Here is a 55,827-nt window from a genome sequence, read left to right as displayed (position 1 = left end):
GGCGGTCGGTATCCAAGATAAACCTTATCGCTACTATGATGCCGCCAAACACGGTTTGGATTGGGACGGTATGATTGAAGACTTGAGCCAAGCGCAAAAAGGCGACATCGTCCTGTTGCACGGCTGCTGCCACAATCCTACCGGCATCGACCCTACGCCCGAACAATGGGAAACTTTGGCAAAACTTTCTGCCGAAAAAGGCTGGCTGCCGCTGTTTGACTTTGCCTACCAAGGCTTTGGCAACGGTTTGGAAGAAGATGCCTACGGCTTACGCGTGTTCTTGAAACACAATACAGAATTGCTGATTGCCAGCTCTTATTCCAAAAACTTCGGTATGTACAACGAGCGCGTCGGCGCGTTCACTTTGGTGGCCGAAGATGAAGCAACCGCCGCCCGCGCCCACAGCCAAGTCAAAACCATCATCCGTACCTTGTATTCCAATCCGGCTTCACACGGTGCGAACACTATTGCGCTGGTGTTGAAAAATGATGATTTGAAAGCCCAATGGATTGCCGAACTCGATGAAATGCGCGGCCGTATCAAAGCCATGCGCCAAAAATTTGTCGAGTTGCTCAAAGCCAAAGGTGCAAGCCAAGACTTTGATTTCATTATCGAACAAAACGGCATGTTCTCTTTCAGCGGTCTGACTCCCGAACAAGTCGACCGCCTGAAAAACGAGTTTGCCATTTATGCCGTCCGCTCCGGCCGCATCAACGTTGCCGGCATTACCGACGACAACATCGATTATCTGTGCGAAAGCATTGTAAAAGTACTGTAAAAGTACTGTAAAAAGCGCAGCCATATGAAAATGCCGTCTGAACCTCAACCAGTTCAGACGGCATCTGTTTTTTTGTTAAAAAACAATAAACTATAACAATTTCAAACAAGCTGAAAACATCTATAAAACCAACCCAATATGATGAACTCAAATAAAAATACGAATATCATCATTCTCAAATTCAAAATTTGAACGCCACCGTATTATCCGAAGCCACAAAAACCTTTCCGCCGTCATTCCCGCGCAGGCGGGAATCCGGGAATCCAATGCTGCAAGAATTGATTAAAAACAACTGAAACCGAGCAAACTGGATTCCCGCCTGCGCGGGAATGACGAAATAAGGCGAGCAAAACTGATGAAACAAATTAATTAATTAATTATTAAAAACAATAACTTATGTTATTTTCTTTATAGTGGATTAACAAAAATCAGGACAAGGCGACGAAGCCGCAGACAGTACAGATAGTACGGCAAGGCGAGGTAACGCCGTACTGGTTTTTGTTAATCCACTATAAATTTTCGATAAAATCAATTTTCCGTATTCAATACCGCCTCAATCAATTCCCGCGCACCGTCGTCCGCCAATTTCTTAGCGACTGCGCGTCCGAGCGCGTCGGCGTATTCGGCAGGTGCTTGCGCGTCTGCCTGCAACACAACCGAACCGTCGGGGTGTCCGACCAGTCCGCGCAAGGTCAGCAAGCCGTTTTCTTCCGTGCAATATGCGGCCAGCGGCACTTGGCAGCTTCCGCCCAAAGCGCGTGCGAGGGCGCGTTCGGCAGTCACGCAGGCGTGTGTGGTATCGTGGTTTAGCGGCTTTAAGACTTCGTACAAATCTTCGCGATGCGCGGCAATTTCAATACCCAATGCGCCTTGTCCGGCTGCAGGCAGGCTGTCGGATTCCGACAAAATCATGCGGATGCGTTCATCCAATTCCAGACGCTGCAAACCGGCGGCAGCCAAGATAATTGCGTCGTATTCGCCGTTATCGAGTTTGGACAAACGGGTTTGCACATTGCCGCGCAAAGGTTTGATAAGCAAATGCGGATAGCGCGCACGCAACTGGGCTTCGCGGCGCAGGCTGGATGTGCCGACGATCGCGCCTTTGGGCATTTCTTCCAAACGCGCGTATTGGTTGGACACAAACGCGTCAAACGGATTGGCGCGTTCGCCGATGGCCGCAAGCGCGAAACCTTCAGGCAAATCCATCGGTACGTCTTTAATCGAATGCACTGCCAAATCAGCGCGCCCGTCATATAAAGCCTGTTCCAACTCTTTGACAAACAAGCCTTTACCGCCGACTTTTGACAAAGTTTTGTCCAAAATCTGATCGCCGCGCGTGGTCATGCCCAAAATCTCGACTTCGCAATCGGGATACAGGGCTTTCAGACGGCCTTGGATATGCTTTGCCTGCCACATGGCAAGCAGGCTTTCGCGACTGGCAATAACGAGTTTTTTCGGGTTCATGTTCAATGCGTTCAAAGAATGGAAACGGCGTGAAGTCTATCATATTTTGAACGTTTCTTCAGACGGCATGAGGGTGAATATGTTATATTTACGCCTAAAAACCAAATTTTTCGGACAACATGAAACGCGCCAAACAATATCCTTTTTTATCCTTACAGCGGCAACGTTTTCATCTGAACTTTGAAAACGCTTCTTCCGCCGCCAATCTTCCGAGCGAACGCGATTTCTACCGCTGGGCATGGTCTGCCCTGAAAAACGAATACCGCCGCGCAGACATCAGCCTGATTCTTCTGGACGAAGAAGAAGCCCGCGCCTACAACCGCGACTATCGCGGCAAAGATTACGCCACCAATGTATTGAGTTTCGCGCTCAACGAGGGCGAAATCCTGCCCGACCAGTTTTCAGACGGCCTGTATGGCGATTTGGTGATTTGTCCGCAAGTGGTTTTGAAAGAAGCCGCCGAACAAGGCAAAACACCCGATCAGCATTTTGCCCACCTGACCATCCACGGTACTTTACACCTGATGGGCTACGACCACATCGAAGACGATGAAGCCGAAATAATGGAAGCCGAAGAAATCCGCCTGATGCGGGCGGCAGGTTTCCCCAACCCCTACCAAGAGGACGAATATTAAAATGGACGGTACGCAGTCGAAACCCAAGTTTTTCGAACGCCTAATCTCCCGACTTGCCGGCGAGCCCGACTCCGCCGAAGACGTATTGACCCTGCTGCGCCAAGCGCACGAGCAGGAAGTTTTTGATGCCGACACACTGACCCGGCTGGAAAAAGTATTGGACTTTGCCGAACTGGAAGTGCGCGATGCCATGATTACGCGCAGCCGCATGAACGTATTGAAAGAGAACGACAGCATCGAGCGCATCACGACCTACGTCATCGAAACCGCCCATTCGCGTTTCCCCGTTATCGGCGAAGACAAAGACGAAGTTTTGGGTATTTTGCACGCCAAAGACCTGCTCAAATATATGTTCAACCCCGAGCAGTTCCACCTGAAATCCGTCTTGCGCCCTGCCGTTTTCGTGCCCGAAGGCAAATCTTTGACCGCCCTTTTAAAAGAGTTCCGCGAACAGCGCAACCACATGGCGATTGTCATCGACGAATACGGCGGCACATCCGGCTTGGTCACCTTTGAAGACATCATCGAGCAAATCGTCGGCGAAATCGAAGATGAGTTTGACGAAGACGACAGTGCCGATAATATCCACGCCGTTTCTTCCGAACGCTGGCGCATCCACGCGGCTACCGAAATCGAAGACATCAATACCTTCTTCGGCACAGAATACAGCAGCGAAGAAGCCGACACCATCGGCGGCTTGGTCATTCAAGAGTTAGGGCACCTGCCCGTACGCGGCGAAAAAGTCATCATCGGCGGTTTGCAGTTCACCGTCGCCCGCGCCGACAACCGCCGCCTGCATACGCTGATGGCAACCCGTGTGAAGTAAGCACCGCCGTTTCTGCACAGTTTAGGATGACGGTACGGGCGTTTTCTGTTTCAATCCGCCCCATCCGACAAACATATAGTGGATTAAATTTAAATCAGGACAAGGCGACGAAGCCACAGACAGTACAGATAGTACGGCAAGGCGAGGTAACGCCGTACTGGTTTAAATTTAATCCACTATAAAAATGCCGTCTGAAACCGGAAAACAGGTTCAGACGGCATTTCGCTTATCCGCTTATTTTTTGCTCAAGGTCAGCCCCGTCCAGCCGAACAGAAGCGTCAAAGCCAAACTCAAATAGCAGAAAAAGGCATAGGGCAGATATTCCCAAACGGGTACGCCGAGGGCATGGCTGATGAACACGCCGCACACGCTCCACGGAACAAGCGGGTTAATCACCGTACCCGCATCTTCGAGCGTACGCGATAGGTTGCGCGAATGCAGTCCGAGTTTGTCGTACACGGGTTTGAACGTTTCTCCCGAAAGCAGGATGCTCAAATATTGTTCGCCGATCAGGAAGTTCACTCCGACCGAAGTCATGGCGACGCTGAACGTCGCGCGTCCGGCATTCGTCAAAAAGCTGCGGACGGCATCCAGCAGGGAAGGAATCGCGCCCAGCGCAAACAGCAGCCCGCCAAGGCTCATACCGAGAATCACGATGGTCTGCGTGAAAAACATACTTTCCAAACCGCCGCGCGAAATGAGTTTGGCGATGTCTTTAAACGCTTCGCCTTCGAGTTTGTAGCCGCCGTAAAACCACGCGCCGAGCTGACGCAGATCAGGCGTGCTGTGCAGATACGTTACAGCAACGGCAACCATGACGGTAAAGAGCATGGCGACGACGGCGTTGACGCGCATCAATGCCAAAACGACCAACAGTGCAAACGGAATCAGCGAATAGCCGTGCACCAATCCCGTGGCTTCAAGCTGGCTGCGGAAGGATTCGACGCTGCCCATATCGTATGCGGCGACATTCGGCAAAAGCCAAAGCATCAGTGCCGCGCTGATGAGCCACGCGGGGATGGTGGTGTACATCATGTTTTTGATGTGTTCAAACAGGTCGATACCGACGATAGAGGCGGAAATGCCCGTGGTGTCGGAAAGCGGGGACATTTTATCGCCGAAAAACGCACCGGAAACAATCGCGCCCGCCGTCATCGCCATATCAGCCTGAAACGCCGCCGCCATACCCATAAAGGCAACGCCGACCGTAGCGCAGGTGGTCAGGCTGCTGCCGATGGACACGCCGATGACGGAACACAGCGCGAAGGCGGAAAAGTAGAAATAAGTCGGGGAAATCAGTCCGAAACCGTAATACATCAGCGTCGGAATCGCGCCGCTCATCATCAGCGCGCTGACCATCAGCCCGATGAAGAAAAACAGGTAAATCGCGCCCATACCCTGATTCAACGCACCTATCATGCCCTGCTGCATATCGTTGTATTTCAAACCGCGCGCCAAGCCGTACAAAATCAGCACGACGATGGCGGCAATAATGGACATATGCGGCAGCCACTCCAATGAAATGATGGTATAGCCCATCGCGGCAATCAGAGCGACGACGACGGCAAGTGCCTCACCGCGCGGCATATCGAGTAAGGATTTGAAAGCAAACATGATTCTTTGCCCGATTTGATATAAAGTTAACGGATTCTAACACACCATACCGAATCCGCCCGACGTTTTCAGACGGCATTTTAGCGTTTTACAAAAGCTGAGCAGAAAAAAAACGGCAATTTTCTCAATTTAAATTAATTTTTTTGAAATATAATTTTTTATTTTTTTTGTTTGTTGGCATATAAGACTTTTATGGATTGAAGTATTAAAACCTCGGCACACACGCCGCAAACACCGGTACGCAAAAATGCCGTCTGAAAGGTGTTCAGACGGCATTTCTCAAGAAAAAGATTATTTGTCCGCCCGATACCCGTACACCGCAAAAAACACGATATACAGGTAACAGATTACGGAAACGACAAACGAAGACATCAGGGTGTAAGTATCCGCCGTCCAACCTTGAATCACCGGCACGACCGCACCGCCGACAATCGCGGTACACAGCACACCGGAAGCCGCGTTGGTGAATTTGCCCAATCCTTTGGTTGCCAAAGAGAAAATCGTCGGGAACATAATCGAGTTGAAAAAACCGATGGCAAGCAGCGACCACATCGCCACATCCGCATTGCCGCTGCCCGTCGCCATCGCGACGGCAAGCAGCACGACCGCAGCCGATGCGTTAAACGCCAGATAGCGGTTGGGCGCGAATTTCGCCATTACTGCCGAACCGAGGAAACGTCCGACCATCGCACCACCCCAATAGAACGACAGGTAATGCGCGGCAGAAGCATGATCCAGCCCTTTCAGATAACCCAACACATTGACCATCAGCGAACCGATAGACACCTCCGCGCCGACATAGCAGAAAATGCCTGCCGCACCGAACACGAGATGTTTGTATTGCCATACGCCGGTTTTGCCGTCGTGGTTGTGCGCGCTTTCCTCGGCGGCAATTTTGCGCGCGTCGGGCAGCCGGATCATTTTCACGAAAACGGCAAGGATAATCAGCAGCCCCGCCAATCCCAAATAGGGAATCTGTACGGAAGAAATCTGTTCCGCCTTGCTGACGGTTTGGGTTGCGTCCGCCAGAATCAAAAACGCGCCGATTTGCGGCGCAATGGTCGTACCCAAAGAATTGAACGCCTGAACCAGCGTCAGCGTTGCCGATTCCTTGCCGGGTTTCGCCAGCAGGGTAACATAAGGATTACCGGCAACCTGAAGCAGCGTTACGCCGGAAGCCAAAATAAACAACGCGCCCAAAAATACCGCGTAAGAATGGCTGCCCGCAGCAGGATAAAACAACAGGCATCCGACCGCCGTCAGCAGAAAGCCGCCGATAACGCCGTTTTTGTAGCCGACTTTGCCGACAAAAGCCCCCATCGGGATGGACATCACCGCATAGGCGGTAAAAAAGCAAAATTGAACCAGCATCGCCTGAACATAAGTCAGGTCGAAAATTTCTTTCAAATGAGGGATAAGGATGTCGTTCATGCAGGTAATAAAACCCATCATGAAGAACAGCGTAGTCAAGACGACCAACGGGGACGTATGGTTGTTTTGTGATTGCGCAGACATGATTTGCCTTTCATTTTATTGGAATACATTGCACGGTTCGGACGGCAAAAATTGACATTCTTCAAGGGCGGCGTGAATCATACTGACATTTCACAAATTTGCAAGCCGTCGGCATATCCTCGCCGGACAACATCCGTTATTATCCCGACAAGCACGCCGACGCTGTATTTTTTCAATCCTCATTTTGATTTACCACAAACCGTACATGACCGTCTTTTACGCCTACGCCGCCCTCGCTTTTTCCGCCTTTACTTCCGCCACCTTCCTGCCCGGCACATCGGAAGCCGCCTTTGCCCTGTTCGTCCGCAACTTCCCCAAACACGCATACGGCGCGTTGCTGTGCGCCGGTCTTGCCAACGGGCTGGGCAGTATGGTTTCCTATTGGATGGGGCGTTTGCTGCCCTCCCGAAAAATGCCGTCTGAAAAAACACTGAATCTGATGCGGCGTTTCGGTATTTGGCTACTTCCGTTTGCGTGGCTGCCCGTCATCGGCGACGCACTGCCGCTTGCCGCCGGCTGGCTGCGGTTGAATCCGTGGACAAGCGGGCTGATGCTGGTTGCCGGCAAAACGGCGCGTTACGCCTTCATTCTGTGGGGAATGCAATATTACGCCGCCTGAACCGTGCGTTATAATGCCGAACGCACAAACCGACTGCACAAAAAAATGAACAGACAAATCCGCCAAGAAATCTTCGAGCGTTTCCGCGCCGCCAACCCCCATCCGACCACCGAGCTGAATTTCAACTCCCCTTTCGAGCTTTTAATTGCCGTTCTGCTTTCGGCGCAGGCGACCGATGTCGGCGTAAACAAGGCGACGGCGAAGCTGTTTCCGGTTGCCGATACGCCGCAGGCAATGCTGGATTTGGGCTTGGACGGCGTGATGGAATACACGAAAACCATCGGGCTTTACAAAACCAAGTCCAAACATATTATGCAAACCTGCCGCATCCTGCTGGAAAAATACAACGGCGAAGTGCCGGAAGACCGCGAGGCTTTGGAATCGTTGCCTGGCGTGGGGCGCAAAACGGCAAACGTGGTATTGAACACGGCGTTCTGCCATCCCGTCATGGCGGTCGATACGCATATTTTCCGCGTGTCCAACCGAACCAAAATCGCACCCGGAAAAGACGTTCGCGAAGTCGAAGACAAACTGATGCGCTTCATCCCCAAAGAGTTCCTGATGGATGCGCACCACTGGCTCATCCTGCACGGACGCTACACCTGCAAGGCACTCAAACCGCAATGCCAAACCTGCATCATCAACGACCTGTGCGAATATCCCGCCAAATCCTGACGGGTCTCCCCTTTAATAATGAAATGCTTGAAAATTCAGACAAACGTTGTAAAATCTCACTCTATGCCGTCTGAAACCGACAACATGCGTTTCAGACGGCATTGAAGTCAATATCGGTACGAAACAAAGGACGAAACGTGTTCAAAAAATACAAATACTTCGCTTTGGCAACCCTGTGCGCCGCCGCATTGGCAGGCTGCGACAAAGCCGGCAGCTTTTTCGGTGCGGACAAAAAAGAAGCATCCTTCGTAGAACGCATCGAACACACCAAAGACGACGGCAGCGTCAGCATGCTGCTGCCCGACTTTGCCCAATTGGTTCAAAGTGAAGGTCCGGCAGTCGTCAATATTCAGGCAGCCCCCGCCCCACGCGCCCAAAACGGCAGCGGCAATGCCGAAAACGATTCCGACCCGATTGCCGACAACGACCCGTTCTACGAATTTTTCAAACGCCTCGTCCCGAATATGCCCGAAATCCCCCAAGAAGAAGCAGATGACGGTGGATTGAACTTCGGCTCCGGCTTCATCATCAGCAAAGACGGCTACATCCTGACCAATACGCACGTCGTTACCGGCATGGGCAGTATCAAGGTCCTGCTCAACGACAAGCGCGAATATACCGCCAAGCTCATCGGCTCGGATGTCCAATCCGATGTCGCCCTTCTGAAAATCGATGCAACGGAAGAGCTACCCGTCGTCAAAATCGGCAATCCCAAAGATTTGAAACCCGGCGAATGGGTAGCCGCCATCGGCGCACCCTTCGGCTTCGACAACAGCGTTACCTCCGGCATTGTGTCCGCCAAAGGCCGCAGCCTGCCCAACGAAAGCTACACACCCTTCATCCAAACCGACGTTGCCATCAATCCGGGCAACTCCGGCGGCCCGCTGTTCAACCTAAAAGGACAGGTCGTCGGCATCAATTCGCAAATATACAGCCGCAGCGGCGGATTTATGGGCATTTCCTTCGCCATCCCGATTGACGTTGCCATGAATGTTGCCGAACAACTGAAAAACACCGGCAAAGTCCAACGCGGGCAACTGGGCGTCATCATTCAGGAAGTATCCTACGGTTTGGCACAGTCGTTCGGTCTGGATAAAGCCGGCGGCGCACTGATTGCCAAAGTCCTGCCCGGCAGCCCCGCAGAACGTGCCGGCCTGCAGGCGGGCGACATCGTCCTCAGCCTCGACGGCGGAGAAATACGTTCTTCCGGAGACCTTCCCGTCATGGTCGGTGCCATTACACCGGGAAAAGAAGTCAGCCTCGGCGTATGGCGCAAAGGCGAAGAAATCACAATCAAAATCAAGCTGGGCAACGCCGCCGAGCATACCGGCGCATCATCCAAAACAGATGAAGCCCCCTACACCGAACAGCAATCCGGTACGTTCTCGGTCGAATCCGCAGGCATTACCCTTCAGACACATACCGACAGCAGCGGCGGACACCTCGTCGTCGTACGGGTTTCCGACGCGGCAGAACGCGCAGGCTTGAGGCGCGGCGACGAAATCCTCGCCGTCGGGCAAGTCCCCGTCAATGACGAAGACGGTTTCCGCAAAGCGATGGACAAGGCGGGCAAAAACGTCCCCCTGCTGGTCATGCGCCGTGGCAACACGCTGTTCATCGCATTAAACCTGCAATAACACACATAATTTAACCAAAATATTTTTTAAATGATAAAATGCCCGCCAATACCGATTAACGGGCATTTTACAAAAATCAGTTGGTTGATTTTAAACAAATATTTTTCACGATAAAAAATATTTCCGCCCATTTTGCCAACAAAACCCAAACCGGAGGCGGACAGATACCCTCCCATCCGGACGCTTGACACCCCATAAACCATGCAGCTGATTGACTATTCACATTCATTTTTCTCGGTTGTGCCACCCTTTTTGGCACTGGCACTTGCCGTCATTACCCGCCGCGTAATGCTGTCTTTAGGCATCGGTATTTTGGTCGGCGTTGCCTTTTTGGTCGGCGGCAACCCCGTCGACGGTCTGACACACCTGAAAGACATGGTCGTCGGCTTGGCTTGGGCAGACGGCGACTGGTCGTTGGGCAAACCAAAAATCTTGGTTTTCCTGATACTTTTGGGCATTTTCACTTCCCTGCTGACCTACTCCGGCAGCAATCAGGCGTTTGCCGACTGGGCAAAACGGCACATTAAAAACCGGCGCGGCGCGAAAATGCTGACTGCCTGCCTCGTGTTCGTAACCTTTATCGACGACTATTTCCACAGTCTCGCCGTCGGTGCGATCGCCCGCCCCGTTACCGACAAGTTTAAAGTTTCCCGCGCCAAACTCGCCTACATCCTCGACTCCACCGCCGCGCCTATGTGCGTACTGATGCCCGTTTCAAGCTGGGGTGCATCGATTATCGCCACGCTTGCCGGATTGCTCGTTACCTACAAAATCACCGAATACACGCCGATGGGGACGTTTGTCGCCATGAGCCTGATGAACTATTACGCACTGTTTGCCCTGATTATGGTATTCGTCGTCGCATGGTTTTCCTTCGACATTGGCTCGATGGCGCGTTTCGAACAGGCGGCGTTGAACGAAGCCTACGACGAAACTGCCGCTTCAGACGCTACCAAAGGTCGTGTTTACGCACTGATTATTCCCGTTTTGGCCTTAATCGCCTCAACGGTTTCCGCCATGATCTACACCGGCGCGCAGGCAAGCGAAACCTTCAGCATTTTGGGGGCATTTGAAAATACCGACGTAAACACTTCGCTGGTATTCGGCGGCACTTGCGGCGTGCTTGCCGTCGTCCTCTGCACGTTCGGCACAATCAAAGCGTCCGATTATCCCAAAGCCGTTTGGCAGGGTGCGAAATCTATGTTCGGCGCAATCGCCATTTTAATCCTCGCCTGGCTCATCAGTACGGTTGTCGGCGAAATGCACACCGGCGACTACCTCTCCACGCTGGTTGCGGGCAACATCCATCCCGGCTTCCTGCCCGTCATCCTCTTCCTGCTCGCCAGCGTGATGGCATTTGCCACAGGCACAAGCTGGGGGACGTTCGGCATTATGCTGCCGATTGCCGCCGCCATGGCAGTCAAAGTCGATCCCTCACTGATTATCCCGTGTATGTCCGCCGTGATGGCGGGGGCAGTATGCGGCGACCACTGCTCGCCCATTTCCGACACGACCATCCTGTCGTCCACCGGCGCGCGCTGCAACCACATCGACCACGTTACCTCGCAACTGCCTTACGCTTTGACCGTTGCCGCCGCCGCCGCATCGGGCTACCTCACATTGGGCATGACCAAGTCCGCGCTGTTGGGCTTCGGCACGACCGGCATTGTATTGACTGTGCTGATTTTCATCTTGAAAGATAAAAAACGCACCATCGCCTGATTTCCCCCCTTTTCAGACGGCATATGCCGTCTGAAGCTTTTTGGAGCAAACCGAAATGACTGTTCCCCACATTCCGCGCGGCCCCATCATGGCAGACATTGCCGCCTTCCGCCTGACCGGAGAAGAAAAACAACGCCTGCTCGACCCCGCAATCGGCGGAGTCATCCTCTTCCGCCGCAACTTCCAAAATATCGTACAGCTCAAAGAACTTACCGCCGAAATCAAAGCCCTGCGCACACCCGAACTCATTATCGCCGTCGATCACGAGGGCGGCAGGGTGCAACGGTTTATCGAAGGCTTCACCCGCCTGCCCGCAATGAACGTTTTAGGGCAAATTTGGGACAAAGACGGCGCGTCCACCGCCGAAACCGCCGCCGGACAAGTCGGCCGGGTTTTGGCAACCGAGCTTTCCGCCTGCGGCATCGATTTGTCCTTCACGCCCGTCTTGGATTTGGACTGGGGAAACTGCCCCGTTATCGGCAACCGCAGCTTCCACCGCAACCCCGAAGCCGTAACCCGCCTCGCCCTCGCCCTGCAAAAAGGCTTGAATCGCGGCGGCATGAAATCCTGCGGCAAACATTTTCCCGGACACGGGTTTGTCGAAGGGGACAGCCATTTGGTGCTGCCCGAAGACGGGCGCAGCCTGTCCGAACTCGAAGCCGCCGACCTCATCCCTTTCCGCATTATGAGCCGCGAAGGTATGGCGGCGGTTATGCCCGCCCACGTCGTTTATCCGCAAGTGGATGCCAAGCCCGCCGGGTTTTCCGAAATCTGGCTCAAACAGATTTTGCGCCGCGACATCGGATTCAAAGGCGTGATTTTCTCGGACGATTTGACTATGGAGGGCGCGTGCGGGGCAGGCGGCATCAAAGAACGCGCCCGACTGTCGTTTGAAGCAGGTTGCGACATCATATTGGTCTGCAACCGTCCCGACTTGGTCGATGAATTGCGCGACGGTTTCACCATTCCCGACAACCCGGATTTGGCCGGACGTTGGCAATACATGGAAAACTCGCTCGGTCATGAGGCAGCACAAGCCGTGATGCAGACGGCGGATTTTCAAGCGGCGCAAGCCTTGACCTCCCGTTTGACTTCGCCTCAGGACACGGCGGGCGGCGTAAAAGTCGGCGAAGCCTTTTAAATCGGCTGCGTTTCAACAATCTGCCGATTTCAACCGTTTGTCAGGGAAAGGCAATGATTTTTTTCGGTCAGGTAGAAAGTTATCTTATTGAATTACTTTAATATAAGGATGCTTATCAACACTGTATTCAAACACAGCGTTTTAAATCCGCCCGACACGCGGCAAAAAGGCAAAACGGTATAGGCACGCCGTATTTTTTGCGCTATAATCACGCCTTACTTAATTCGGAATGTAGCGCAGCCCGGTAGCGCACTTCGTTCGGGACGAAGGGGTCGGAGGTTCGAATCCTCTCATTCCGACCAAATCCAAACCGCCTCGGCATCCATTGCCGGGGCGGTTTTTCCCTTTTGACGTCAACAGAAAAATGCCGTCTGAAACAGCATTCTGTTTCAGACGGCATTTCGTTTTCCCTAACCCTGCCATTTGCGCGCACTGACAAAGGGTATCGGCAAGGTTCAAAAGACTATCGGAATTTAGGAAGCCGAGCTTGTACCCAACGGCGGCATCTTATTCAGTAAGGTTCCGAACCAATTAGGCAGCGGAAATGCCGGCAGTTTCACGCGGAAGCGGTACACTTCCCGTATGTCAAACATCGGCAAAACGGTACGCCGACCCTTTGAGTTACACTACTTAAACTACTCTATCCCCGCCCATTTGTGCGTCTGCACGCTCAACTGCCAATGCACGGGGGTGTCGGGGCGGCTGTTTAAGATACCGATTTGGCGGATGGTGTCGTAGATGTTCATCGCACCGTTTTGTTCGCAGGGCGAAAGGTAGTAATGGCGCGCACGGATTTTGCGTTCCATATTTTCGCAGAACCCGACGACATCGCCGTCGGCAACAATCCGCACTTCGTCGGCTGTTTCGATACAGCTTTTTTCGTATTTGGCGGCATAGCAGGCTTTGGGGCTGGTGACGACATAGTCGATTTGCGGCGGCGCGGGATTGAGTCCGTTGGTTTCGATACAGAGGAAATAACCTTCCGCCTTGAGCATGTCCAGCAGCATATCGAGATGCGGCTGGATGGTCGGTTCGCCGCCGGTGATGATGATATTGCGCGCGGTGTAGGTTTTCAGACGACCTAAGATGTCGGACAGGCTCATCATGCCGAATGTCAAATAATCGGTATCACACCAGCCGCACGCCAGATTGCATTTACCCAAGCGGACGAAAACGGCAGGCATGCCCGTGTTCCAGCCTTCACCTTGCAGGCTTTCAAAAATTTCGACGATGCGGTATTGCGGATTTCCGGGGGCAACATTGATTTTTTTCATACCGCCAATACCGCCACCGCTGCCAGCATCGCGGGCAAACCTTGTTTGACGAGTATGCCTTTGTTGCCGGAAGAGAACGCGCCCCATGCGGCGGCAATCAATACGAAACCGAGAAACAGCACCGTCGCGCCGTACACCGCGTTATCCGGCGCGGCAAACTGCGCCCACAAAAGCCCGACGGCAAGAAAGCCGTTGTACAGCCCTTGGTTGCCAAACAGGGTCTGCACGCGCTTTTGTTCCATAAATTCATAAGGCAGCTTGAACGTTTCCGCCGCCTTTTCGCTGGGAATCTGCGTCATTTCAAGCCAGGCGATGTAGAAATGTTCGGCGGCGACGAGGAGAACGAGAATGGTGGAGAGGAGTTTCATGGGTGTTCCTTTTAATGGGTACGTTTGAGATGGAATGCCGTTTGAAAAGACGGGGAATCCGTGCAGGAGAAAAAACCGTTTTACGGTATATTGGTAGATCTTATCTGCTCTGGCTCTCAGGCTTCGTTCGCCGGGTGTGAATCCGTCCAAACGGTCTAGGGCATTATTCTCCACCGCATTCTGCCCCAGCACGCCCCCTACCTGTGCACTGATCAGCATGAAAAAAGTGTAAACAATGCAATTTTTCCAATAAATAATCAATACAGAAATTTACTTGCATCTATTATATTCACTTTGCAACCATGTTAAATCACTGTATTTTATTTTATTAATTTTATCAAAAACTATTTGGTGCTTATTTATTTGAGCATTTTCTATACTATCAGTTAGTTTGTTAATACGTAATAGCTTTAACTTTTTATTTGTATAGCAGAAATCATGCACAATACCTCCATCAATATATGAAAAATAAATAAAGTTACCCTCTTCTATATAGTTATTAATAAAGAAATAAATAATGGAATTCTGATTTTTATCTATTAAGAAATAGTTAAATGGTATGCCAGAATTATAACTGTATGACTTCTCAAAAATAAATCGTTTTGTTGATAATTCCTTCTCATTTGGATAAAAAATGAAAATCCAAAATAAAGTCATAACTACCCATAAAATTATTTTTTTAATTAACAATATTAACTCTCCCTTTGAAATCTATCTTGAATTTTGTACCACTAGTGGATTAACAAAAATCAGGACAAGGCGACGAAGCCGCAGACAGTACAAATAGTACGGAACCGATTCACTTGATGCTTCAGCACCTTAGAGAATCGTTCTCTTTGAGCTAAGGCGAGGTAACGCCGTACTGGTTTAAATCTAATCCACTATAAATTCAAATAAGGACGCTCCACACCGTCATTCCCGCGCAGGCGGGAATCCAAAGAGTTGGAATTGCTGCAATTTTTAAATATTCCTGAAAAACCAAGGTCCGGGTTTCCGCCTTCGCGGGAATGACGCGATCGGGCATTCCTTATTTGAATTGACTATATCGATACGTTCAAGATATTCCCTACCCCCCTTCATACTCCGCACACGATGTCGGCGTTTCCCACAATTTCACGCTGTACACGTTCAGCCCTGCGTTTTTCAAACGGTCGTACATTTCGATCGCCATATTTTCGGCAGTGGTGCGGCAGGGCAGACGCAGGGTTTTCATGTTCCAGCCCTCCAAGAGCGCGGCGATTTGGCATTCGCGGCCATTGTCGCCGTGGTAGATAAACGCGTGGTCGAAAGGGTCGGTAATATATTGTTTCACAATGGCTTTAAGGTCGGTGAAATCCATCACCATACCGTCTTTCGGCCCGCCCCTGACGATGCCGTCTGAAACGGTGATTTCGAGTTTGTAGGTATGCCCGTGCAGGTTTTGGCATTTGCCGTCATGCCCGTCGAGCATATGCGAGGAGTCGAAGGTGAAGATTTTGGTGATTTTCATGGGTTCTCAAATGGGCAAATAGCCCTGAAAGCCGATTTCGGCGGGTTTGCCGTGCAGATTCGGGGTCAGGAGGATATGGAAATTGCCGATGCGGTCGAGCGCAAGCAGGTTGTCCACGTCTTTCAAGTTGTCTTTATGCTGCTGAACATAGTCGGTCAACAGGGTTTGCAGGGCTTTTTGTTTGGCTTCGGCAGGCGTGGCTGCGGCGAACAGCCCGAACGCGTGCGCCTCGGCAAGCTGCCCCGCGCGATAACCGCCGACATTGGCAAAATACAGGCGCGGGGCGTTTTCAGACGGCATTTCCGTTTTGGGCGTTTCGGATACGGCGATGTCGTAACCATCCGCCCATTCGATAATCTGCCAGCCGTCGATGTGGATTTTGTCCGCATCGCCGAACCATGCGGCTTTGAGCGCGGGGACGGCTTCGCGGTAATCGTCGCACACGGCAAATTGGATGTCGTGCACTTCGATATTCGACCGGCCGGCATTGCCGCCGAGATAAAACATATGGAGCTTGGGCATATCGTATTCCTTGTGCTTTGCGCGCGTTCAGACGGCCTTTTTACTTTCCAGATATTCCGCCAGCCCACGCTCGCGCAACACGCAGCTCGGGCATTCGTGGCAGCCGCCGACAATGCCGTTGTAGCAGGTGTGGGTCTGCTCGCGGATATAGTCCAGCGCGCCCATTTCGTCCGCCAACGCCCACGTTTGCGCCTTGGTCAGGTACATCAGCGGCGTGTGGATTTGAAAATCGTAGTCCATCGCCAGATTGAGGGTTACGTTCATTGATTTGACGAACACGTCGCGGCAGTCGGGATAGCCGGAAAAATCGGTTTCGCACACGCCCGCGATGATGTGCCGTATCCCCTGCCCTTTGGCAAAAATGGCGGCGTAAAGCAGGAAAAGCGCGTTGCGCCCGTCCACAAAGGTATTGGGAACGCCGTTGCCGGCGGTTTCGATGGCGGCGGCTTCATCCATCAGGGCGTTGTGCGTAATCTGCCGCATCAGGCTCAAATCGAGTACGGTTTGACTGACACACAAATCCTGCGCGATCCACTCTGCGCGTTCCAGCTCGACGGCATGGCGTTGCCCGTATCGGAAGGTGATGGCTTGGACGTTTTCGCGCCCGTAGGTTTGGATTGCCTGAATCAGGCAGGTGGTCGAATCCTGACCGCCCGAGAAGATGACCAAGGCTTTTTGGTTTGACATATCGAATCCTAGTTTTGGTAACGCGGGAGGTTTGCGAACCGCGAAGTTGGAAAAATCGGATTATAACAAACTCCGAATGCGGACTGCGTACCGCCGCCGATGCCGTCTGAAGCCGCCGTGGCATCCGGCCGGGAAACGGCACAGCTTGAAATCTCCTAAAAACAGCCTGTTCGCGGAATTTGACGCATCACGATGCGCCGCCCCCAACCGGCCAAGACCTTGCCGATATTGGGAAAAAATAAAGGCTGCGTCTGAACCATCCGCCGATTCCGACTATTTGCCGGGGAAAAGGCAATTATTTTTCAGTATTGAAACGCCGTCAAAATAAAAAAATCGAGGGCTTATTCATTTTGTAGACGGCATTTGAAAACGAAGCCCCCCCATAAGCGATGCGCCAGCAAAGGCTTCGGCTTGTTTTCATCCGGATCCGCACCTGCGGCGCAACAGGGCAGGATTTGGGGGGGGGCGGCGGTTTCGGTTACAATCTGTGCTTTCCGTTCGGTACAGACATATAAAAATGACGGTATTTTCAAAGTATTGGCAAAAAGGTATGGAAAACGGCGGCGTAGCCTTCCTGCTGTTTGTCGCCCGCCGTTTCAGTGAAGAGCGCGTACCGCAGGCGGCAGCGAGTATGACGTTTACCACGCTACTGGCTTTGGTGCCGGTGCTGACGGTAACGGTGGCGGCGGTTTCGGTCTTTCCGGTATTTGAGAGCTGGTCGGGTGCGTTTGTGTCCTTCGTCAAACAAACCGTCGTGCCGCAAGGGGCGGACAAGGTGCTGGATTACCTCGACGCGTTCCGCCGGCAGGCAGGCAGCCTGACCGCCATCGGCAGCGTGATGCTGTTCGCCACATCGCTGATGCTGGTTCGGACGATAGATCAGGCGTTTAACCGCATTTGGCGCGTCGGCGAACAGCGTCCTTGGATGATGCAGTTCCTCGTTTATTGGGCCCTGCTGACTTGCGGGCCGCTGTTTTTGGGCGTGGGCATCTCGCTGACGGCGGGATGGGGGGAATCGTGGCTGCTGCGCCCGCTGGCAATGCCGCTGGGAACGATGCTGCTTTTGTGGGGGCTGTACTGCTTTGTCCCCAACCGTTTCGTACCCGCGCGGCACGCTTTGATCGGGGCGGCGGCGACGGCTTTGTGCCTGTGGTGCGCGCGCGCGGCTTTTGTGTGGTATATGGACAGTTTCGACGGCTACCGCTCGATTTACGGCGCGTTTGCCGCCGTGCCGTTTTTCCTGCTGTGGTTAAACCTGTTGTGGACGCTGGTATTGGGCGGGGCAGTGCTGACGGCCTCACTGTCGTATTGGCAGGGCGGGGCGTTTCGGAAAAATGCGGACGCGCGCGGCAGCTTTGACGATGTGTTGGACATTTTACTCTTGCTCGACGCGGCGCAAAAACGCGGCAAAGCCCTGCGGGTCCGGCAGTTCAGACGGCACATCGGTATGGGATACGACGAATTGGGCGCGCTCTTGGAAAAACTGGCACGCTACGGTTATGTTTATTCCGGACGGCAGGGCTGGGTTTTAAAAACAGGGGCGGATACCATTAAATTAGACACGCTTTTCAAACGCTTTGTGTACCGCCCTTCCGCCTCAAATCAAAACCCCGTCGGACAAGCCGTCGGCAGGCTGGTGCAACCCTGCCTTCAGTCTTTAAATATAACGTTGGCAGAGTTTGACGCGCAAACCGGGAAAAACGCCCCCTCCCCATCCCAACCGCCGTCCGAAGGATAAAACGATGCGGCCGAAAAACCTCCTCATCCTCATCTTCGCAGCCGCCTTTGCTTCGGCACACGCCGATGCGCCCGACGGCATTTTCGCCGTCAATTTCCAATCCCCCAGCGGCAACATCGTCTGCGGCGGCGACACCGGACCGCCGGAAGGCGAAGAACCGTGGTACGGCGTGTCCTGCTTCATCCGCGAAACCGACAATATCAAACCTGCCATGCCGAAACCCAAAGGATGCGGATTCGACTGGGGCAACGTGTTCAATATCGACAACAAAGGGAAAGCCTACATGAGCTGTTACAGCGACTATCCGTACAGCCCCGAACCGCCCGTCCTCGCCTACGGACACACCGCCAAAGGAAAAGGCTGGCAGTGCGTCAGCCTTGAAAACGGCGTACTCTGCACCAATTCGGGCGGACACGGCTTCCTGCTCAACCGCAAATGGCAGCGTATGTTTTAAAACAGAATGCCGTCCGAACCGCAGTTTTGCAGCGTTCGGACGGCATACTCGCCAACCACACAAAGGAAAAACCATGAGCAAAAAAATCAAAGCCGGCATTGTCGGCGCGACGGGCTACACGGGCGTGGAACTGCTGCGCCTGCTTGCCGCCCATCCCGATGTCGAAGTTGCCGCCGTAACCAGCCGCAGCGAAGCTGGGACCGCAGTTGCCGATTACTTTCCAAGTCTGCGCGGCGTGTACGGCCTCGCCTTCCAAACGCCCGACGAGGCAGGTTTGGAACAATGCGACATCGTCTTCTTCGCCACACCCAACGGCATCGCCATGAAAGACGCGCCGCGCCTGATTGAACAGGGCGTGCGCGTCATCGACCTCTCCGCCGACTTCCGCATACGCGACATTCCGACCTGGGAACACTGGTACGGCATGACCCACGCCGCCCCCGGCCTCATTCCCCAAGCCGTGTACGGATTGAGCGAACTCAACCGCGAAGCCGTCGCACAGGCACGCCTCGTCGCCAACCCCGGCTGCTACCCGACCTGCGTTTCCCTGCCGCTCGTGCCGCTGTTGCGGCAATGCCGTCTGAAGCCCGGTATGCCGCTGATTGCCGACTGCAAATCCGGCGTGTCCGGCGCGGGCAGGAAAGGCAATGTCGGTTCGCTGCTGTGCGAAGCCGGCGACAACTTCAAAGCCTACGGCATAGCCGGACACCGCCACCTGCCCGAAATCAGGCAGACCATCGCCGGGCTTCAGGACGGCATCGCCGAAGGATTCGTGTTCACGCCGCACCTCGCGCCGATGATACGCGGCATGCACGCCACCGTTTACCTCCACCTTTCAGACGGCAGCGATCCCGAAACCGTCCTGCGCGACTACTACCGCGACAGCCCGTTCGTGGACATCCTGCCTGCCGGTTCGACACCCGAAACCCGCAGCGTGCGCGGAAGCAACATCTGCCGCATCAGCATCCGTCAGGCGGCGCAATCCGATGTGTGGGTCGTCCTTTCCGTCATCGACAACCTCGTCAAAGGCGCGGCGGGTCAGGCGGTGCAAAATATGAACATTATGTTCGGACTGGAGGAAACACACGGCTTGGGCGGCATCCCCCTGCTCCCCTGAAGCGCAAACGGCAAACCGCAGGCATCGTGCCTGCGGTTTTTGATGCCGTCTGAAAGCGACGGTTTTTTTGGGTTCGGACGGCTTTTGACCCATCCATTCCCACGAAAACAACAATCTAAAATACCGTCATTCCCGCAAAAGCGGGAATCTATAGTGGATTAAATTTAAACCAGTACAGCGTTGCCTCGCCTTGCCGTACTATCTGTACTGTCTGCGGCTTCGTCGCCTTGTCCTGATTTAAATTTAATCCACTATAGTTTATCTGGTTTCAGCAATTTCCGACACATTTCCACACGCTTCGATTCCGTCATTTCTCCGGTTTCAATCATTTCCGATAACACCGTGGTTTTTCATTTCTAGATTCCCGCCTGCGCGGGAATGACGGCGGAGGGCTTGCCGTTTTCCCGATAAGTCTCTGCGGCTTCCCATTGCCGGATTTCCGCCCACTTGGGAATAACGGGATTTAAAATCATGAAAATGTGTCAAAAATAATATAGTGGATTAACAAAAACCAGTACGGCGTTACCTCGCCTTAGCTCAAAGAGAACGATTCTCTAAGGTGCTGAAGCACCAAGTGAATCGGTTCCATACTATTTGTACTGTCTTCGGCTTCGTCGCCTTGTCCTGATTTTTGTTAATCCACTATAAAAAATCAGATTTCCGTTACACTTTTTTCTAATATTTCAGACGGCATTTTGCTCACACGCCCAAATACCCTTCCCTGCCGGAAAGCCACCGCGCCAGATGCGCTTCGACGATTTCAGGGTTTTGTTCAATCAGCAAAGGGGCGGTTTCGCGCGCCTGTTCCAAGAGGTGCAGGTCTTCTTCGAGGTTGGCGAAGCGCAGCATGGGGACGCCGCTTTGGCGCGCGCCGAGAAATTCGCCGGGGCCACGGATATTGAGGTCTTGGCGGGCGATTTCGAATCCGTCGGTGTGTTCGTAGATGACTTTCAGCCGCGCTTTGGCGAGTTCGCCCAAGGGTTCGGCAAACAGGAGGACGCACACGCTTTCCGCCGCGCCGCGCCCGACCCGACCGCGCAATTGGTGAAGCTGCGCCAAGCCCATGCGCTCGGCGTGTTCGATGACCATCAGAGCAGCGTTGGGCACATCTACACCGACTTCGATAACGGTGGTGGCGACCAGGACGTTCAGTTCTCCCGAAGAAAACCGCGCCATCACTTCGGCCTTTTCGGCGGCCTTCATACGCCCGTGTACCAGTCCGATATTGAGTTCGGGCAATGCCGTCTGAAGCTGCTCGAGGGTTTCGGTGGCGGTTTGCAGTTGCAGGGTTTCGCTTTCTTCAATCAGCGGGCAGACCCAGTATGCCTGCTGCCCTTTGCGGCAGATGTTGAGGACGAAGCCTTCGACTTCGGCGCGGCGAACGTTGTTGACAAGGCGGGTTTTAATCGGCGTACGTCCGGGCGGCAATTCGTTGATGATAGACACGTCTAAGTCGGCGAAAAAACTCATGGCAAGCGTACGCGGAATGGGGGTGGCGGACATCATCAGTTGGTGGACGTCGCGCCCTTTGTTTTTGAGGGCAAGGCGTTGGGCGACGCCGAAGCGGTGTTGTTCGTCCACAATCACCAAGCCCAGATTTTGAAACTCGACGTCGTCTGAAAACAGAGCGTGCGTGCCGACGGCGATTTTGACGGTACCGTCGGCGAGTTTGGCTTTGGCTTCGTCTTTGGCTTTTTTGCGCTGACTGCCGGAAAGCCAGACGACTTCCAGACCCAACGGCTCAAGCCATTGTTTGAACTTGATGAAATGCTGTTCGGCAAGGATTTCGGTCGGCGCCATCACAGCCGCCTGCGCACCGGATTCGATAGCCGTCAACGCAGACAAAGCAGCCACAATGGTTTTGCCGCTGCCGACATCGCCTTGCAGCAGGCGGTGCATGGGGTGGGTTTGCGCCATGTCGCGGCGGATTTCGGACACGACTCGTTCTTGGGCATCGGTCAGGGCAAACGGCAAGGCGTGGCGCAGTGCTTGAGTCAGCGTACCATCACCGCCCAATGCCGCCGCCGTGCCGCTGACGCGCTTCTGCCGCGCCAAGCGCATGGAAAGCTGTTGCGCCAAAAGTTCGTCGAATTTGAGCCGCTGCCATGCAGGCAGCGTGCCGTCTGAAAGCTGATGAATCGTGAAACTCGGCGGCGGCGAATGCAAAAGGCGCAGGCTTTCGGCAAGGTGCGGCAGCTTCAGACGGCACAGCAGGGCATCGGGCAACGTGTCGTGCAGCTGCGTAACGTCCAACGCCGTCTGAATAATGCGGCGCAAAGTGGGCTGGTTCAAACCGTTTACGGTCGGGTAAACCGGCGTGAGGCTTTCCGCCAAACCGCCGCCCTCGGCATCGCGTATTTTGGGATGAATCATCTCGTCGCCGTAAAACCCGTGTTTGATTTCGCCCACGGCGCGGATGCGTTTGCCGACCGCCGTCTGTTTCTGATGGCTGGCGTAAAAGTGGATGAAGCGCAGAAAAAGGACGCTGCCGGAACCGTCGGCGATTTGGACAATCAACTGCTTGCGCGGTTTGAACGTTACTTCCTGATGGATAACCTCGCCCTCAACCTGACACGGCACGCCGATCGGCGCGTCCTTAATCGGCATAATGTGCGTCTCGTCCTCGTAACGCAGCGGCAGGTGCAACACCAAATCCCACGCGGTATGGAGGTTGAGTTTGTCGAGCTTCTTGGCGGAAACATCGGTGATTTTGAGCTGTTTCTGGGTTTCGGGCGACATCATAGGCAGATTCCTTTGGACGCGCTTATTTTATCCGAAAACAAAAATGCCGTCTGAAACGGATTCAGACGGCATCGGCAGGCAGGAATCAAGCCCCGGCGGCTTCGGCTTCCTGCTGTTGTTGGTAAATCGCCTCAAAATTAATCGGCGCGAGCAGGACGGGCGGGAAGCCGGCGCGCGTTACCGTACTGGAAACGGCTTCGCGCGCGTAAGGGAAGAGGATGTTCGGACACGCCACGCCCAACAGCAGTTGTACGTCTTCTTCAGGAATGTTTTCCAAACGGAAGATGCCGCTTTGGGTTACTTCGTTCAAAAACATCGTGCGCTCGTTATCCAATTTGGCGGTAACGGTTACGGTAACGTCCACGTTGTAGTAGCCGTCTTCCAGCTTTTGGCTGCCGGTGGAAACGCGCATATCCACTTCAGGCTCGCCCTGTTCCAAAAAGATTTGCGGCGCGTGCGGCACTTCCAAAGACAAGTCTTTGACATACAGTCGCTCGATGCTGAATACGGGTTGCAGTTCTTCGCTCATTTTGTTTTCCTAGTTGGGGGTTAAGGGTTCAGCAGTCCGTCCAGCCCGCCTTCCTGCTGGAGGCGGTAGAGGTCGGTAAATCCGCCGACGTGCGTTTCGCCGATGAAAATCTGCGGCACGCTGCGCTGTCCCGAAAGCTGCTGCATCTCGGCGAAGGCTTCGGGGCTTGCATCGACACGGATTTCGTCGATATGTCCGACACCTGCCGCGTGCAGCAGCCTTTTCGCCATCGTGCAGTAGGGACAAAACGGACCTGTGTACATGGTAACGGTCTGCATATTGGGTTTCCGAAAATTTTGCAATGATAATCAATATAGGGGCATTTCCCCCGTTTGGCAAGTGCGGAACAGATGCACGTTCAGACGGCATGTGCGGAATGTGTCAAAGTTTCTTTTTTAAAGTATGATAGGCATTGTGAAAAATATTTTTGCACCCGCGCTGCGCGGCGGAACGGGTGCAAAAATATTTTTATTACATTTTCAGGAAAAACCATGTTGTCAGGACTCCCCATCCCCAAAGACATCGCGCGCCCGCCCGAAACGATATTGGTCAACATCACGCCGCAGGAAACGCGCGTGGCGGTATTGGAGGAAAACAATATCTGCGAGCTGCACATCGAGCGCAACAGCGGACACAGCCTGGTCGGCAATATCTATCTGGGCGTGGTGCGCCGCGTGCTGCCCGGGATGCAGAGCGCGTTTATCGACATCGGCTTGGAACGCGCGGCGTTTTTACACATCGTCGATGTCCTCGAACAACGCCGCAACCCCGAAGAAACCCAGCGCATCGAACATATGCTGTTTGAAGGGCAGTCGGTTTTGGTGCAGGTCATCAAAGACCCGATCAACACCAAAGGCGCGCGGCTTTCCACCCAAATCTCGCTGGCGGGGCGTTTCCTCGTCCATCTTCCGCAAGAAGACCACATCGGCGTGTCCCAACGCATCGAAGACGATGCCGAACGCAGCAACCTGCGCGAGCGTCTCAACAAGCTCCTGCCGGAAAAGGCATGCCGGGGCTACATCATCCGCACCAACGCCGAAAACGCCACCGACGAACAGCTACAATCCGACATCGACTACCTGACCAAAGTGTGGGAACACATCCAAGAACAGGCGAAAATCCAACCGCCGGAAACCCTGCTTTATCAGGACTTGCCTTTAAGCCTGCGCGTGTTGCGCGATATGGTCGGCTGCGACACGCAAAAAATCCTCGTCGATTCCACCGTAAACCACGGGCGCATGACGCGTTTTGCCGAACAATACGTTCACGGCGCATTGGGCAGGATAGAATTGTTCAAAGGCGAACGCCCGCTGTTTGAAACCCACAACGTCGAGCAGGAAATCAGCCGCGCCCTGCAACCGCGCGTCAACCTCAACTTCGGCAGCTACCTGATTATCGAGTCCACCGAAGCGATGACCACGATAGACGTGAACACCGGCGGCTTTGTCGGCGCGCGCAATTTCGATGAAACCATCTTCCGCACCAACCTCGAAGCCTGCCACACCATCGCCCGCGAACTTCGCCTGCGCAACCTTGGCGGCATCATCATCATCGACTTCATCGATATGGCGCAGGAAAGCCACCGCGAAGCCGTGTTGCAAGAGCTTGCCAAAGCCCTCGCCTTCGACCGCACGCGCATCACCCTGCACGGCTTTACCCATTTGGGGCTGGTCGAGCTGACGCGCAAACGCTCGCGCGAAAACTTAAACCAAGTCCTCTGCGAACCCTGCCCTTCCTGCCAAGGCAGAGGCCGTCTGAAAACGCCGCAAACCGTGTGTTATGAAATCCAGCGCGAAATCGTCCGCGAGGCGCGCCGTTACGATGCCGAAAGTTTCCGCATCCTCGCCGCCCCCAACGTCATCGACCTTTTCCTCGACGAAGAATCGCAATCCTTGGCAATGCTGATAGATTTCATCGGCAAACCGATTTCTTTGGCGGTCGAAACCGCTTACACGCAGGAACAGTACGATATTGTGCTGATGTAAAAAATGCCGTCTGAAGCCTTCAGACGGCATCTTTCTATTTCAGGGATTCCCGCACGGGCGGGAAACCAATCCGTTCGGTTTCTGTTTTTTATAGTGGATTAACAAAAATCAGGACAAGGCGACGAAGCCGCAGACAGTACAGATAGTACGGAACCGATTCACTTGGTGCTTCAGCACCTTAGAGAATCGTTCTCTTTGAGCTAAGGCGAGGCAACGCCGTACTGGTTTTTGTTAATCCACTATAGTTTCGGGCAATTGATGGGTCGTCATTCCCGCGCAGGCGGGAATCCGGTTTTTTGAGTTTCTGTCATTTCCGATAAGTTGCTTTAGCGTCAAATTTCCGGATTCCCGCCTTCACGGAGATGACGGAATGAAAATTTCAGAATTGATTTAAAATCATCGAAACTCAAAAAACCGGATTCCCACTTTCGTGGGAATGACGGCGGAAAGATTCCGGTTATTTCCGATAACGCTGCGGCTCTTCGTTCCTAGATTCGCACTTTCGCGGAAAACCTGTTTTCAGACGGCATCCGTTTATTTCAGGGTTTCCTTGTCCAACAGCGCGCGTATCGGCAGCCCGCGCCCGAACTGACGGCTGTCGGTCAGTTCCAAATATCCGCCGTATTTTGTGGCAACAGGCTTTATCGGCAACCCGATTTCTTTATTTCTTTGGCGGTCGAAACCGCTTACACGCAGGAACAGTACGATATTGTGCTGATGTAACAAAATGCCGTCTGAAGCCTTCAGACGGCATCTTTCTATTTCAGGGCTTCCTTGTCCAACAGCGCGCGTATCAGCAGACCGTGTCCGAATCTCCGGCTGTCGGTCAGTTCCAAATATCCGCCGTATTTTTTGGCAAGCGTGTCGGCAATCGACAGCCCCAGCCCCGTCCCCTGCTGCTCCGTTCCCAAAATACGGTAAAACGGATCGAGAACGCGGGCGCGTTCGGATTCGGGAATGCCGTTCCCGTTATCTTCCACCCACACGGCGAGATATTTCCCTTCGTCCGTGAAACCCAAATCTATCCTGCCCCCGTTCGGCGTGTAACGTACCGCGTTGTCGGCAAAGGTTTTAATCAGCGTATAGATTTCGGTTTCATCGGCAAATATTTCAAAATCGCCTCCGACCGCCACACCGATGTCCTGACGTTTTTCCAAAGCCAGCGGCATCAGTTCCTGCAACACTTGGCGGAAACGGCTTTGCAGACCGAATGTCGTTTTCGCCAAGGGGGTTTCGTCCGACTGCGAACGCGCCAGTGCCAAAAGCTGCTCGAGCAGGTGTTTGTTACGCCTGATGCTCTGCTGCAAAACGGCGGACTGCCGCGCCGCTTCGGGCGGCAGAGGCATATTGTTGAGCCGTTCCGCCTGAAGGGAAAGGGCGGTCATCGGCGTACGCAACTCGTGTGCCGCGTCGGCGACAAACCGCTGACGGTGGCGGATGTCTTCATCCGCACGTTTCAAAAGCAGGTTGATGGCAGTTACGAACCCTCTGATTTCACTGGGAATATTGTCCACACTCAAGGCAGACAGGTCATTGATTCGGCGTTGTTCGAGACTTTGCGACAATTTGCGGACGGGGCACATGGCTTTGTGCGTAATCCACACGGTCAGCAGTATCATCAGCGGCAGTGCCGCCAACAGGGGCAACACGCTTTGCCGTGCCGCATCCGCCGCCAAATCTTCACGGTATTCGTTTTCCTGCATGACGGCAATCCGTCCCTGTTCGGTCGTGCGGATATAGACACGGTAATAATCGTCGTCATCGTCCGCCTGAAGCGTGTGCAGACCGTCCGCCAAATGCGCGGGCAGGCTGACAACAGGGTCTTCCTGCTGCGGCATCTGTACCAAAATACGCGTATCGCCGTCGCCCTCGGGCAAAGTTTCAGGTTGGGAATCGGGGGCGACGTACAATGCCGCCTGACGGAGCAGGTCGTCCTGCAACTCTTCCGTTTCGTGGAAGGTTTCGTAGTAGGAAAACATACCTGCAAGCATTGCCAGCGGAACAAACATCCAAATCAGGGCAAGGCTGATTCTGACCTGAAGCGAATGTTTTAAAATTTTAAAAAAACGGTCCGGCATCTTCGTTCCTATTCAGACGGCATCTTGACGCGGCATCAGCCAGCCGGCACCGCGCACATTTTGTATGCTTTCCTTACCCAGTTTCTTACGCAGCGCGTGAATCAGAAAATCCACCGCATTGCTCTCGACTTCCTCTCCCCAACCGTAAACCTTGTCCTCCAAATCCGAGCGCGACAGAATGACACCCGGCCTCGCCAACAAAGCCTGCAATACCGAAAACTCCTTATTGCTCAACGCGACCTGCCGCCCTTCGGCAACAATTTCCGCCTGATACGTTGCCGGATTCAGCGAAATCACGCCGTTGGACAGGCAAACCCGTCCCTGACCGCCGCCGCGCCGCAACACTGCCCGCATCCGCGCCTTAAGCTCCGCCATATCGAACGGCTTGACGATATAGTCGTCCGCACCGCCGTCCAAACCGTTCAGCCGGCTGCACAAATCATCACGCGCCGTAACGATCAGCACGGGGACGGCGCAGCCTGCCGCGCGTATTTCCGACAAAACATCCAAACCGTCCCGCCCCGGCAAACCCAAATCCAGCAGCATCAAGTCATAAGGCTGTGCAGCGGCCGCCGCCGCAACCTGCGCGCCGTTTTTGACCCAATCCACCGCATAGCCGCCGTCTTTCAAATTTGCCGACACCGCCTCCGCAATCATCGCATCATCTTCAACCAACAATACACGCATCAACTTTCCCTTTCAGATAAACCGTGCCTATTCTAACACCCCAAAATTAGCCGCAATTTAGCAGCAACAAAAAACCGCAGAACATAAATTCTGCGGTTTCTGTCCTTGTTCAAACTACTTGGCGTGTTTTTCCACCAAAGCGGCAAACTGGTCGATATAGCCTTGGACAAACGCCCTTGCCGAGTCAACCAACTTGCCGTTTTCATCAAACAGCGTCGGCGAATTGCCCAAAAACACTTCCGGCTGTCCGGTTACGGGCATATCGAAATAAGACAGGGCAAGGCGCAGGTTTTTTTGCGAACTGTAACCGCCCATCTTGCCGACGGAATGGCTGATGATGCCGGCCGGTTTGTTTTTCCACGCCACGTCGGCATTCGGTTTCGAGCCGATGTCCACCGCATTCTTCAAACAGGCGGGAACGGTGCGGTTGTTTTCGGACGTAACGAACAAAATGCCGTCTGAAGCCTTAATCGTTTCGCGGAAAGCCGTGTAGCTTTCGGGCAGCGGCACATCTTCCACCGCAGGGTCGTCATAATCGAAATTGTAAAGCGGCAGATGTCCGATTTCGACGATTTCCGCCTGCCAGCCTTCGGGAAACATCTCCGCCGCATTCAATGCTACTTTGCGTGCAAACGAAGCACGGCGCAGGCTGCCCACCAAAATACTGATTTTCTTAGCCACAATCATTCCTCCTGAATATTAAGTTTGTGCGTTTCAATCATTTCATAATGATAACGATTATTATATATGTGATTTCCCCTGCAAACAAGCCGGCCCGCCGCCACGGCGTTCCCACTTATCCGGCTTTGCCTTATAATTGCTTTTTTTATGTAACAGATTCACCTATGAATTTCCCCAAAACAGCGGCCTCCCTGCTGCTGCTTCTCGCCTCCCTCGCCGCACACGCGCTCGATACGGGGCGCATTCCGCAAAACGAAATCGCCGTATATGTCCAAGAACTCGGCAGCGGCAGGGTCGTCATCGACCATCGCGCGGATGTCCCCGTCAATCCCGCGTCCACGATGAAACTCGTTACCGCGTTTGCCGCCTTCAAAACCTTCGGCAGCAATTACCGCTGGGCGACCGAGTTTAAAAGCAACGGCAAAGTGAGTAACGGCACACTGGATGGCGATTTGTATTGGGCAGGCAGCGGCGACCCCGTTTTCAATCAGGAAAACCTGCTTGATGTTCAAAAACAGTTGCGCGACAAAGGCATACTCAATATCACAGGACACCTGATGCTCGACCACAGCCTGTGGGGCGAAGTCGGCAGTCCCGACCATTTTGAAGCCGACGGTGGCTCGCCGTTTATGACTTCCCCCAATCCGACTATGCTGTCTGCCGGTATGGTTATGGTGCGCGCCGAACGCAATGCCGCCGGCAGTACCGACATTCTCACCGATCCGCCTTTGCCGCATATTTTCGCCCAAAACAACTTGAAAATTACCGCCTCCCAAGCCGCCTGCCCTTCGGTCAAAAAACTGATGCACGCATCTTTTTCGGGCAATACGCTGAAATTGCGCGGCAATATTCCCGAAAGCTGCTTGGGCAAGCCTGTCGGTGTCCGGATGTTCGCGCTTGACGAACTGATCCGGCAAAGTTTTACCAACCACTGGCTGCTCGGCGGCGGACGGATTTCAGACGGCATCGGCATAGCCGACACGCCGGAAGGCGCGCAGACGCTTGCCGTTGCACACTCAAAGCCGATGAAGGAAATTTTGACGGACATGAACAAGCGTTCGGACAATCTGATTGCGCGTTCCGTCTTCCTCAAACTCGGCGGCAACGGCAAACTACCCGCCGTTTCCGAACAGGCAGCGTCTGCCGTCCGGCGTGAACTTGCCGTGTCGGGCATCGATGTTGCGGATTTGGTTTTGGAAAACGGTTCGGGTCTGTCCAGAAAAGAAAGGGTAACGGCGAGAATGATGGCGCAAATGTTGGAAACGGCTTATTTCAGCCCGTTTGCACAAGATTTCATCGACACGCTCCCTATCGCCGGTACAGACGGAACTTTACGCAACCGCTTCAAACAAAGCGGCGGGCTGCTGCGCCTGAAAACCGGCACGCTCAACAATGTCCGCGCCCTTGCAGGTTATTGGCTGGGCGACAAACCGATGGTCGTCATCGTCATCATCAACAGCGGGCGTGCCGTTTCCCTACTGCCTGATTTGGACAACTTCGTCGCCAAAAACATCATCTCCGGCGGCGACGGCTGGCTGGATGCGAAACTGATGTGCAAAGAACGCCGAGCCTGAACGGACAAAATATAGTGAATTAACAGGTTACCGCATTGCCGTACAGTTTGCAGTTTCACCGCCTTGTTCCGATTTCTGCCGACCCACGATAAAATGCCGTCTGAACTTGCAATACCAAAACTTATAGGGTGCAGTCAAGTCCAGACGGCATTTTTATTTTTCCATCAAATCGTAGCCCCAATCCAACAGCATCAATATTTCATCCGTTTCCGCACCATAATCCAACACGATACCGACCCAATGCTGCTTGTTTATATGGTATGCAAGTAAGAAATTTTCTCCCCACCTCAAAACGGAAACCATATCAGGATTACTCTTCACATTAATGGATGTTACCCCTCCATCCCCTGCAAACCCAAACGGCTTTTGGCAATCCTCCCGATTAGTGCATACCATTTCCCCCTATTCCCACCATGCCTCAACACGACAGAATCGGGATATTCTATAAGAACCATGCCGCATTGCTTCTCTACGTATTCTAAAATCCGCCTTGATTGGGCAACAACTTTCCCTCCATAAAAGAATGCCGTACCGGACTCCCTGACAAAAACAAAACCCTCTAAGAAAATACTTAGAGGGTTTTGGAATTTGGCTCCCCGACCTGGGCTCGAACCAGGGACCTGCGGATTAACAGTCCGTCGCTCTACCGACTGAGCTATCGGGGAATAAGCGCGAATAATAAAACAGAAATACCGAACGTGTCAATATAAATTTACAATCGATTGCACTTTATCTGCAAGCCCGCAATCTTTATATGTTATATGGCTTCCGCAATATGTCTTGCCGCCCGTTTGGCATCCAATAGGATTAAACCAAGTTTGCCGGTTTCTTTTGCCATCAGCACCAACACGGCATCTTTACCCGCCTGACTTAAAAGGATATAGCCTGATTTTCCTTTAATCATCACTTGTTCCAATTCCCCGCAGGCGAGTTCTTGCACCGAACGGCTGCCTAAAGCAAGCAAAGTGGCAGAAATCGCCCCTACCCTGTCCGAATTCAAATGTGAAGGAAGCATTGTCGCCATCGGCAATCCGTCGGTTGAGATAACGGCAGATGCGACAATATCCGGAGATGTGTTGTTCAAGTCTTCCAAAACCGAAATTAATAATTGCTGCATAAACCCTCCTATCCCAAGTTTTACACACGGTTACTGTAACGGCGGTATAAAATCCTGACCAAAGTAACAAATGCCTCTTTGCTCAAATCGGGTATGCCGCCGATAACCAAAATAAATTTGGTTGAACCGATATACAATGGGAAAAATGTCAATTCGCTCTGACCGGAAGGGTCGCAAACGCCCCAAGCGTTATTGTTGATATACAGGTTGTTCTTAATCAGCAGCCGGTGTTTCTTTTCCATCTGTGCGACTTCTGCCGCCAACAACCCCAACTCTTCCGCCGCCTCATGATGGAAATTGGCGTTGGCAAGATACAGGCCGTTCCGATCGACCAATAATGCCTTACCGCTGCCGGACAATTGTTCCATCAGCAACGGCAATTGCTCGTCCGACAGATTGATGCCGTCTGAATGACCGTTTTCATCGCCATAGAGAAATTCGAGTTTTTGCAAACGGTACAACAGGTTCAAAGCGGTATCGATGTCGGCGGTGTCCGCCCAGGCGAGCAGCTTCTCACTGCTGACCACTTCGTCCGCATCCGCTTTCAACAGGCTGTGCAACAAGGTCTTACCGGCACTGGGGGTATCGCTGGATACGGCATAAAATGCACCGGCAGGAGTCAGGCGGGGATATAAATTTGCTTGTAGTGAAAGTGTTGATTCCATATTAAACCTCCAGTCCCGGATCAATAGAAAATAACATTGCGCTAACCAATTGTTTTACGTCATCTTCCTTACGGGCATCAATTTCAAAAACCGGAACATTAAGATTATGTTTTGCAAGATATTTGTGATACACGTCGATACCGGGCTGAGAGCGTATATCCATCTTGGTAATACCGATAACGACGGGTGCCTTCTCCAGCAGCCCTCGAAACGAATGTAAAAAGAATTCCAAATCTTTCAACGGGTTGGTTCGGGCATTATCTAAAAGCAAGACCAAACCCATACTGCCTTGGCTTAAGATTTCCCACATAAAGTTGAACCGTTCCTGACCGGGCGTACCATATAAATGGACTTTGGTATCCTCATCCAAGCTGATGACCCCGTAGTCCATCGCCACTGTCGTATTCCTTTTCCTATCCAAAGTCATATCGGATGCGGAAGCATCGGTCTGGACGGGTGCTTCGTCCGAAATAGCCGCAATGGCAGTGGTTTTCCCTACGCCGACAGGTCCTGTGAAAATAATTTTATTTTCTCTCATCTCTCCGCCTCTTAGCTGCCCAACAGTTTTTTCATCAGCCTTTGAAGAAGGCCGCGCGGCTGGGATTGGGATGGTGTCGTGATTTTTTCCGCTTTTTTCACCATTTCACTATCAGAGGCAAAATCGGCCCCGATATTTATTTTATCCGCCATATCGGAGTATGCCTGTTGTGAAACCGTTTTTAAATCTACCGACAAAAACCCGGTCGTATAGGTTGCCGCAAGATAATTCAGAATATCATTGAGGTTTAAAGGCATCACTTTATACAATACGTTAAGGTTGACGGATGCCTTGGTCAGAAATGCCGACAAGCGTATCGACCCCGGCACATTTGCCAACCGGGTCAGGTTTGGCCAAGATTTCAACGTAAACGGAGTATCGGGAGAAATCGGATAAATCAACCTGCCCTGCGCCGTCCAAATGGAAAATTGCCACATACAGGACATAATGCCTACTTTAGCCTTTTCGCGCCATTGCGGGTTATCGGGAACAGTCTTGCAACTGACCTGCAAATTTTCGTCTTTGCACAATTCTTCGAGTTTTTGCACACTTTCTGTCAGCAAAACCCGTTGTATCGAGGGGAAAACAATAAGGACCGGCTTATTTCCATGCAAGATAGCGATGTCCCGCCTGTTCTTTTCCGCAAACCGCAACGCCCCCAATAATCCTTTATTCGGGTTAAACCGGCGTATCGTAACCGTACGCTGCACATTCCCGTTGTTTTTCGCCGACCGGTCTGCGGGTGCAATAAACGATTTCCCATAAACATTCTCGCCCTGCAACAACTTGCGGAGCATAGGAAACAATGTTTCAAACCGAATCGGTTTGGGCAGGTAGGGAACTTCAGAATCGGGAACTTTCTCCGAACAGACGGCAACGGGTATATCCTTATAACGCTCGGCAAGCTCTTTCCAAAGTTCAAAACCGCCCTCGGCATCGGTATCCGCCAAAACCAAATCGGGCACGACACTGCCGTCTGAAGGGGATACTGTTTCATAACGGGTGGTATTGTGCATTTTGAATGCCATTTTGAAAACGGATTCCTGCTGCGCCGTCATCCCCGCCAACATTACGCGTACTGTTTTAATTTTCGGCAGTTGAACTTCCATTTTTATTTTCCGTACCGTTTTATTTTTTTATATTTTGATTCATACGCTGCAGCAGCCGGCTCATCAGCATAACGACTTCTTCAGGAAGCCTGTCCGCACGTTCCCTCAATACCCTTAAAAACTGCCCCAACCTATCCCAATCTTCAGTACGTTCATAAATATCGATCAACGTAATATAAAGCTGTGACTCGTCGGGATATTTCAATACCGCCTGCTCCAACACATCCATTGCCGCTTCAATCTGACCATACATCAGCAACGACTCTACTTCTTTAACCGCATCGTCTGCCGGAGACGAACCGGTGTTGATCAATGAAGAATCTTGAAGTACCAAATCCCGATGTTGCGCTTTGAATTTCTGTATATTTTTCGGCAGATATCCGTGCCCCATACCGATGTCTTTGATTTGCTGGTCGTTCGGCCCCTTTTCCAAATCATCGAAAACTTCATGGTAACCCAGGCTGTACCCCCAACCCAGCATCCGCTCTTTAACCTGCCTGCCGTAGTTGCCCAACGTTTGGTAAAGCTTCCACAAATGTCCGGCAAAACGGTCTATGTCCGCGTGTTGGTAATCGAGTTTCAACGCATCGATAATCAGGTTTGCAGGCTTTTCGGAAGTTTGGATGGCGCGGTCGTATTGTTTCGATGCCGTTTCGTAGCTGACTTTGTCTTTAAGGATTTTCGCACCTTGATCGGCGCGAACCAGACCGGCAATCGCACCGATTTCCTCTTGGCTGATTTCGGACACGTCTTTTTTGCCCCGCACAATCGGGATGCGCTTGATTTCTTCGGCTCCATAAGCCTTACCGCCGGCATCCGGCTGGGGCGATGCGGAAGCTGCCGTCGCAGAACCGCCTTCCGCGCGTTTTTCAATCTCCTGAATGCCCCATCCCAAACCTTCTTCTGCCAAGACGCGGATACGCAAATGGTTGGGATCGCGCTGTAATGCCTGTTCGATATATTTTGCCAAAAGTTCGGAAGGGATCAGTTTGCCGTATTTTTGCAGATTGTCTGCCAAAGTATCCGTATTTCCTGCTTCAAGATTGGCATCGAGCAATTCCAAGATAAGGTTTTCAGGTTTTTCCTCCCCGTCCGGAATGCCGTCCAAATAGGCAGCCAAAGACTCGGCAGCCTTGCCCTGATAACCGAACTGCTTATAAACCTGATATTCCGTCAGCGGATCGACTTCTTGCGCGGATACTGCCGCAGATGCGGTCTCGGCGCTCTCATTCCAAGAAAATCCCGTCTGCGTGCCGTCTGAAACCGATTGGTCAACCTGATCGACCCAGTCCGAATCATTGCTTCCGGGCGGCTGCCCCTGCGTATTGCCGACACCTTGGGATTTGCGCTTCGATGTTTTCTTACCCTGCTTCGCACGCATAACCAAAAGCACCAGCAATACCGCCAGTGCCAGACCGATAATTAATGAGTTTTCCAAAGGATACTCCCGATACCGTAACGAGCGGATAGCTGACTGCCTGCAACGGCAATTGTCCGCTTTTATTATTAACGATTTACTGAAATAGACTTGTAAGTTTCAAATCATACCATAATTTAACGTTTGACAATATGCCTTCTGCACAAGCCTTGCCATATGACCTTTTATGTTTTATACGTTTAAATGTATTTGTCGGGCACTATCTGTTTGCTCCCCTTCCTTAATTAGTCTTTGCCTTTGATTTTCAAAAATTTATTTTCCTGTTTGCGGCAACAAATCGAATACGGCGACAGACTCGGTATGAGATGTCTGGGCAAACATATTCATTATCCCTGCCCCGCTGAGTATATAGCCTTTTTCAACCAACACGCCCGCATCCCGTGCCAAAGTGGAAGGGTTGCAGGATACATAAACGATTTTTTGCGGAAGGTAGGGTGTATGCAGCGATTTGACGACTTCATACGCACCGCTTCTGGGAGGATCTATCAGCATTTTGTCAAACCTTCCCCAAGAGGCGACTGTCTTTTCGGTGCAATCAAAGAGGTTGGCGGTAATAAAGTCTGTCTGTCCGCCGCAACCATTTAACCGTGCATTTTGCCGGGCGCGCCCGACTAGATTTTCTGCACCTTCGATGCCGACCACATCCGCCCCGCTTTTTGCCATCGGCAGACTGAAATTGCCCAAACCGCAAAACAGGTCGGCAATCCTTTCGCCCCGCCGTATGTCGAGCATTTTCACGACACGTGAAACCATCAGCCGGTTGGTATCGGTATTGATTTGTGTAAAATCTCCCGGACGGAACGGCATTTCAATGCCGAACTCAGGTAATGTATATTTTAATGTTTTGTCTGTTTTGGGATAAAACGGTTGCGATACGCCCCCTTCGATTTGCAGCCAAACCTGCCAGCCGTCCGACAATTCCGAATCAAACCACTGCCGAATCCGGTTTTCTTCGTTCTGCCGAAGTTTGCTTTTGAACGCGATGTTCAATACGGTGATTTCACTGCCGCGATAAAACTCGGCAAACCGGGCAACACTTCCCACATCCGCCAAATCCTGCAAAAGCCCCCTGATGGCGGGCAGTTTGTCCGAAACCGGCTTCGGAATCAGCATACATGACGAAATATCCACCACATCATTCGTTTTCTTTGTCTGAAACCCCAGTTTCAGACGGCATAGTTTGTCTAATGACACACTGAACCGCGCCCTGTCCCGATAATGCCATACATGTCCGTAAATCGGCGGCAATATCTGCTTCGGTTTGACCTTGCCGATACGCTCGAGCTGCTCTTCCATCATCCTTTGTTTGAACGCCACCTGCGCTGTCGGAGAAATATGTTGCAGGGAACAACCGCCGCAGCGTTCAAAATAACGGCACTGCGGGACGGTACGCTCATCCGAAACTTTGAATATCGCTACTGTTTCCGCTTCGTCAAACTGCTTTTTCTGTCTGACAATCCGAAAACCGACTCTTTCAGACGGCAATGCCCCTTTAATAAAAACCGTTTTGCCGCCAACCTTTGCCACACCCCTGCCTTCATAATCCAAGGCGGAAATTTCCGCGACATTTGTTTCCGTTGCCATCACTCAATCCGTCCGCACTGTACCGAAGCGCATATTTTCGCACAAATTGGTACGGTTTCAGGTATGATTTGCCGAAAACCTATCGGACACACACCATATTTTGATATGAATAAAACAATCTGCCTCACTGCCGCACTATTGATAAGCGGTTTTTCATACGCAAACACCGTCATTCCCGATGTCTCCCCCGTCGCACAAGGTCAACATGTCTTCATTAACATCCCTCAGCAACGCCTGTTCCTCTACACCGACGGCAAACTGACCAAGGTTTATCCCGTTGCAGTAGGTCGGGCGATGACACAAACCAATCTAGGCGAACATAAAATCGGGGCGAAAGCCTACAATCCAGTATGGCACATCCCCAAATCCATACAGAAAGAACGCGGCGACGGCGTAAAAACCATAGCCGCCGGCCCGGACAACCCTTTGGGGCCGGTTTTTGTCCGCTTAGGAGACCCGAAACTCGGTTTGGGCATACACGGAACCAATGCGCCGGCCAGCGTCCCCGGGGTTCGGAGTCACGGCTGCGTCCGCATGAAATCGCCCGACGCGCTCGAGTTTGCCAAAACCATCGCCAGCGGCTCGCCTGCCTCCGTCATCTATCAAATGGCAGGCCTCAATGAAGATGCGGATCGCAACCTGTGGCTTGCCGCCTTCCGCGACCCCTACGGCAAAAACAACCTTGACACCGCATCCCTGAAAAAAAGCATCGGGCAATGGGCAAAAACACAGGGTAAAACCATCGCATCCGATAAAATCGATGCCGTACTTAAAGCACGTACCGGCGCGCCCGTCTGTCTGACCTGCGGAAAAAACGGCAAGATGAAGATGCCGCTCAAATCGCTGGCGTGGATACAGGGTTCTTCCTCATACAGCCAAGCTGAAGCACCTAAGCCAGAAATTACCCGGGTTAACCCTGTCGAACAGCCGGTTCCCCAAGCTGCCGAACAACCTCCGGTTCAAATCGTCCACCCCATTCCCGCCCTGCCGCCGGCCGATGTCGAATCGGTTACCGAATCCGTACCTCAGGCAGAAACTGAAACTTTTAAAAATACTGCTTCCGAACCGTTTGATTCGCTGTTCTAAATCCGTCTCCCCACCGGAAAACAAAATGCCGTCTGAACGCTTCAGACGGCATTTTGGTTCATCTTTCCATCAAAGGAATCAGCGATCGAGCTGCTCTTTGATGATTTTCAGGTCGGGGTAAGACAACACGATGTCGTATTCGCGGCCGTCTTTATAGGCTTCCACTTCCAAAACAGGTTTGCCCAAGTGGTCGTCGGCATCGACATCGTGAACTTGATAACCGCGCTGTTCCAACATTTTCACAGCTTTTACGCGGTTCTGTTCAAAATGGGGATCGCCGTAAATCTGACGCTCGGCAGAGTCGCCGGCAAATGCAGCAGCGGCACTCAGGGAAACAACGGCAGCCAATAACAGTTTTTTCATTTCCAGTCCTTTCTTAATCGACTTATTGAACAAGATGTGTTTTTCAATGCCGCCATTAAAACACAGCAAAATTAGGTTTGAATTAGCAGGAAGTTAAGAAGCGTAAATGCCGTCTGAAAAAACAGAGCCGTCAAACGGCTCTGTTTTCCTTATGCTTCTTTGGTTTCGGCCGCCTTTTGGCGCAGGCGCAGGCTCAATTCGCGCAACTGCTTGTCGTCCACGCTGTTGGGCGCGTTGGTCAGCAGACATTGTGCACGTTGTGTTTTCGGGAAGGCAATCACGTCGCGAATAGATTCGGCGCCAGTCATCAGGGTAACCAGACGGTCGAGACCGAATGCCAAACCGCCGTGAGGAGGCGCACCGAATTTCAGGTTGTCCAAGAGGAAGCCGAATTTCTCTTGTTGCTCTTCAGGGCTGATTTTCAGCGCAGCAAACACTTTCTCTTGTACGTCTGCACGATGGATACGGATAGAGCCGCCGCCGATTTCCCAGCCGTTCAATACCATATCGTAGGCACGGGCCAGGCAGTTTGCAGGGTCGGAAACCATCAGGTCTTCATGACCTTCTTTAGGCGCGGTAAACGGATGGTGTACGGCTACGTAGCGGTCGGCTTCTTCGTCGTATTCGAACATTGGGAAATCGACAACCCACAAAGGTTTCCATTCGTCTGTGAAGTAGCCGTTGTCTTTGCCATGTTCCAAGCCGACTTTGATACGCAATGCGCCGATGGCTTCGTTCACGACTTTGGTTTTGTCTGCGCCGAAGAAGATGATGTCGCCGTTTTGCGCGCCGGTGCGCTCGATGATTTCTTTCAGGGCGTTTTCGGACAGGAATTTCACGATTGGAGATTGCAGGCCGCTGTCTTCGCCGTTTGAGAGGTTGCTGACATCGTTCACTTTGATGTACGCCAAACCTTTTGCGCCGTAGATGCCGACAAATTTGGTGTATTCGTCGATTTCTTTGCGGCTGAATTTCGCGCCGTTCGGTACGTGCAGAGCGACTACGCGGCCGCCTTTCATGTCGGCTGCGCCACGGAAAACTTTAAATTCTTCCGTTTTCATCAGGTCGGTCAGCTCGGTAAATTTCAAGTTGATACGCATATCCGGTTTGTCAGAGCCGTAGTAAAACATGGCTTCAGAGTAAGGCATACGTGGGAAGTCGCCCAGATCTACATTCAAGGCATCTTTGAAGACTTGTTTCGCCATACCTTCGGTGATGTCCATAATTTCATCCTCGTTCAGGAACGAGGTTTCCAAGTCGATTTGGGTGAATTCAGGTTGACGGTCGGCACGCAAGTCTTCGTCACGGAAACATTTAGTGATTTGGTAGTAACGGTCGAAACCTGCCACCATCAACAGTTGTTTGAATAATTGCGGCGATTGCGGCAGCGCGAAGAATTCGCCCGGATGGACGCGGCTTGGTACGAGGTAGTCGCGTGCGCCTTCGGGCGTGGAGCGGGTCAGCATCGGTGTTTCGATGTCGATGAAGCCTTGCGCGTCGAGATAACGGCGAACGCCCATAGCGACTTGGTAACGCAGACGCAGGTTGCGCTGCATCACAGGGCGGCGCAGGTCGATAACGCGGTTGGTCAGGCGCACGTTTTCGCTGATGTTTTCGTCGTCAATTTGGAACGGAGGCGTAGCGGCGGCGTTCAAGACTTCGATTTCTTTGGCGAGGATTTCGATTTTGCCGGAAATCATTTTGTCGTTGGTCGTACCTTCGGGACGGTTGCGTACGCGGCCGGTAATGCTCAAAACGTATTCGTTGCGGGAAGAGTCAGCAGCGGCAAATGCTTCGGGCGTATCGGGATCGATCACGACTTGGACGATGCCTTCGCGGTCGCGCAGGTCGATAAAAATCACACCGCCGTGGTCGCGCCGGCGGTGTACCCAGCCTTTGACGGTTACGGTTTGGTCTAAGTATTGCTCGCTGATCAAGCCGCAATAGTTGGTACGCATAAAATCACCTTTTATTAATTTAAACTGAAAACAGAAAATGCCGTCTGAACGGCGGCTTTATTGTTGTTCGGGCAACTCCGCCTTTTCAGACGGCATAGGTCCTGCCAATGTTTTGACGGGCAGGTCGTCAGGGATGACCATACCCAGCGAAATCACATATTTCAACGCTTCGTCCACGCTCATATCGAGTTCGCGCACATCACTTTTCTTAACCATAATATAGTAACCGCCGGTCGGGTTGGGCGTGGTCGGGACATACACGGAAAGATAATCGCCATCCTGCGGCAATGCGACCTTAACCGCATTCGACACCTGCCCGGACACGAATGCGATTGTCCAAATACCCGATTGGGGGAACGGCACGAGTACCGGCGTTTTAAACGAACGGCTGCTGTCGGACAGCAGGGACTCGGATACTTTTTTCACACTCGAATAGATGGATTTGACAACCGGAATCCGCCCCAACAGGCTGTCCCACGCGGCGAGAACCTGCCGGCCCAATACGTTGGCGGCAAACAATCCGGTTACAAACAATACGGCAATGGCAACGATAACGCCCAGCCCCGGGATATTAAACCCCAAAACATATTGCGGCCGCCATTGCTTCGGCAGCAGGTTGACGAGCTGGTCGGACGCGGAAACGATATAGGAAATCACCCAAACCGTTACCGCAATCGGCAGCCAGACCAAAATGCCTGTAATCAGATATTTTTTTAACGCCTTGGCAGTTTTACCGCCTTCGGCCGCAGGTTCCGTCATCTTGCTTGATTCCGACAAAGTCCGTACAAACCGCACATTATACGCGTTTGCCCGGATTCAAACGAATTTTTTATCCCGCCCCGCCAAACCGCCGGCGGCTTCAGACGGCACGGCAACTTGATATGCCGTCTGAAACAGCATTCAGATGCCGTCCCAGTCGTTGAACATCAACCCGATACCGATACCGTTTTGCTTGTGGTTGTAATCGATCAGGCTCTCGCCGTAACCGTGGAATCCGCGTACCACGCCTTTGAGTTTGCCCTTAATCGGAAACGTGTAGGCGGCTTCAATCGCGCCGTAACCCGTTTTGGGGTTGTAGCGCAATACGGAATACACATTCTTCCTGTCATTCAAACGGTACTGAACTTTCACATCGCCATACCCCATATAATCGGCAATATCGGGATTGTCGTTTTTATCGCCGCTCTGATCGAACGCACGCACCCACACGCGCGGAATTACCGTCAATTTGCCCCACTCCATCCCAGCCACGGCGTAAATCCTGTTCCACGAACGCGATTCGGGACGGCTTTGCCCATTGGACTGGTGGACAAAACCCGCACCAAACATACGCAGCCTGCCGCCAAAGGGAAGGTCTGCCTTCACAGGCTGGGTCAGGAAGATTTCAGGCTCGTAATCGGTATTGCGGAACGGCGCGGATTTCCTGCCTTGGTTGTAAATCTGCCAGTCTGATTTCTGCGTATAACCGAACCACAGATCCGCGCGGGTTTTAAACAAATCTTCGGCAATTTTGCTTTTAAACGAAACCTGCAATTTGGTTTCCGCACGTTTCTGCTGTCCGAATTTTTCCTGTACAGTCGTACCGCGCGTCGGCGAATCCGGAGCATAGTTGGGCGAACTGTTGTACCAAACCGGCATAAGGTACATCGGATTGTGTTCGCGTACGCCCAACAGCCCGCGCGGGTCGTTTTTGTCCAAGTCGTACATCAGGCTCAAAGGCGTATAGATGTCGGCGGTTTCGCCCGCACTGTCGGCTGGAAGCGCATCCCCGCCTTTTTCAACAACAATGACCGCCTCGCCCTTATCCAGGCTGCTGCGGACGGTTTCCGTAAGATTGAGTACGGCTTTCGACTCCCGCCCTTCCTGCCCTGCCGAAGACGGAAGCTGTGCCGCAAAAATCCTGTCGTAACACGCCAAACGCGTAACATTGTCCGTCAAAGCGGCGCATTGCAGCGCGGTCTCTCCAAAAGCGGATGCCGTCGGCAACAGTCCTGTCAAAAGGATATAGCGCATATTCCGTGTATTCATCTCCACCCCCATTGTCGGCATATTGGTTTTCAGACGGCATTTTATAGCGGATTCGGATAAAAACCGCACCCTTTCCGCCATTTCGGGATTTTGCCCCCGCAATACAGAAAACCCCGAAACCGTCGGGCTTCAGGGTTTTCCGCTTATCGCGTATCAACCGCCTTGGCGGTTTTGCAAAAATCAAGCCAAGGCTTTTACTTTTGCAGACAGGCGGCTTTTGTGGCGTGCCGCTTTGTTTTTGTGGAACACGCCCTTGTCGGCGATGCGGTCGATGACTTTGACGGACTCTTGGTAAACCGCTTGTGCGGCAGCTTTATCGCCTGCTTCGACTGCTTTCAATACTTTTTTCACTGCGGTGCGGAATGCGGTACGCAGGCTAGCGTTGTGGGCGCGTTGTTTGACGGACTGGCGGGCACGTTTGCGTGCTTGTGCGCTGTTTGCCATATTGGAATCTCCTGAAAGAAAAATAAATTCTGTAAACGTGCAATTTTAAAGGGGGTTTACATTATATGCAAGCCTTTTCTCTCTATCCGCCCGTCGGACACCCTGACAACGCAAAAAAACGGCAAAATCGGGCGGCCGTTTTCCTCCCCTTTTAGAAACAGGATAATTTTTTAGGAAAATCAGTCCAATATCGCTTTGAGTTTGCACAAATTTACTTTACAATGCCCAAACCTTGCGCCGGGGTAACGATGGGGCGCGGGGATTTCTTTTTTTTCCAACCTCTTTCATCAGGAATCTGCCCGTATGAAAAAATCCGTATTAGCCGTTTTGGCCGCGCTGTCTCTGGCAGCCTGCGGCGGCAGCGAAAAAAACGCCGTGCAACCTCAAGCAGACGCTGCGTCTGCTGCCAATGCCGAAGCCGCTGCCACCGATACTCTGAACATCTACAACTGGTCGAACTATGTTGACGAGAGTACGGTCGAAGACTTTAAAAAAGCCAACAATCTGAAGCTGACTTACGACTTGTACGAAAACAACGAAACGCTGGAAGCCAAAATGCTGACCGGCAAATCCGGTTACGATTTGGTTGTGCCGGGCATCGCCTTCCTGCCGCGCCAAATCGAGGCGGGCGCGTATCAAAAAGTCAACAAAGACCTGATTCCCAACTATAAAAACATCGATCCCGAACTCTTGAAAATGCTGGAAACCGCCGACCCGGGCAACCAGTATGCCGTCCCCTATTTCTCCGGCGTGAACACGATTGCGATTACGGCGAAAGGCAAAGAGCTTTTGGGCGGCAAGCTGCCCGAAAACGGCTGGGATTTGCTGTTCAAACCCGAATACACCCACAAGCTGAAATCCTGCGGCATCGCCCTGTGGGACACCCCGAGCGAAATGTTCCCGATTTTGCTGAACTACTTGGGCAAAGACCCCAAAGGCTCGAATCCTGAAGATTTGAAGGCGGCGGCGGAAGTGTTGAAGTCTATCCGTCCGGATGTCAAACGTTTCAGCCCGTCCATCATCGACGAGCTGGCGCGCGGCGACATCTGCCTGGCGGCAGGCAACGGCGGCGATTTGAACTTGGCGAAAGCACGTTCCGAAGAAGTGAAAAACAACGTCGGCATCGAAGTGCTGACACCAAAAGGTATGGGCTTCTGGATTGAGTCTTGGCTGATTCCCACCGATGCGAAAAACGTCGCCAATGCCCACAAATACATCAACTACACGCTCGACCCCGAAATCGCGGCGAAAAACGGCATCGCCGTAACCTTCGCCCCCGCCAGCAAACCGGCGCGCGAAAAAATGCCTGCCGAACTGGTGAACACCCGTTCCATCTTCCCGAACGAGCAGGATATGAAAGACGGTTTCGTGATGCCGCAAATGAGCGCGGATGCGAAAAAACTGTCAGTCAGCCTGTGGCAGAAAATCAAAGTCGGCACCAACTGATTTGAAGCATTAAAAATGCCGTCCGAACATCGTTCGGACGGCATTTTATATTGGATTCAAATAGAAAATATTTATACCGTTATGCCGGCGGCCGGAATTTCAGACTGCGGACATTTGTCAGGAAAAACAAAAAACCTTCCGCCGCCGCGCAGGCGAAAATCCGGTTCGTTGAAATTCGGTTGTTTTAAATAAATCCTCGCAGCTTTGATTTTCTGTTTTTCCGATAACGCCGTAACTTTGAAACGCGAAAGCGGGAATCCGGTCCGTTGGGATTTTGCAACTTCAAATCAATCCGCAAACTGAAATCCCGTCATTCCCACGAAAGTGGGAATCTAGAACACGTCCGCACAGAAACCTACATCCCGTCATTCCCGCGCAGGCGGGAATCTAGAACGTAAAATCTAAAGAAACCGTTTTATCCGATAAGTTTCCGCACCGACAAACTTAGATTCCCGCCTGCGCGGGAATGACGAAATTTCAGCGAGCCGTAGGGTGGGCTGTAGGGTGGGCTTCAGCCCACCCTACAGCCAGCCCTACACCTGCCTTGCAGCCTGCCCTATGCCCACGCTGCACATCCTACGCCCGCCTTTTTCGCGGGAATGACGGGTTTCGAGATTACGGTATTGTAGGGGATGATGGGAAACGGTGGGAATTGTGTAAAAAATGCCGTCTGAAGCCTTTCAGACGGCATTTGCGGCGTTTGGACGTTTAAAACTTCATTTCCAAGCTAAATGTAGGGAATACACCAAAATCCCGTCATTCCCGCGCAGGCGGGAATCCGAACGCGTCCGCACGGAAACCTATATCCCGTCATTCCCACGAAAGTGGGAATCCAGTTTTTTGAGTTTCAGTCATTTCCGAGAAATTGCCTTAGCATTGAATGTCTAGATTCCCGCCTGCGCGGGAATGACGGGATTTGAGGTTTCTGTTTTTGATTTTCTGTTTTCGCGGGAATGACGGGTTTCGAGATTACAGTGTATCGAGAAGGATGGGAAACGGTGGGAGTTGTGTAAAAAATGCCGTCTGAAGCCTTTCAGACGGCATTTGCGGAGACGGGGCGTTTAATACGGCAGGGCGTTGCAGGTGCGTATGCGGATGGCGCGGACGGGGACGGTTTCCGTCCGTACCTGCCGCTACCCCAAAGACACCATTTCAATCTGCTCCATCGTCCTACCCAGAAAACGCTCGCCGATGGTTCTGAATTTCAAAGGAATATCGCTGACGTAAAAACGGTAGTCGGGATTGTTGTTGTCGGTATTGAGCAATCCTTCCTGAGCAAGGACGCGTGCGGTTTCTTCGGCAGTCGTAATTGCAGAATCAACCAACGCGACATTGCCCGCCTCCCTGCCGATTAAGGGCTTGAGCAAGGGAAAGTGCGTGCAGCCTAACACCAGCGTATCGATGCCGTCTGCAAGCAATGGTTTGAGGTATTCGCATACGGTCAGGCGGGTAACTTCGTGTTCCAACCAACCTTCCTCCACCAAAGGGACAAGCAGCGGCGCAGCCTGCGTGCGGACGAGCGTATCGGGGTTGTTCCTATGGATGGCGCGCGCATAGGCATTGCTGTTAACTGTCGTATTGGTGGCGATAATGCCGATTTTATTATTGCGCGTCGTTGCCAGCGCGGCTTTCGCGCCGGCGGAAATCACATCCAAAACCGGCATATTGCCCGTCTTTTGGCGGATTTTCTGCCCCGCCACCGCCGCAATCGTATTGCACGCGATAACCATCGCCTTAACATCGTGTTCCAGCAGAAAATCGACAATCTGCATCGAGAAATTTTCGATGGTCGCCTTAGATTTCGTCCCGTAAGGCACGCGCGCCGTGTCGCCGAAATAAATGATGTTCTCCATCGGCAGCCGCTCCATCAGTGCGCGCACATTGGTCAAACCGCCGATTCCCGAGTCAAAAACGCCGATGGGTCGCTGCCTGCCGATATTTTCCATCCTTTTTCCAATCTGTCCTAAACATACAATCCGCGTATTGTACACGCGCCGCTTTTTCTTGACAGCCATGCCGTCTGAAAGCAGAACGCGTATTTGGCTGTTATAATGCTCGGACAGGAAGCATCCGCCCCTCGGGTGCAAAATTTGCAAAACCTGCAAAACTGCCCATAATACCCCCAACCTTACAACAAACCGTTTCCATGTCTGATTTACCCTCCATCTCCCGATTCCTTGCCGATGAAGCCGCCACACTCGATTTGGGTGAAGCATGGTCTTCCCGTTTAAACGCACCCCTGGTCATTTATCTCGAGGGAGATTTAGGCGCGGGGAAAACCACACTGACACGCGGAATCCTGCGCGGACTCGGTCATCGGGGACCGGTCAAAAGCCCGACTTACGCCATCGTCGAATCCTATCCGCTGAAACCTTTTACCCTGCATCATTTCGACCTCTACCGTTTCACCACGCCCGAAGAATGGGAAGATGCCGGATTGGACGAACTGTTTGCCGCAAACAGCGTCTGCCTGATCGAATGGCCGCAACAGGGCGGGGAATTTACGCCGCCTGCCGACATCACCGCAACATTGACACACGGCGGCGACGGCAGAAAATGCCTGCTGACCGCCCATACCGAACGAGGACGCGAAAGCCTGCCGCTATGACCAAACTGACACGAAGACAAATCATCCGCCGTACCGCCGGCACACTGTTCGCCCTGACCCCTATCGCATCCGCCGTTGCCAAAACTGTGCGCGCACCACAATTCACTGCCGCACGGATATGGCCGTCGCACACCTACACCCGCCTGACGCTGGAAAGCACCGCCGCGCTCAAATACCAGCACTTCGCGCTCGACAACCCAAGCAGGCTGGTCGTCGATATACAAAACGCGAACATCAATACCGTATTGCACGGACTGTCTCAGAAGGTTATGGCGGACGATCCCTTTATCCGCAGCATACGCGCGGGTCAGAACACACCGACCACCGTCCGCCTCGTCATCGACCTGAAACAGCCCACCCACGCACAAGTCTTCGCGCTTCCGCCCGTCGGCGGCTTTAAAAACCGGCTCGTCGTCGACCTCTATCCGCACGGGATGGATGCCGACGATCCGATGATGGCGCTGCTTAACGGCAGCCTGAACAAAACCCTGCGCGGCTCTCCGGAAGCCGACCTCGCCCAAAACACCACGCCCCAACCCGGGCGCGGCAGAAACGGGCGCAGGCCCGTCATTATGATCGACCCCGGACACGGCGGCGAAGACCCCGGTGCCGTCAGCTCGGGCGGTTTGCAGGAAAAACACGTCGTCCTCTCCATCGCCCGCGAAACCAAAAAGCAATTGGAAGCCTTGGGTTACAACGTCTTTATGACGCGCAACGAAGACGTGTTCATCCCTTTGGGCGTGCGTGTCGCCAAAGGGCGCGCACGGCGGGCGGACGTATTTGTCTCCATCCACGCCGATGCCTTCACCAGCCCCTCCGCGCGCGGCACAGGGGTTTATATGTTGAACACCAAAGGCGCAACCAGCTCCGCCGCCAAATTTTTGGAACAGACGCAAAACAATGCCGACGCGGTCGGCGGCGTACCGACCAGCGGCAACCGCAACGTCGATACCGCCCTGCTCGATATGACCCAAACCGCCACGCTGCGCGACAGCCGCAAACTCGGCAAACTGGTGCTTGAAGAATTGGGCAGGCTCAACCATCTGCACAAAGGCAGGGTGGACGAAGCCAATTTCGCCGTTTTGCGCGCGCCCGATATGCCGTCTATCTTGGTCGAAACCGCCTTCCTGTCCAACCCTGCCGAAGAGAAGCTGCTGGGCAGCGAATCCTTCCGCAGGCAGTGCGCCCAATCCATTGCCTCAGGTGTCCAACGCTACATCAACACTTCCGTATTGAAGCGGGGTTGATTCCGAAAAATAAATGCCGTCTGAACATTTTTCAGACGGCATTTTTGTACACTTTCCTCAACGGTTCGATCCCTGCACCATATCAATCAGAAACAGGCGGCAGTCGATGTTGCCGTTGTAAAGCGGGATTTTACGTTTTGGCGACAGGCGCATGAATTTGGGCATTTCCCTGTCGCCGGTAAACATGCTAACCCGCCAGCCGGCATAGTGTTTTTTCAACCACGTCCCCAGTTGCGGATAAAGTGCCTGCAAAGCGCGGACTTCCTCAAGGCGCACGCCGTAGGGCGGATTGGACACCATAATGCCGTTTTCGCCGTTCGGCCGGACGGACTGCGCGTCGGCAACGCTGAAGGAAACGATGTCGTCCACCCCGGCACTGCGTGCGTTGTCCAATGCCGTCTGAACGATGCGGCGGTCGTTGTCGCTGCCCGAAATCGGGGCGCGGACGGGGCGGGTTTGCGCTTCGGCGCGGCGGCGCAAATCTGTCCACAGCGTTTTATCGAAATTTTGCAGTTTCTCAAAACCGAAGCGGCGCATCATACCCGGCGCGCGGCGGGCGGCAATCCAAGCGGCTTCGATAGCAATCGTGCCGCTGCCGCAAAACGGATCTTGAAACGGCTGCGTGCCGTCGTAGCCTGCCGAGAGCAGCAGTCCGGCGGCAAGGTTTTCGCGCAGCGGTGCTTCGCCGGTATCCAGGCGGTAGCCGCGTTTGAACAGGGCTTCGCCCGAAGTGTCGATGAAGATTTCGACATTGCGTTCGTTCAAAAAGGCGTGGATGCGGACATCGGGCGCGGCTTTGTCCACGCTCGGACGTGCGTCGTAAATGTCGCGGAAAGCGTCGCAGACGGCATCTTTGACGGTCAAACCGACAAATTGGATGCTCTTAACGTTGGCACGCTTTGCCTCGACTGTGACTTTGAACGTCTGCTGCAAGGTAAACCAGTTGAACCAGTTGATGTTTTTGGCAAGTTTGTAGATGTCGCGCTCATTGCGGTATGTGCCTTTGGTCAGACGCAGCAGGATACGGCTGGCGGTGCGCGAGTGCAGGTTGGCGGCGTAGGCCTGTTCCAATCCGCCCCGGCAGGAAACGCCGCCGTCAAACGCTTGAACATCGGTACAGCCGAGGCTTCCGAGTTCTTGAGATAAAACGGTTTCCAAGCCGCGCGGGCAGGTGGCGAAAAGTGTATATAAAGTATTCATAGCGTGTCCTTTCCGGACGGATGTTCCGGCAATGGCGGATTGAAAGGTTTATTCGGCGGTAAATGCCGTCTGAAATGTCCGACTGCCGATTGTAATGTCCGCCGTAAAATCGCGCCTGCCTTCGACACAGACGGGCAGGCGGATGCGTACTGCCTGCCAAGTCCCCGACGGTTGCCGCTCGAACATATAGCGGTTGAAACCCATATCCATATTTTTCATACTGAAGCTGATGCTGACCTGTTCCGTGCCGGCAGGCGCGTGTTCGATATAAATATCAAACGGTTTTTTGGTTGAAACGGCGGCGGCGCGGACACGGCTTCCGTCCGGCAGCGTGCAACCTTCGGTCAAATCGCATTGCGCCGCCACGGCTTGCGGCTGCTGCGCCTGCCACCATTGCAACAAAACGAGCTTGAAGGCGGCAAAGGCAATCAGCAGCAATGCGGCAAGCAGTAATTTGCGGTTTTTAGCCATTTCCGTTCCCCATTTTTTCATCGGCCAACACGGCGTGTGCGCCCGCCGCCAGCCATTGCCCGCCGTAATGCGATGCCGTCTGAACGTCGGCGGCAACGACCAGCGGCACGGATACGCCGTGCTTCAACACTTCGTCCACCGCTGCGGCTTGTGCGGCATTACCGACCCGCCACACGACCACATCCGCGCCCTTTTCCTGCGCCTGCCGCCATTGTTCGCGGGTCTGCACCATCATCCACACGCTATCGGCGTGTTCGGGCCTGTCCTGCCATTGCGCCGCCTCCATCAAAACGTTCGCACCGCTTCCCTCTGCCGAACCCAAAGGCAGGACGCGGTACGCGCCCATACTGTTTTCACCGTGCAAACCCGTTTTCAGGCTGCCGTACAAACGGCGCGGGACGGACAGCGAACGCAAAAGCGCACCGTTGGCAGGCAGCATGGGGGCAACGGTAAAATCACCCGCCTTCTGCCAAGACCATTCCTGCCCTTCGCGGGATTGCGGTTCGCCCGTCCATTGGTCGGGGTTGACCCATAAGAATTTCAGGCAGACATGCGCGTGTTCGTAGGAATGGATTTTGGTCAGCCAAGGCGTGGCGGCGAGGATGCGGATGCCGAGTTCTTCTTCAAACTCGCGTTGCAAGGCTTGGAAGTCGGTTTCGCCCGCTTCGACCTTGCCACCGGCAAATTCCCAATATCCGGCATAGGGTTTACCTTCGGGGCGGGAACTGAGCAGGTAGTCGCCGTCTCGGTTGAGCAGGATGCCGGCAACGACGCGGATAAGGGGGCGGGTGTCTTGGATCATGGCGGGTATGCGGTTGGTCGGTCGGAGTGCAAATGAGGGACGGGCAATGCCGTCAACGGGTTTGCCGCATTTCAGACGGCATTATTTTTCGGCAACGACAAATGCCAATACGGTGTCTTCTTCGTCGCTCATGCTGAGGCTGACGCGGCTGATGCCTTGTTCCTCCAGCCATTTGGACAGGGCGGGGGCATAGAAAAATTCGGGTTTGCCCAATGTGTCGTGCCCGATACCGATGTTGCGGAAGGAAACCGCGCCGCGTATGCCCGTGCCGACGGCTTTGGCAAAGGCTTCTTTGGCGGCAAAGCGTTTGGCAAGGTAGTTGACGGGTTTGCCCGCCTGCGGAAATTCAAGCAGCTCTTCCGGAGTGAGGATGCGCCCGGCAAACGCCTGTCCGAATTTTTTGTTTAAGCGGATGATGCGCTTGAGGGAAACGATGTCTGTACCGATGCCGTAAATCATATTTGCGCTCCTTTGTCGTAAAATGCCGTCTGAAACGGTTTGCCTGCCCTTACGGCAGCAGCCTTGCCCTGAACATCGCCTCCTTCATTTGGCGCACGGCTTCGGGCAGTCCGAGGAAGAGGGCTTGGGCAATCAGCGAATGCCCGATGTTCAGCTCGCGGATGGCGAGGATTTGGGCGATGGGGGTAACGTTGTGTATGGTCAGTCCGTGTCCGGCGTTGACGACCAAGCCCAAATCGCCGGCGAAATGCGCGCCGTTTTGCAGACGCTCGAACTGCTTGAGTTGTTCGGCGTGGCTTTGTGCGTCGGCATACGCGCCGGTGTGCAGCTCGACAACGGGCGCACCGACATCATAGGCGGCTTGGATTTGCCTGTCGTCGGCATCGATAAACAAGGACACACGTATGCCCGCGTCGGTCAGGATTTTGGTGAATTCGGCGATTTTTTCCTGTTGCGCCAATACGTCCAAACCGCCTTCGGTCGTGATTTCCTGCCGTTTTTCCGGCACGATGCACACGTCTTCCGGCATCACTTTAAGCGCGTTTTCAAGCATTTCTTCGGTCAGTGCCATTTCAAGGTTCAGGCGCGTGCGGATGGCGTTTTTGACGGCGAACACGTCCGCGTCTTTAATGTGGCGGCGGTCTTCGCGCAGGTGCATGGTAATCAAATCCGCACCGTGTGTTTCCGCGACCAATGCCGCTTCCACAGGACTGGGATAGGTCGTGCCACGGGCATTGCGGACGGTGGCGATGTGATCGATGTTGACACCTAAAAGCATGATGTTTCCTTTCCTCTTCGATTTTTTATTTTGCAGCATACCGGTACGCTGCGTCGGCACCTATATTGCACGACGGTCAAACTGCCGTATCTGTTCCAACACCTGCCTCGACTTCACCCCTTCAGGAAGCAGGCTGCCTGTCAGCAGCCGTGTGATTTTCAGGGCATCCTGAAGGCTTTGCGCACTGCCGAAACTGCCCGTCTGCAAATCAATCAGGCTCTGCCCGTCGGCAATAATGACGGTTTCAGACGGCAAAACACATTCCCTGCCTACGGGCATGACTGCTTCTTCCGGTCTGATACAGTATCTGGCGGAGGACTGGATTTCCCTGCCCTCTCCGTCCGTATGCAAATCGGGGGCAACGCCCAAGGCATTGAGCAGCTTCCATTCGAAGCGGCGCAAATCGGCAATGTGGTCTACCTCGCAGCAGACTGCCTTCATCACTTCAGCCAATGCATCGTATAACTCAGGCATGGGATCTTCGCGCGCGGTCAGTTTTAAAACCAGCTCGTTCACATACAATCCGCCAAACAACGCCCTGCCCTGCGGCTGCCGCCAACCGCCGACCCATTCGGCGCGGTGAAGGGTTTTGAGTTCCTGACTGCCGTACCACGACACGCTGACAGGGACGAACGGAACCAATACGCCGCGCAGCTCGCTCTGCCGTTTGCGCGCGCTGCGCGCCAGCAAAGCCACACGCCCGTAACGGCGGCTGAATGCTTCAACCCACAGGCTGCTTTCGCGCCAAGGCGAAGATGCCAGCATAAAAACGGGTTCGTGGTTGACTCGGTATTCGGACATAATCGTTGGGGAAATGCCGTCTGAACGCTGCCGCAACTACAAAACGGCAGTCGGATACGAACCGATGATTTTGACGAACGAAGCGCGCCCGCCCAACTGTTTTAATGCCGTCTGAACCTTGTCATCCGTCCGGTGTCCCTCGATATCGATAAAGAACAGGTATTCCCACAAAACGGATTTGCTCGGACGGCTCTCAAACTTGGTCATGGAAATACCTGATTCGGTCAGGGGTTGCAGCAGCGAGGCAACCGCGCCTGCCCGGTTGGGTGCGGAAACGACCAGCGAGGTTTTGTCGCTGCCACCGGCACCGGTTTCATGATGACCCATAACCAGGAAGCGCGTGGTGTTGTTCGTCTCATCCTCAATACACTCGGCAACGGGGCTAAGTCCGTAGATTTCCGCCGCAGTACGCCCGGCAATGGCGGCAACCGTACCGTCTTCCGATTCAGCAACCAGCCGTGCGGCTTCGGCATTGCTGGAGACCGCCACCCTCTCGGCGTTGGGAAGGTGTCTGCCCAGCCAATCGTTGCACTGCGCCAACGCCTGTGCGTGCGAAAATACTTTGGTGATGCCTTCGGTACTGCTGCTGTTTTTACGCAGAAGGTTGTGGTGTATGCGCAAGACGACTTCGCCGCAAGCCTGCAATGCGGTAACGGCAAGCAGGTCTAACGTGCGGCCGACCGAGCCTTCGGTCGAATTTTCCACGGGTGCGACCAGATAATCCGCCTGACGCGTTTCAACCTGTTTGAAGCAGTCGTCTATGGTCGGACACGCCATAGTGTGTGCGGCATGACCGAAATGCTTAATCGCCGCCTGTTGGGTAAACGTACCCTGCGGTCCCAGATAGGCGATGGTCAGCGGGCGTTCTACGGCGAGGCACTCGCTCATCACTTCCCTGAACAGGCGGGCGACGGATTCGTCGGGCAGCGGGCCTTTGTTCAAATCCTGAATACGGCGCAACACGGCAACCTCGCGCTCCGGACGGTATACCGCGCCCGTACCTTTCAGTTCGCCGATGGCGTGTGCGTGTTGCGCGCGTTCGTTGAGCAGGCGCAGGATTTCCGCATCGATGGTGTCGATGGCGTTGCGGTGGGGAAGGAGGAGTTCGTCGATGTGGTGGGACATGATTTTGTCTGAATGGTGATTTATCGTGCATTCTAACATCAAATGCCGTCTGAAACGGTTTCAGACGGCATTTTCCGTTAAAGGTATTCGCTTTGCCCGTTTTCTTTCCACGCACGATGCGAGCAGAGCCACAGAAGCGCAATGCCGCAAGAGGTGGACGCGGTCATCGTTGCCGCCATCACGATTGCCGAACCGTCGTGCAAGAAGGTTGCCGCCATACCTACCCCCGCGCCGATTAAAGATTGGAATACACCCAATACGGCATTTGCGCTGCCGCCCTCTTCTTTGAAATAAGACATAAAGCATGCCTGCGTGTTCGCACCGACCAGACCCTGCGTACCGACTGAAAACATCACGCACGCAACCAGCAGCCAAAACGGGGGCAACCCGAAAAACAGCACGGCGGCGAGTTGGGACAAGTTGGCGGCAAACTGGACGACAATCCCCCACAGCAGGATGCTTTGCGGATGCGCGCCGGTTTTAAGCCGCCACGCGGTAATACGGTTGAAAAACATCATCGTGATGATGTTGAGCGCAAACGCCCAAGCGTATTGATGCGGCGTAACGCGGTAAAGCTGCTGGTACACGAAGGACGATTCGGTCAAAAAAGCAAACATCGAGCCGAAACTGAATGCTTGGAAAAACAGATACCCCATGGCGGCGCATGTTTTCAAAACACGTTTGAACCGCCCTGCCACCAGCCCGAACACATCCCTGCCGATTTTGCCGCCGGCGGCGGGTTTGGGCAGGAAATGCTGCACCAAACCGAGCAACACCAGCGAATAAGCCGCCAAGAAAACGAAAATCGCCTGCCAGCCGCCCAAGCCCTGCAATACCGCGCCGACCATGGGCGCGACAAGCGGCACAATCATCAGGATAATGCCGATGAGGGCGAACATCTGGGCGGCTTTCCGCCCTGAATAATAATCGCGCACCATCGCGCCGACGATGACCACAGTCATGCCTGCGCCGAACGCCTGTACCGCACGCAGGTTAAGGAGCTGTTCGGCACTCGAAACAAATACGATGGCGGCAACGGCAAGGCAATATACAATCAAACCGGTCAGGGCGACGGGTTTGCGCCCTTTGATGTCGGACACCGAACCGCCGACCACCTGCCCGAACGCCGTGCCGAACATAAACAAACTCAGGCTCTGTTCGATACGGTGGACATCCGCACCCAGCGACTGCGCCATTTCGGGAATCGCGGGCAGGTAGGCATCGATGGAAAACGGCATCAGCGCGACCAGCATCGCCATCAAAACCGCCATCAGTTTTTCGTTCATTTCAGGATAATGGGCAGAAGGCATAAATTCTCTCCGATTCGCAAACAAACCGCCCGGCGGCGGAAAACACAATACGCGGAAGCAGAAAATTTTAACACACCGGCACAAACAGGCGGCAACAAAAGCCCCCGGCAAAACCGGACGAACCGGAACGACAAAAAAGCCGAAAACAGGCAAAAATTTGAAAAATATTGTATAATGAAATGGGATTTCCCAACGGATTTCCCAACGGATTTCCCAACGGATTCCCTAACGGATTCCCTAACGGATTCCCCAACGGATTCCGATATTCAGAAAATTTTGAACATTTTTAGGAATCGAGAAATGAAAAAACTCCTTACTGCATTAACCGTGCTTGCCCTCCCCACTGCCGCATTTGCCGCCGACAACCAGCCGGGCGTTTATGTACAAGGTGACACGGGTCTTTCCTCCATCCGCTACGATGGCGAAACATCCAACAATTTCCTCCCTCGCGTTTCCGTCGGCTTCGATGCCGGCGATATGCGTATTGCCGCAGACTACTACCGCGTCCGCGACAAAATTGACGACACTACCGCCACACTCCAAGGCGCAGGCGTTGCCGTCATCAAAGACTTCAACACCAATTCCATCGTCAAACCTTATGCTGATGAATCCCCTAATGATTTTTATCAAAATCATTAAGTTAAGGTAGATACACATCTTGTCATATGATCAAATGGTTTCGCCAAAAATCAATAATCA

56 protein-coding genes, 2 tRNA genes and 2 pseudogenes (1 of these 60 only partly in view) are annotated in these 55,827 nt (G+C 53.2%); 19 read left to right on the top strand and 41 right to left on the bottom strand.

Features of this window, described 5'->3' with window-relative positions; all coding sequences use genetic code 11:
* Positions 1–778: the 3' portion of an amino acid aminotransferase gene (locus Q3O06_RS04130; protein ID WP_301817832.1), read on the top strand. Its footprint begins 416 nt before the window's first position; 778 of the gene's 1,194 nt are visible here — the last part of the coding sequence; the start codon falls outside the window, past its left edge; it ends in the stop codon at positions 776–778.
* Positions 779–1,306: 528 nt separating this feature from the next.
* Here Q3O06_RS04130 and hemC read toward each other — a convergent pair.
* The gene (hemC, locus tag Q3O06_RS04125; protein ID WP_301817831.1) at positions 1,307–2,242 is read right to left on the bottom strand and encodes a hydroxymethylbilane synthase; all 936 of its coding nucleotides are present in this window, start codon (positions 2,240–2,242) and stop codon (positions 1,307–1,309) included.
* Positions 2,243–2,361: 119 nt separating this feature from the next.
* Between hemC and ybeY the strand changes: the two genes are divergently transcribed.
* Complete coding sequence (gene ybeY / locus Q3O06_RS04120; RefSeq protein WP_301817830.1) at positions 2,362–2,877, top strand: rRNA maturation RNase YbeY; 516 nt, start codon at positions 2,362–2,364, stop codon at positions 2,875–2,877.
* Position 2,878: 1 nt separating this feature from the next.
* Positions 2,879–3,703, top strand: a complete 825-nt coding sequence (locus tag Q3O06_RS04115) for a CorC family transporter (protein ID WP_301817829.1) — start codon at positions 2,879–2,881, stop codon at positions 3,701–3,703.
* A 234-nt stretch (positions 3,704–3,937) separates the two neighbouring features.
* Here the strand turns inward: Q3O06_RS04115 and nhaC are convergent, their stop codons facing one another.
* A complete protein-coding gene (nhaC, locus tag Q3O06_RS04105; RefSeq protein WP_301817828.1) occupies positions 3,938–5,317 on the bottom strand; it encodes a Na+/H+ antiporter NhaC in 1,380 nt (459 codons plus the stop codon).
* 291 nt (positions 5,318–5,608) lie between these two features.
* A complete protein-coding gene (locus Q3O06_RS04100) occupies positions 5,609–6,832 on the bottom strand; it encodes a sugar MFS transporter (RefSeq protein WP_301817827.1) in 1,224 nt (407 codons plus the stop codon).
* Between the two features lie 205 nt (positions 6,833–7,037).
* On the opposite strand from Q3O06_RS04100, the gene Q3O06_RS04095 reads away from it, so the two are divergent.
* The 6 genes from Q3O06_RS04095 to Q3O06_RS04070 all read left to right on the top strand — a co-directional run bounded on the left by Q3O06_RS04095 (position 7,038) and on the right by Q3O06_RS04070 (position 12,928).
* Positions 7,038–7,451: a YqaA family protein gene (locus Q3O06_RS04095; RefSeq protein ID WP_301817826.1), complete on the top strand. Its 414-nt coding sequence runs from the start codon at positions 7,038–7,040 to the stop codon at positions 7,449–7,451.
* Positions 7,452–7,496: 45 nt separating this feature from the next.
* Positions 7,497–8,126, top strand: coding sequence for an endonuclease III (gene nth, locus Q3O06_RS04090; protein ID WP_301817825.1), 630 nt, complete (start codon positions 7,497–7,499; stop codon positions 8,124–8,126).
* Positions 8,127–8,263: 137 nt separating this feature from the next.
* Positions 8,264–9,763, top strand: a complete 1,500-nt coding sequence (locus tag Q3O06_RS04085) for a DegQ family serine endoprotease (RefSeq protein WP_301817824.1) — start codon at positions 8,264–8,266, stop codon at positions 9,761–9,763.
* A gap of 201 nt (positions 9,764–9,964) precedes the next feature.
* Positions 9,965–11,485, top strand: a complete 1,521-nt coding sequence (locus Q3O06_RS04080; RefSeq protein WP_301817823.1) for a Na+/H+ antiporter NhaC family protein — start codon at positions 9,965–9,967, stop codon at positions 11,483–11,485.
* A gap of 55 nt (positions 11,486–11,540) precedes the next feature.
* The gene (gene nagZ / locus Q3O06_RS04075; protein ID WP_301817822.1) at positions 11,541–12,626 is read left to right on the top strand and encodes a beta-N-acetylhexosaminidase; all 1,086 of its coding nucleotides are present in this window, start codon (positions 11,541–11,543) and stop codon (positions 12,624–12,626) included.
* 225 nt (positions 12,627–12,851) lie between these two features.
* Positions 12,852–12,928: transfer RNA gene (locus Q3O06_RS04070), tRNA-Pro, on the top strand.
* A 333-nt stretch (positions 12,929–13,261) separates the two neighbouring features.
* Here Q3O06_RS04070 and Q3O06_RS04065 read toward each other — a convergent pair.
* The 6 genes from Q3O06_RS04065 to queC form a co-directional block, all read right to left on the bottom strand.
* On the bottom strand, positions 13,262–13,900 hold the full coding sequence (locus Q3O06_RS04065) for a 7-carboxy-7-deazaguanine synthase QueE (protein ID WP_301667071.1): 639 nt from the start codon (positions 13,898–13,900) through the stop codon (positions 13,262–13,264).
* On the bottom strand, positions 13,897–14,268 hold the full coding sequence (locus Q3O06_RS04060; RefSeq protein ID WP_301817821.1) for a DUF1304 domain-containing protein: 372 nt from the start codon (positions 14,266–14,268) through the stop codon (positions 13,897–13,899). Before Q3O06_RS04060 ends, Q3O06_RS04065 begins: the two co-directional genes overlap by 4 nt.
* A 270-nt stretch (positions 14,269–14,538) precedes the next feature.
* On the bottom strand, positions 14,539–14,958 hold the full coding sequence (locus Q3O06_RS04055; RefSeq protein ID WP_042508533.1) for a hypothetical protein: 420 nt from the start codon (positions 14,956–14,958) through the stop codon (positions 14,539–14,541).
* Positions 14,959–15,334: 376 nt separating this feature from the next.
* Complete coding sequence (queD, locus tag Q3O06_RS04050) at positions 15,335–15,757, bottom strand: 6-carboxytetrahydropterin synthase QueD (protein ID WP_301817820.1); 423 nt, start codon at positions 15,755–15,757, stop codon at positions 15,335–15,337.
* 6 nt (positions 15,758–15,763) lie between these two features.
* Positions 15,764–16,279 carry a DUF1543 domain-containing protein gene (locus Q3O06_RS04045; RefSeq protein WP_301817819.1) on the bottom strand — a complete coding sequence of 172 codons (516 nt, stop codon included), beginning with the start codon at positions 16,277–16,279 and terminating at the stop codon, positions 15,764–15,766.
* Positions 16,280–16,306: 27 nt separating this feature from the next.
* The gene (queC, locus tag Q3O06_RS04040) at positions 16,307–16,966 is read right to left on the bottom strand and encodes a 7-cyano-7-deazaguanine synthase QueC (protein ID WP_301817818.1); all 660 of its coding nucleotides are present in this window, start codon (positions 16,964–16,966) and stop codon (positions 16,307–16,309) included.
* A gap of 517 nt (positions 16,967–17,483) precedes the next feature.
* Between queC and Q3O06_RS04035 the strand changes: the two genes are divergently transcribed.
* The 3 genes from Q3O06_RS04035 to argC all read left to right on the top strand — a co-directional run bounded on the left by Q3O06_RS04035 (position 17,484) and on the right by argC (position 20,275).
* Entirely contained in the window at positions 17,484–18,704 is a 1,221-nt protein-coding gene (locus Q3O06_RS04035) for a YihY family inner membrane protein (protein ID WP_301817817.1), read from the top strand.
* Between the two features lie 4 nt (positions 18,705–18,708).
* Positions 18,709–19,158, top strand: a complete 450-nt coding sequence (locus Q3O06_RS04030) for a DUF6636 domain-containing protein (protein ID WP_301817816.1) — start codon at positions 18,709–18,711, stop codon at positions 19,156–19,158.
* Between the two features lie 73 nt (positions 19,159–19,231).
* Positions 19,232–20,275 (top strand): N-acetyl-gamma-glutamyl-phosphate reductase, encoded by a 1,044-nt coding sequence (gene argC, locus Q3O06_RS04025; protein WP_301817815.1) that lies wholly within the window; start codon positions 19,232–19,234, stop codon positions 20,273–20,275.
* A gap of 151 nt (positions 20,276–20,426) precedes the next feature.
* Here argC and Q3O06_RS04020 read toward each other — a convergent pair.
* The 4 genes and pseudogenes from Q3O06_RS04020 to grxC all read right to left on the bottom strand — a co-directional run.
* Positions 20,427–20,543 (bottom strand): annotated as a pseudogene (locus Q3O06_RS04020) (IS5/IS1182 family transposase); the annotation flags it as partial.
* A 431-nt stretch (positions 20,544–20,974) separates the two neighbouring features.
* On the bottom strand, positions 20,975–23,017 hold the full coding sequence (gene recG, locus Q3O06_RS04015; RefSeq protein ID WP_301817814.1) for an ATP-dependent DNA helicase RecG: 2,043 nt from the start codon (positions 23,015–23,017) through the stop codon (positions 20,975–20,977).
* Positions 23,018–23,102: 85 nt separating this feature from the next.
* Positions 23,103–23,546: a protein-export chaperone SecB gene (secB, locus tag Q3O06_RS04010; protein WP_002229859.1), complete on the bottom strand. Its 444-nt coding sequence runs from the start codon at positions 23,544–23,546 to the stop codon at positions 23,103–23,105.
* A gap of 20 nt (positions 23,547–23,566) precedes the next feature.
* The gene (grxC, locus tag Q3O06_RS04005) at positions 23,567–23,824 is read right to left on the bottom strand and encodes a glutaredoxin 3 (protein WP_002214462.1); all 258 of its coding nucleotides are present in this window, start codon (positions 23,822–23,824) and stop codon (positions 23,567–23,569) included.
* 213 nt (positions 23,825–24,037) lie between these two features.
* Here grxC and rng point away from each other — a divergent pair, with 213 nt between their 5' ends.
* Positions 24,038–25,531, top strand: a complete 1,494-nt coding sequence (gene rng / locus Q3O06_RS04000; RefSeq protein ID WP_301817813.1) for a ribonuclease G — start codon at positions 24,038–24,040, stop codon at positions 25,529–25,531.
* Positions 25,532–26,065: 534 nt separating this feature from the next.
* Here rng and Q3O06_RS11210 read toward each other — a convergent pair.
* From Q3O06_RS11210 to Q3O06_RS03980, 4 genes and pseudogenes are all read right to left on the bottom strand, one after another.
* Positions 26,066–26,230 (bottom strand): annotated as a pseudogene (locus tag Q3O06_RS11210) (two-component sensor histidine kinase); the annotation flags it as partial.
* 59 nt (positions 26,231–26,289) lie between these two features.
* Complete coding sequence (locus Q3O06_RS03990; protein ID WP_301817872.1) at positions 26,290–27,540, bottom strand: sensor histidine kinase; 1,251 nt, start codon at positions 27,538–27,540, stop codon at positions 26,290–26,292.
* A gap of 81 nt (positions 27,541–27,621) precedes the next feature.
* Positions 27,622–28,296: a response regulator transcription factor gene (locus Q3O06_RS03985; protein ID WP_301817812.1), complete on the bottom strand. Its 675-nt coding sequence runs from the start codon at positions 28,294–28,296 to the stop codon at positions 27,622–27,624.
* 114 nt (positions 28,297–28,410) lie between these two features.
* Positions 28,411–28,983, bottom strand: coding sequence for an NADPH-dependent FMN reductase (locus Q3O06_RS03980; protein ID WP_301817811.1), 573 nt, complete (start codon positions 28,981–28,983; stop codon positions 28,411–28,413).
* A 158-nt stretch (positions 28,984–29,141) separates the two neighbouring features.
* On the opposite strand from Q3O06_RS03980, the gene dacB reads away from it, so the two are divergent.
* The gene (gene dacB, locus Q3O06_RS03975) at positions 29,142–30,551 is read left to right on the top strand and encodes a D-alanyl-D-alanine carboxypeptidase/D-alanyl-D-alanine endopeptidase (RefSeq protein WP_301817810.1); all 1,410 of its coding nucleotides are present in this window, start codon (positions 29,142–29,144) and stop codon (positions 30,549–30,551) included.
* 153 nt (positions 30,552–30,704) lie between these two features.
* On the opposite strand, the gene Q3O06_RS03970 is transcribed toward dacB, so the two are convergent.
* From Q3O06_RS03970 to rlmD, 9 genes are all read right to left on the bottom strand, one after another.
* Positions 30,705–30,872, bottom strand: a complete 168-nt coding sequence (locus Q3O06_RS03970) for an MmcQ/YjbR family DNA-binding protein (protein WP_301817809.1) — start codon at positions 30,870–30,872, stop codon at positions 30,705–30,707.
* A gap of 11 nt (positions 30,873–30,883) precedes the next feature.
* Positions 30,884–31,006 carry a hypothetical protein gene (locus Q3O06_RS03965; RefSeq protein WP_301817808.1) on the bottom strand — a complete coding sequence of 41 codons (123 nt, stop codon included), beginning with the start codon at positions 31,004–31,006 and terminating at the stop codon, positions 30,884–30,886.
* A gap of 134 nt (positions 31,007–31,140) precedes the next feature.
* A tRNA-Asn gene (locus Q3O06_RS03960) sits at positions 31,141–31,216 on the bottom strand.
* A gap of 92 nt (positions 31,217–31,308) precedes the next feature.
* On the bottom strand, positions 31,309–31,668 hold the full coding sequence (locus tag Q3O06_RS03955) for a roadblock/LC7 domain-containing protein (RefSeq protein ID WP_003710368.1): 360 nt from the start codon (positions 31,666–31,668) through the stop codon (positions 31,309–31,311).
* Between the two features lie 20 nt (positions 31,669–31,688).
* Positions 31,689–32,333, bottom strand: a complete 645-nt coding sequence (locus Q3O06_RS03950; RefSeq protein WP_003710371.1) for a hypothetical protein — start codon at positions 32,331–32,333, stop codon at positions 31,689–31,691.
* Between the two features lies 1 nt (position 32,334).
* On the bottom strand, positions 32,335–32,871 hold the full coding sequence (locus Q3O06_RS03945; protein ID WP_301817807.1) for a GTP-binding protein: 537 nt from the start codon (positions 32,869–32,871) through the stop codon (positions 32,335–32,337).
* 11 nt (positions 32,872–32,882) lie between these two features.
* Complete coding sequence (locus Q3O06_RS03940; RefSeq protein WP_301817806.1) at positions 32,883–33,980, bottom strand: response regulator; 1,098 nt, start codon at positions 33,978–33,980, stop codon at positions 32,883–32,885.
* Between the two features lie 19 nt (positions 33,981–33,999).
* Entirely contained in the window at positions 34,000–35,418 is a 1,419-nt protein-coding gene (locus Q3O06_RS03935; protein ID WP_301817805.1) for a tetratricopeptide repeat protein, read from the bottom strand.
* A gap of 252 nt (positions 35,419–35,670) precedes the next feature.
* The gene (rlmD, locus tag Q3O06_RS03930) at positions 35,671–37,002 is read right to left on the bottom strand and encodes a 23S rRNA (uracil(1939)-C(5))-methyltransferase RlmD (RefSeq protein WP_301817804.1); all 1,332 of its coding nucleotides are present in this window, start codon (positions 37,000–37,002) and stop codon (positions 35,671–35,673) included.
* 63 nt (positions 37,003–37,065) lie between these two features.
* Here rlmD and Q3O06_RS03925 point away from each other — a divergent pair, with 63 nt between their 5' ends.
* A complete protein-coding gene (locus Q3O06_RS03925; RefSeq protein ID WP_301817803.1) occupies positions 37,066–38,088 on the top strand; it encodes a L,D-transpeptidase in 1,023 nt (340 codons plus the stop codon).
* Between the two features lie 78 nt (positions 38,089–38,166).
* Here the strand turns inward: Q3O06_RS03925 and Q3O06_RS03920 are convergent, their stop codons facing one another.
* The 5 genes from Q3O06_RS03920 to rpsT form a co-directional block, all read right to left on the bottom strand.
* Positions 38,167–38,451 carry a PepSY domain-containing protein gene (locus Q3O06_RS03920; RefSeq protein ID WP_301817802.1) on the bottom strand — a complete coding sequence of 95 codons (285 nt, stop codon included), beginning with the start codon at positions 38,449–38,451 and terminating at the stop codon, positions 38,167–38,169.
* 149 nt (positions 38,452–38,600) lie between these two features.
* Positions 38,601–40,409: an aspartate--tRNA ligase gene (gene aspS, locus Q3O06_RS03915; protein ID WP_300905912.1), complete on the bottom strand. Its 1,809-nt coding sequence runs from the start codon at positions 40,407–40,409 to the stop codon at positions 38,601–38,603.
* Positions 40,410–40,466: 57 nt separating this feature from the next.
* The gene (locus Q3O06_RS03910; RefSeq protein WP_301817801.1) at positions 40,467–41,168 is read right to left on the bottom strand and encodes a DUF502 domain-containing protein; all 702 of its coding nucleotides are present in this window, start codon (positions 41,166–41,168) and stop codon (positions 40,467–40,469) included.
* Positions 41,169–41,309: 141 nt separating this feature from the next.
* Positions 41,310–42,458, bottom strand: coding sequence for a phospholipase A (locus Q3O06_RS03905; RefSeq protein WP_301817800.1), 1,149 nt, complete (start codon positions 42,456–42,458; stop codon positions 41,310–41,312).
* Between the two features lie 159 nt (positions 42,459–42,617).
* Complete coding sequence (gene rpsT, locus Q3O06_RS03900) at positions 42,618–42,881, bottom strand: 30S ribosomal protein S20 (RefSeq protein ID WP_002212556.1); 264 nt, start codon at positions 42,879–42,881, stop codon at positions 42,618–42,620.
* A gap of 303 nt (positions 42,882–43,184) precedes the next feature.
* On the opposite strand from rpsT, the gene Q3O06_RS03895 reads away from it, so the two are divergent.
* Positions 43,185–44,327 carry an extracellular solute-binding protein gene (locus Q3O06_RS03895; RefSeq protein ID WP_301817799.1) on the top strand — a complete coding sequence of 381 codons (1,143 nt, stop codon included), beginning with the start codon at positions 43,185–43,187 and terminating at the stop codon, positions 44,325–44,327.
* Positions 44,328–44,883: 556 nt separating this feature from the next.
* Here the strand turns inward: Q3O06_RS03895 and Q3O06_RS03890 are convergent.
* Positions 44,884–45,018: a hypothetical protein gene (locus Q3O06_RS03890; RefSeq protein ID WP_301005278.1), complete on the bottom strand. Its 135-nt coding sequence runs from the start codon at positions 45,016–45,018 to the stop codon at positions 44,884–44,886.
* Between the two features lie 442 nt (positions 45,019–45,460).
* Complete coding sequence (gene murI, locus Q3O06_RS03885) at positions 45,461–46,273, bottom strand: glutamate racemase (protein ID WP_002223465.1); 813 nt, start codon at positions 46,271–46,273, stop codon at positions 45,461–45,463.
* Positions 46,274–46,473: 200 nt separating this feature from the next.
* Between murI and tsaE the strand changes: the two genes are divergently transcribed.
* Positions 46,474–46,935, top strand: a complete 462-nt coding sequence (gene tsaE, locus Q3O06_RS03880; protein ID WP_301817798.1) for a tRNA (adenosine(37)-N6)-threonylcarbamoyltransferase complex ATPase subunit type 1 TsaE — start codon at positions 46,474–46,476, stop codon at positions 46,933–46,935.
* Entirely contained in the window at positions 46,932–48,182 is a 1,251-nt protein-coding gene (locus tag Q3O06_RS03875) for an N-acetylmuramoyl-L-alanine amidase (RefSeq protein ID WP_301817797.1), read from the top strand. The genes tsaE and Q3O06_RS03875 overlap by 4 nt, the downstream gene beginning before the upstream one ends.
* A 57-nt stretch (positions 48,183–48,239) precedes the next feature.
* On the opposite strand, the gene Q3O06_RS03870 is transcribed toward Q3O06_RS03875, so the two are convergent.
* The 8 genes from Q3O06_RS03870 to Q3O06_RS03835 form a co-directional block, all read right to left on the bottom strand.
* Positions 48,240–49,382 carry a THUMP domain-containing class I SAM-dependent RNA methyltransferase gene (locus Q3O06_RS03870; protein WP_301817796.1) on the bottom strand — a complete coding sequence of 381 codons (1,143 nt, stop codon included), beginning with the start codon at positions 49,380–49,382 and terminating at the stop codon, positions 48,240–48,242.
* 48 nt (positions 49,383–49,430) lie between these two features.
* Complete coding sequence (locus Q3O06_RS03865) at positions 49,431–49,853, bottom strand: hypothetical protein (RefSeq protein ID WP_003754236.1); 423 nt, start codon at positions 49,851–49,853, stop codon at positions 49,431–49,433.
* A complete protein-coding gene (locus Q3O06_RS03860) occupies positions 49,846–50,655 on the bottom strand; it encodes an NUDIX domain-containing protein (protein WP_301817795.1) in 810 nt (269 codons plus the stop codon). Before Q3O06_RS03860 ends, Q3O06_RS03865 begins: the two co-directional genes overlap by 8 nt.
* 81 nt (positions 50,656–50,736) lie before the next feature.
* Positions 50,737–51,114 carry a holo-ACP synthase gene (gene acpS, locus Q3O06_RS03855; protein WP_301817794.1) on the bottom strand — a complete coding sequence of 126 codons (378 nt, stop codon included), beginning with the start codon at positions 51,112–51,114 and terminating at the stop codon, positions 50,737–50,739.
* A 49-nt stretch (positions 51,115–51,163) separates the two neighbouring features.
* Positions 51,164–51,892 (bottom strand): pyridoxine 5'-phosphate synthase, encoded by a 729-nt coding sequence (pdxJ, locus tag Q3O06_RS03850; protein ID WP_301817793.1) that lies wholly within the window; start codon positions 51,890–51,892, stop codon positions 51,164–51,166.
* A gap of 60 nt (positions 51,893–51,952) precedes the next feature.
* Positions 51,953–52,693 carry a DNA repair protein RecO gene (recO, locus tag Q3O06_RS03845; RefSeq protein WP_301817792.1) on the bottom strand — a complete coding sequence of 247 codons (741 nt, stop codon included), beginning with the start codon at positions 52,691–52,693 and terminating at the stop codon, positions 51,953–51,955.
* A 36-nt stretch (positions 52,694–52,729) separates the two neighbouring features.
* On the bottom strand, positions 52,730–53,857 hold the full coding sequence (gene pheA / locus Q3O06_RS03840) for a prephenate dehydratase (RefSeq protein ID WP_301817791.1): 1,128 nt from the start codon (positions 53,855–53,857) through the stop codon (positions 52,730–52,732).
* Between the two features lie 38 nt (positions 53,858–53,895).
* The gene (locus Q3O06_RS03835; RefSeq protein WP_079887570.1) at positions 53,896–55,128 is read right to left on the bottom strand and encodes a multidrug effflux MFS transporter; all 1,233 of its coding nucleotides are present in this window, start codon (positions 55,126–55,128) and stop codon (positions 53,896–53,898) included.
* 300 nt (positions 55,129–55,428) lie between these two features.
* On the opposite strand from Q3O06_RS03835, the gene Q3O06_RS03830 reads away from it, so the two are divergent.
* Positions 55,429–55,767, top strand: a complete 339-nt coding sequence (locus Q3O06_RS03830; RefSeq protein WP_301817790.1) for an opacity family porin — start codon at positions 55,429–55,431, stop codon at positions 55,765–55,767.
* Positions 55,768–55,827 lie beyond the last annotated feature (60 nt).

The sequence above is a fragment of the Neisseria maigaei genome (assembly GCF_958267405.1).
Lineage (GTDB): Bacteria > Pseudomonadota > Gammaproteobacteria > Burkholderiales > Neisseriaceae > Neisseria > Neisseria bergeri.
The sequence above is the reverse complement of the archived record's forward strand: the minus strand, read 5'-3'. Positions and strand labels throughout refer to the sequence as shown.

What these genes read in the sequence shown, in the direction of transcription:
- secB (WP_002229859.1), bottom strand. Translation starts at nt 23,546, where the DNA reads ATGAGCGAAGAACTGCAACCCGTATTCAGCATCGAGCGACTGTATGTC.
- dacB (WP_301817810.1), top strand. Translation starts at nt 29,142, where the DNA reads ATGAATTTCCCCAAAACAGCGGCCTCCCTGCTGCTGCTTCTCGCCTCC.
- murI (WP_002223465.1), bottom strand. Translation starts at nt 46,273, where the DNA reads ATGGAAAATATCGGCAGGCAGCGACCCATCGGCGTTTTTGACTCGGGA.
- Q3O06_RS03865 (WP_003754236.1), bottom strand. Translation starts at nt 49,853, where the DNA reads ATGGCTAAAAACCGCAAATTACTGCTTGCCGCATTGCTGCTGATTGCC.
- Q3O06_RS03965 (WP_301817808.1), bottom strand. Translation starts at nt 31,006, where the DNA reads ATGGTTCTTATAGAATATCCCGATTCTGTCGTGTTGAGGCATGGTGGG.
- Q3O06_RS03890 (WP_301005278.1), bottom strand. Translation starts at nt 45,018, where the DNA reads ATGCCGTCTGAAAGGCTTCAGACGGCATTTTTTACACAATTCCCACCG.
- argC (WP_301817815.1), top strand. Translation starts at nt 19,232, where the DNA reads ATGAGCAAAAAAATCAAAGCCGGCATTGTCGGCGCGACGGGCTACACG.
- Q3O06_RS03905 (WP_301817800.1), bottom strand. Translation starts at nt 42,458, where the DNA reads ATGCCGACAATGGGGGTGGAGATGAATACACGGAATATGCGCTATATC.
- Q3O06_RS04065 (WP_301667071.1), bottom strand. Translation starts at nt 13,900, where the DNA reads ATGAAAAAAATCAATGTTGCCCCCGGAAATCCGCAATACCGCATCGTC.
- Q3O06_RS04035 (WP_301817817.1), top strand. Translation starts at nt 17,484, where the DNA reads ATGACGGTATTTTCAAAGTATTGGCAAAAAGGTATGGAAAACGGCGGC.
- pdxJ (WP_301817793.1), bottom strand. Translation starts at nt 51,892, where the DNA reads ATGCTTTTAGGTGTCAACATCGATCACATCGCCACCGTCCGCAATGCC.
- nth (WP_301817825.1), top strand. Translation starts at nt 7,497, where the DNA reads ATGAACAGACAAATCCGCCAAGAAATCTTCGAGCGTTTCCGCGCCGCC.
- Q3O06_RS04080 (WP_301817823.1), top strand. Translation starts at nt 9,965, where the DNA reads ATGCAGCTGATTGACTATTCACATTCATTTTTCTCGGTTGTGCCACCC.
- acpS (WP_301817794.1), bottom strand. Translation starts at nt 51,114, where the DNA reads ATGATTTACGGCATCGGTACAGACATCGTTTCCCTCAAGCGCATCATC.
- Q3O06_RS04030 (WP_301817816.1), top strand. Translation starts at nt 18,709, where the DNA reads ATGCGGCCGAAAAACCTCCTCATCCTCATCTTCGCAGCCGCCTTTGCT.
- Q3O06_RS03940 (WP_301817806.1), bottom strand. Translation starts at nt 33,980, where the DNA reads ATGGAAGTTCAACTGCCGAAAATTAAAACAGTACGCGTAATGTTGGCG.
- Q3O06_RS03955 (WP_003710368.1), bottom strand. Translation starts at nt 31,668, where the DNA reads ATGCAGCAATTATTAATTTCGGTTTTGGAAGACTTGAACAACACATCT.
- rng (WP_301817813.1), top strand. Translation starts at nt 24,038, where the DNA reads ATGTTGTCAGGACTCCCCATCCCCAAAGACATCGCGCGCCCGCCCGAA.
- Q3O06_RS04095 (WP_301817826.1), top strand. Translation starts at nt 7,038, where the DNA reads ATGACCGTCTTTTACGCCTACGCCGCCCTCGCTTTTTCCGCCTTTACT.
- rpsT (WP_002212556.1), bottom strand. Translation starts at nt 42,881, where the DNA reads ATGGCAAACAGCGCACAAGCACGCAAACGTGCCCGCCAGTCCGTCAAA.
- nhaC (WP_301817828.1), bottom strand. Translation starts at nt 5,317, where the DNA reads ATGTTTGCTTTCAAATCCTTACTCGATATGCCGCGCGGTGAGGCACTT.
- queC (WP_301817818.1), bottom strand. Translation starts at nt 16,966, where the DNA reads ATGTCAAACCAAAAAGCCTTGGTCATCTTCTCGGGCGGTCAGGATTCG.
- Q3O06_RS03990 (WP_301817872.1), bottom strand. Translation starts at nt 27,540, where the DNA reads ATGTTTGTTCCGCTGGCAATGCTTGCAGGTATGTTTTCCTACTACGAA.
- Q3O06_RS03925 (WP_301817803.1), top strand. Translation starts at nt 37,066, where the DNA reads ATGATTTGCCGAAAACCTATCGGACACACACCATATTTTGATATGAAT.
- ybeY (WP_301817830.1), top strand. Translation starts at nt 2,362, where the DNA reads ATGAAACGCGCCAAACAATATCCTTTTTTATCCTTACAGCGGCAACGT.
- rlmD (WP_301817804.1), bottom strand. Translation starts at nt 37,002, where the DNA reads ATGGCAACGGAAACAAATGTCGCGGAAATTTCCGCCTTGGATTATGAA.
- Q3O06_RS04045 (WP_301817819.1), bottom strand. Translation starts at nt 16,279, where the DNA reads ATGCCCAAGCTCCATATGTTTTATCTCGGCGGCAATGCCGGCCGGTCG.
- nagZ (WP_301817822.1), top strand. Translation starts at nt 11,541, where the DNA reads ATGACTGTTCCCCACATTCCGCGCGGCCCCATCATGGCAGACATTGCC.
- Q3O06_RS04115 (WP_301817829.1), top strand. Translation starts at nt 2,879, where the DNA reads ATGGACGGTACGCAGTCGAAACCCAAGTTTTTCGAACGCCTAATCTCC.
- queD (WP_301817820.1), bottom strand. Translation starts at nt 15,757, where the DNA reads ATGAAAATCACCAAAATCTTCACCTTCGACTCCTCGCATATGCTCGAC.
- Q3O06_RS04100 (WP_301817827.1), bottom strand. Translation starts at nt 6,832, where the DNA reads ATGTCTGCGCAATCACAAAACAACCATACGTCCCCGTTGGTCGTCTTG.
- Q3O06_RS03870 (WP_301817796.1), bottom strand. Translation starts at nt 49,382, where the DNA reads ATGAATACTTTATATACACTTTTCGCCACCTGCCCGCGCGGCTTGGAA.
- recO (WP_301817792.1), bottom strand. Translation starts at nt 52,693, where the DNA reads ATGTCCGAATACCGAGTCAACCACGAACCCGTTTTTATGCTGGCATCT.
- Q3O06_RS03945 (WP_301817807.1), bottom strand. Translation starts at nt 32,871, where the DNA reads ATGAGAGAAAATAAAATTATTTTCACAGGACCTGTCGGCGTAGGGAAA.
- Q3O06_RS03910 (WP_301817801.1), bottom strand. Translation starts at nt 41,168, where the DNA reads ATGACGGAACCTGCGGCCGAAGGCGGTAAAACTGCCAAGGCGTTAAAA.
- Q3O06_RS04060 (WP_301817821.1), bottom strand. Translation starts at nt 14,268, where the DNA reads ATGAAACTCCTCTCCACCATTCTCGTTCTCCTCGTCGCCGCCGAACAT.
- Q3O06_RS03950 (WP_003710371.1), bottom strand. Translation starts at nt 32,333, where the DNA reads ATGGAATCAACACTTTCACTACAAGCAAATTTATATCCCCGCCTGACT.
- hemC (WP_301817831.1), bottom strand. Translation starts at nt 2,242, where the DNA reads ATGAACCCGAAAAAACTCGTTATTGCCAGTCGCGAAAGCCTGCTTGCC.
- Q3O06_RS03860 (WP_301817795.1), bottom strand. Translation starts at nt 50,655, where the DNA reads ATGATCCAAGACACCCGCCCCCTTATCCGCGTCGTTGCCGGCATCCTG.
- Q3O06_RS03985 (WP_301817812.1), bottom strand. Translation starts at nt 28,296, where the DNA reads ATGCGTGTATTGTTGGTTGAAGATGATGCGATGATTGCGGAGGCGGTG.
- Q3O06_RS03895 (WP_301817799.1), top strand. Translation starts at nt 43,185, where the DNA reads ATGAAAAAATCCGTATTAGCCGTTTTGGCCGCGCTGTCTCTGGCAGCC.
- Q3O06_RS03835 (WP_079887570.1), bottom strand. Translation starts at nt 55,128, where the DNA reads ATGCCTTCTGCCCATTATCCTGAAATGAACGAAAAACTGATGGCGGTT.
- Q3O06_RS03830 (WP_301817790.1), top strand. Translation starts at nt 55,429, where the DNA reads ATGAAAAAACTCCTTACTGCATTAACCGTGCTTGCCCTCCCCACTGCC.
- pheA (WP_301817791.1), bottom strand. Translation starts at nt 53,857, where the DNA reads ATGTTAGAATGCACGATAAATCACCATTCAGACAAAATCATGTCCCAC.
- recG (WP_301817814.1), bottom strand. Translation starts at nt 23,017, where the DNA reads ATGATGTCGCCCGAAACCCAGAAACAGCTCAAAATCACCGATGTTTCC.
- grxC (WP_002214462.1), bottom strand. Translation starts at nt 23,824, where the DNA reads ATGCAGACCGTTACCATGTACACAGGTCCGTTTTGTCCCTACTGCACG.
- Q3O06_RS03980 (WP_301817811.1), bottom strand. Translation starts at nt 28,983, where the DNA reads ATGATTGTGGCTAAGAAAATCAGTATTTTGGTGGGCAGCCTGCGCCGT.
- tsaE (WP_301817798.1), top strand. Translation starts at nt 46,474, where the DNA reads ATGTCTGATTTACCCTCCATCTCCCGATTCCTTGCCGATGAAGCCGCC.
- Q3O06_RS03920 (WP_301817802.1), bottom strand. Translation starts at nt 38,451, where the DNA reads ATGAAAAAACTGTTATTGGCTGCCGTTGTTTCCCTGAGTGCCGCTGCT.
- Q3O06_RS03875 (WP_301817797.1), top strand. Translation starts at nt 46,932, where the DNA reads ATGACCAAACTGACACGAAGACAAATCATCCGCCGTACCGCCGGCACA.
- aspS (WP_300905912.1), bottom strand. Translation starts at nt 40,409, where the DNA reads ATGCGTACCAACTATTGCGGCTTGATCAGCGAGCAATACTTAGACCAA.